This window comes from Collinsella sp. AM41-2BH (genome assembly GCF_003468085.1).
Lineage (GTDB): Bacteria > Actinomycetota > Coriobacteriia > Coriobacteriales > Coriobacteriaceae > Collinsella.
In genome coordinates, this window is sequence record NZ_QSGH01000008.1 from 1,547 (window position 1) to 59,217 (window position 57,671).

Sequence of the window (57,671 nt, forward strand, 5' to 3'; positions counted from 1 at the left end):
AACAGCATTGCCCAGTTGACAAAACTATAGGAACACCCCCCTTTGTTGTCTTGAGGGGCTATTGAATGGTTGTCGGTTGATATTGGCTTGCAGGGCGTATCGAGAGCTTCCGCGGCCCTTGAAGACGGGTGGCAGAACTGCCGAGTTCATCATCGAGACTTGCATCAAGCGCGTTGGCATAGCTTTTGACGGTAAGGCTTGGACGATTATTGTCCTGGCTGATATGCATGGCAATGAGCTGTTCGGTGCGATCGGTAACAAGTTCGCGCGCGGCTTCGGCGGCTTGGCCATTGGAGAGGTGTCCCCTTGCAGACAGGATGCGCTCCTGAAGAAAGCGGGGATATTCTCCCTCGCGCAGCATGGTCACATCATGGTTGCTTTCGAGCGCGAGGACTCGACAATCTTTGAGGGTGTTCATGGCTTGGCTCGATAGCTCTCCGGTGTCGGTGGCAAAGCCGATGGAATCATCGAGGGCGTCGAATCGATAACCGACTGGATTGATGACATCGTGTGATGTTGAGTAGGTTTGCACGTGGATGCCGGCAATGGATAGGGCGTCGCCGGGATCGAATTCCTCGACAGGCAGATGCGAAAGATTTTCTTTGTTCGAAAGAGTGCCCCTGCTGGCAAAGAGAGGGCCGTGCCAGTGCTTGCACCAGACATCGAGGCCCTTGATGTGATCGCTATGCTCATGAGTAATGAGAAGAGCCGAGACGTTGTCTGTCGAGAGCCCCAGTTCTGCCATGCGCTTTAATGTCTCGCGGCGAGACAGTCCGTCATCGACCATAATGAGCCCCTGCGGGCCCTCGATGAGTGCGCAGTTGCCTTTTGAGCCGCTGCCAAGGATATGAAGGTGCAGACGAGACATAAGATTCCAAAGGATACAATGGGTGCGAACGAATAGAGGAGGAAGCAAATGCCAACGGTATCTCAGCATTATGGACACCATGCCGTGCCCGGGGCAGTCGATGAGACCCGGACGAGGCAGCAGGCTGCTCCTGTCGTGCTCATGGTATCAGGCGGCGCGGACTCGACGGCACTGCTTCTTATGGCGTGCACATCAAAGCTGGATATCCAAGACGGACGCGGTGTTGCCCCCATTGCTCGCGAGCGCCTGCATGTGCTGCATGTAAACCATCATCTGCGCGGCAAGGCGTCCGATGGCGACGAGGCCTTTGTGCGTGAGCTCTGCGCGAAATATGGTTTACCGCTGTGCGTGGAGCACGCTTATTTTGATGGGGAGTCGGGCAATATTGAGGCCGCGGCCCGCGAGGTGCGCTATGCCGCGGCGCGGAGGTATGTTCGCGAGCTCTGCGCCCAGACGGGGGCACCGCGAACGGCGGCTCGTATCTGCACCGCGCACACGTCTTCGGATCGCGCGGAAACGTTTTTGATGAACGCGATTAAGGGTTCGGGGCCCGCTGGCCTATCGAGCATTCCTCGCCGGAGGAATATCGTGGTGCGTCCCTTGCTCGACCTAACTCATGGCGAGCTCGTGGGCTATCTACAGGTACATGGTCAGCCGTGGCGTGAAGACGAGAGCAATGAGGATATCTCGTATCTGCGAAACTACGTGCGTCATCGAGTGATGCCGGTGGTGGCGCAGCGCAACGCGAGCGTCTGCAAGACGATTGGCGCCGCCTGCGAGATCTTAGGCGATGAGGATGCGTTTTTGTCTCAGCTTTCGGCACAGGCGTTTCGAAGCTGCCTGCGTAAGGAGGCGGCGGGCGCGCTGGTGCTCGATGCCAGGCGCCTTGCTGCGGCCGAGGTGGTAATCGCGCGGCGCATCGTGCGACTGGCGATTAAGCGCATCGATCCGGACGCTCGTCCAGAGATGCGACATGTGGAGCGAGTCCTTTCCTGCGTTGCCGAGGGCGCCGGCTCGGTCACGCTTCCGGCGGGGATTGACGCACGCATTGAGTTTGGCATGCTGGCGCTTAAGGCGCCGGCGGCTCGCGAGGGCCTGGTCGCGGACTGGGTTACCGTACCCGGTCGTTTGCCGTTGGGCGGGGGACGTATGCTGGTCACAGAACCGATGGCCGTTGAGCCGGGATGCGATATCGTGCGGCGTGCCCGTGAGCTCGCGGCTGCCGGGGAAGTGACAGCTTTGGTAGACGCGGCTGCCCTGGGTTTTGCCGACAGCGATAGTGAGCGGATCCTGGCGGGCTCGCGTGGCGAGATCCCTGCCGAGGCGCGATTGGCGCGCCTGTGGGTGGACGGTCCCGCACCGGGAGACGTGATGTGCCCGTTAGGGATGAGTGGTCGAAGCAAGAAAGTATCCGACTTGCTAGGTGAGGCTCGCATTCCCGTTTCCGAGCGCGCCGGCGTGCCCATGGTGAGGACGGCGCCGGGGGGTGCCGTGGTGTGGGTCGCCGGAGTTCGCGCGGACGAGCGTTTTAAGTGCACGGCCGCAACGCGCGTGGCATATCTGCTCCGCGTGGTCGATGCGGAATAGCGTCCCACGCCTGCTATTCTGTGCGACGTTGACGGTATTCCCGCGCTGATGGCGCACGGGCTGGTAAATTTACCCCGTGCGCTGCTAGAATGTGAAGTTCGCGTCCATACGGCGGTGTGTGGGCGATAAGCACAAGAAAGGGTTGTCATGGCTTCTCAACATCCGGATATCGAGAAGGTTCTGTTCACGCAGGAGGATATCGACGGTATCGTCTCTCGCCTAGGCGAGCAGATTACTCGCGACTACGCGGGTAAGGATCTGGTGCTGATTGCGGTCCTGCGCGGCGCCGTGGTCTTTATGGGCGACCTGATGCGTAAGATCGAGCTGCCGACCAACATCGATTTCATGGCTGTTTCGAGCTACGGCGACGGTGTGAAGTCCTCGGGTATCGTGCGTATCATTAAGGACCTGGATATCGACATCCGCGGTCGCGACGTGCTGATCGTCGAGGACATTCTGGACTCGGGCCTGACGCTCAAGTATCTGATGAAGAACCTCGAGAGCCGCAAGCCCGCTTCTCTGGAGGTCGCTGCCTTCCTGTGGAAGGACGTTGAGGGCCGCGTCTCGGCCATCACGCCCAAGTATGTTGGAACCCATTGCCCCGATGCCTTTGTGGTGGGCTACGGCCTCGACTATGCCGAGCGCTATCGCAACCTTCCGTATCTGGGCATTTTGAAACCGGAGGTTTATTCGTAAGATGCCCGACGACCGTAACGATAACAATTCCCAGACTCCCCGGGAGCCCAAGATCCCGGGGATGCCCGGAGGCAAGAAGCCCACGCGTACGGGCTGGCTGTATTTTCTTTTGGCTTGCGCGCTTCTGGGCTATGCCTTCTTTAATATGGGCTCCGGCTTTGCCAGCTCCAGCAATACCGTTAAGCTCGCGACGAGCGAGATGGTCAGCGCCATCAAGCAGGATCGCGTCGAAGATCTGACCTATACGGTTCAAGACGGAAGCGTGACGGGTCATTACTGGAAGACGAAGAAGGACAAGGGCGATACGAGCGAGCTCAAGAGCTTCTCCTCGACCTATGTCGGCTCCGATTCGCTTGCCGAGCTCATGGCGGAGCACCCCGATACCAAGTACATCGTCAACACCAACGATCCCGATTTTTGGGGCGACTTGGCGATGAGTGTGCTTCCGACGATCGCCCTTATCGCCATCATGTTCTACTTTATGCGCCAGATGATGGGCGCCAACAACAGGAACATGCAGTTTGGCAAGACCAACGCCAAGACCAACGAGGCCACACGCCCCAAGGTCAAGTTTGAAGACGTTGCCGGCGTGGACGAGGCAGTCGAGGAGCTCGAGGAGATCCGTGACTTTTTGAGCGATCCGGATCGCTATCGCAAGCTGGGCGCCAAGATCCCGCGTGGCGTGTTGCTGGTTGGCCCTCCGGGCACCGGTAAAACGCTGCTGGCCAAGGCCGTTGCCGGCGAGGCGGGCGTGCCGTTCTTTAGCATCTCGGGTTCCGACTTTGTCGAGATGTTCGTGGGTGTCGGCGCCAGCCGTGTGCGTGACCTCTTTAAGGAGGCCAAGTCCCAGGCCCCGTCGATCATCTTCATCGATGAGATCGATGCCGTGGGACGTCAGCGCGGAGCTGGTCTGGGCGGCGGTCACGACGAGCGCGAGCAGACGCTCAACCAGCTGCTGGTCGAGATGGACGGTTTTGAGGAGAGCGAGTCGGTCATCCTGATCGCCGCAACTAACCGCCCCGATATTCTGGACCCGGCATTGCTGCGTCCCGGCCGTTTTGACCGTCAAGTTACGGTCGACCGTCCGGACGTGAAGGGCCGCGAGCAGATCTTGCGCGTGCATGCCGAGAACAAGCCGATGGACGAGGACGTTAAGTTTGAGAAGCTCGCCCAGATGACCGTTGGCTTTACCGGCGCCGATCTGGCAAATCTGCTCAACGAGTCTGCACTGTTGGCTGCCCGCCGTCATCGTTCTGTGATCTCGATGGACGAGGTCGAGGAATCGATGGAGCGCGTGATTGCTGGTCCGCAACGCAAGGGTCGCGTGATGACCGAAGCCGAGCGCACCACGATTGCCTACCATGAGAGCGGCCACGCCCTGGTGGGCCACATCTTGGAGCATTCCGATCCGGTTCATAAGATCTCGATCGTCAGCCGCGGTCAGGCCCTGGGCTACACACTGCAGCTTCCGCAGGAGGATCACTTCCTCAAGACCAAGAACGAGATGCTCGACGAGCTCGCCGTGTTCTTGGGCGGTCGCGTTGCCGAGGAGCTCATGTGCGACGACATCACGTCGGGCGCGAGCAACGATCTGGAGCGCGCGACCAAGATGGCGCGCGAGATGGTCACGCGCCTGGGCATGAGCGAGGAGCTGGGCACGCAAGTGTTTGGTGAGGCGCAGCATCAGGTGTTCCTTGGTCGCGATTACGCCGATCACCAGGATTACTCCGAGGAGACGGCGCGCCGCATCGATATCGAGGTTCAGCGCATCATGCGCGAAGCCCATCGCCGTGCGGTCGAGATTTTGGATGCCCGTCGCGATCAGCTCGATCTGATGGCGAAGGTGCTGCTTGAGCGCGAGACCGTCGAAGGCGACGCCGTGGACGCCCTGCTCGACAATGAGTGGGATGCCTACCTTGAGCGCGAGGGCGATATCCTGGCGGCCAAGGAGGAGCGCAATGCCAAGGCGGCCGGCATGCCGACCAAGAAGCGCGCGCCTCGCATGAGCGAGGAGGAGCTGGCGGCTGATGCCGCGGCCTTTGCGCAGGCGGCCATGCAGGAGGATGCCGAAGCCGCATCCGATGATACTGACGATGACCATGCCGTCGTCGATGTCGATGCCGATGCCGACACCGACAAATAGTCTTTGTGGCGAAAGCCTCCGCGGGGAAACCTGCGGAGGCTTTTTCTTTTGAGCGATATGGGGTCGTCTATTGATTGGGGACAGACTTAAATGGGTGTTTTCACGCATTTAAGTCTGTCCCCAATCAACATTGCTGCGGCACTTTGCTCGGCTAAAGCGTACAATACCGCCTATGCGAAAGGGGAACAGATGATCAACGAAACTATGTATGCTCGCGGTGCGGAGAGCTCCATCATCCGCGAGATCTTTAGCTATGGCCTTGAGCGCAAGGCGCAGATCGGTGCAGAGAACGTATTCGATTTTTCGCTGGGAAACCCGAGTGTTCCGGCGCCTGCTGCCGTGGCGGAGTCCATTAAGAAGGCCTTGGAGCTGCCGAGTGACCAGCTGCATGGATACACGCCTGCACCGGGTCTGCCGCAGTGCCGTACCGCCGTGGCTGAGTCGCTCAATCGCCGTTTCGGCACGAGCTATGAGGGCAAGGATGTCTTTATGACCGTGGGCGCGGCGGCTTCGCTCACCTGCACGCTCAATGCCGTTACCAATCCGGGCGATGAGGTCATTGTTATCGCCCCGTACTTCCCGGAGTATCGCGTGTGGATTGAGAAGGCCGGCTGTACGTGTGTCGAGGCGTCTGCCGATGAAGACACGTTCCAGCTGAGCGTGGGTAATGTGCTCAAGGCGATCACCGATAAGACGGCGGCCGTCATTATCGACTCGCCAAACAACCCGACCGGTGCCGTATATACGCGCGACACGCTGACGCGACTGGCCAATGTTCTGCGCGAGGTCAACGCCAAGCGCGATCCCGAGAACCCGATCATGCTTATCTCGGATGAGCCGTATCGCGAGATTGTCTATGGCGCCGAGGTGCCTTGGGTGCCTTCGATCTACGAGCACACCATCGTGTGTTACTCGTATTCCAAGTCGCTTTCGCTACCGGGCGAGCGCGTCGGGTGGATCCTGATTCCCAATACGAATCCTCAGGCAGCTCGTCTAATGCCCGCCGTTGCCGGTGCCGCCCGTACGCTGGGCTTCGTGTGCGCTCCGGCGCTCTTCCAGCGCGTGATTATCGATTGCATCGATGAGCCGAGTGACGTTGAGGCCTATGCACGCAACCGCACGGCGCTCACCGATGCATTGGCGGAGTACGGCTACACCTATGTTGAGCCGGACGGTGCTTTCTACCTGTGGGTGAAGGCGCTCGAGCCCGATGCAAATGCATTTTGCGAGCGCGCGAAGAAGTACGAGCTGCTCGCGGTTCCCTCGGACAGCTTTGGTATGCCGGGTTGGTTCCGCCTTGGCTATTGTGTGAGTTACGAGACGATTATCAATTCGCTACCTGCCTGGAAGCAGCTGGCAGACGAGTATCGTTAAAAGCAAAGCGCTCTGCCTGTAATGTTTTACGTGAAACGGGGTTTGGTGTTGAGCCGGACCCCGTTGTCATGTACGTTGTGTCGTTGGGATGGAGCGGTTTTACGACTATCGAAGGCTATGCGTACAATGAATATACGCGACGGCCATGCCGGATAAGGAGATCCGATGCCCTACCTGCTTTCCTGTGATATCCATACTCATACGATGTTCTCTGCGCATGCATATTCGACCATTGAGGAGAATGTGTACTGGGCGGCAGAGCGTGGCCTGCAGGTGCTCGGATCTGCCGACCATCTGAGCTCTATGGTTTCACCTTGCCCCAATGACCTGCGCAGTTACCAGTTCTTTATTAACCAGGATATCTGGCCGCGCATTTGGAGCGGCGTACTGGTGCTGCGTGGTGCCGAGGCCGATATCGTTTCGCTGGACGGAAGCCTGTTTGGCGAGGACATTCCCGTTTCGCTCGATATTGCCGGCGATTCGTATAGTCGTGAGCATTCGCTGTTCGATTTGGTTACGCGCAATTTGGATTATTTGGTTGCGAGTGTGCATAATCCGCAGCTCGCTGAAGGCGCGACGCTCGCCCAGACGACCGAGATGTATATCAATGCTCTGGAGCACCCCAAAGTGTTTATGCTGGGCCACACGGGTCGCTCGGGTGTTTCCTTTGATATCGATGAGGTGTTGTTGGCGGCAAAGGCCAAGCACAAGATTATCGAGATTAACAACCATAGTCTTGAGCATGGTACCGATGCCGAGCATTGGAACGTGTGTCGCAAGATTGCCGAGCGCTGCGCCGAGCTGGGCGTGGGGATTGGCGTCTCGACCGACGCGCACATTGGTATGGCAATTGGCAAGCTCGACCAGGCGCGCAAGATGCTCGATGAGATTCACTTCCCGCTGGACCTGATCGTGACGCGCGATCGCGAGACGCTGCTGCGCGAGATGGCGGCAGCCGGCGTGTGTGACCTGCGCAAGAGCATGTAACGGGCTCATATATCCAACGAAAGGGGGCGGTCCAGACGGGCCGCCCTTTTCTTATGCCAGTAGGTTTTGGGATATGGTCAGAAATCTGCCAAGGCGGCTTAGCGGCGCTCGAGGATCGCTACGGTTTCGGTGTGGTCGGTATGGGGGAACATGTCGACCGGCGTGATCTTGAGCAGGCGATAGCCTCCGTCGAGGAGCTGGTGCAGGTCACGCTCTTGGGTCACGGGGTTGCAGCTGATATAGGTGATGCGGTGCGGCTTGAGTGCGCAGGCGGCTTCGAGGAACTCGGGGGTGGAGCCGGCGCGCGGCGGGTCGATGGAAAGGACGTCGACGCGTTCGTTGTTGTCGGCGGCATCGAGGATGTAGTCGGTGGCGTCGTCGGCCATAAACCAAGCGCTGCGGGTGAGGTCGTTGAGTTCGGCATTGCGACGTGCGTCGGCAATGCCCGCCGGGTTGCGCTCCACGCCGAGCAGCATAATGCCGACACCTCTGTCCTGGGCATCCTTCGCGGCGCACAGACCGATGGTGCCGCTGCCGCAGTAAGCGTCCATAAGAATGTTGCCCTGCTGCAGGTCCATGCCGTCAATCGCGAGCTGATAGAGCAGCTCGGTCTGCTGCGGATTGGTCTGATAGAACGCGGTAGGGGAGATATCGAATTCGCAACCGAGCAGCTGGTCGCGCATGCACTCGGCGCCATAGACGATACGAGTCTCCTCACCCAAGATGGCGTTACCGGGACGGCCATTGATATTTTGGGCAACGGTGACGATATGCGGATCGAGTGCCGCGACGGCCTCAAAGAACTCCTGTGCATGCGGTAAGTCACGCTGGGCGGTCACGAGCGTAACCATGACCTGGTCGGTACGCCAACCGCAGCGGACGACGGCATAGCGAAGCAAACCAAGATGCTTGTCCTCATTAAAGGCGGGAATATGCAGCCGCTCAGCTTCGCGCGCGATGCCGTTGAGAATCTGACGGGCACCTGGCGCCTCGACAGGACACTCGGGTACGGCAACGATCTTGTGCGTGCCACGCTCAAAGAAACCGCAACGGACAGCGCCCTCCTTACCGGGAGCAAAGGGAGTGGCAGCCTTATGACGAAAGCCACGCGGCGCAGGATATTTACCCGGGTCGCCCAGGGTAACACCCATACCGCGAATGGGATCAACGGCAATACCCTCGCGCTCGCAGAGCTCAGCAAACAGCTCTTCCATAGCAACCTGCTTGGTCGCCAGCTGCTTCTTATAAGGACGATTGAGCGCCGTGCATCCACCACAAGCCCGCATGATGGAACAAGGCGACTTGGGATCCACGGCCTTTCGCGCAGGCGAAACCGAATCTTTATGTGGGCGCTTGGTGCGAGCCTGAGATGCCTTGTCCTCGCTCCGATGAGAACTGGGGCGCTTGGCCTTAGCCTTACCCTTCGCATCCTGAGACGACTTGGATTTCTTAGAAGATTTTTTCTCCTCCGACCCTTCAGTCGCTTCGATCAAAGCACGACGAGCCCTACGCTCCGCACGAGATTCTGCCATGAATTAACCCCACTATTAAATAAAAGAAAAGTCCGAAGTAATTGTACCGTGCATTCAACGTGCCCGATTGGAGGGGACGCCTATTTAAGGTCCCGAGCACGTTGTCTCCCGGAATGCCGGCAGCCGTCACGGTATTTAATTTGTCGCGAGTTCCGCACGAACAGGAGGCCACTTAATGTGGCCTCCGTCGTGAGCAGGACTGTAGAGCAGCAAATTAAATACCGTGACGGCTGCCGGCATTCCGGGTGCTCCAACCTAGTGCTCCATGCGCGCTTTCCGTCTTGCGCAGGACTGTAGAGCAGGAAACTTAATTACGCGCCGCTCCCCGCCCACGCCGGGCAAACCCTCCCTTGTACTCCATCAAGGTAAAGTGTATGATTCTGAACGTTACATGACTCACTTTACCTAACTAAAGTGCCATCAAGGGGGAATACTATGAATACTGAAATGTCTCGTCGTCAGTTTGTTGGTCTAGCCGGCTCGCTCGCCACGGTGCTGGGCCTTGGTCTTGTTGGTTGCGGCGGTGGTGCCGGCAAGGGCTCCGCTGCTGGCTCTGCCGCGGCCAAGGATGTGAAGGGCGCTGCGGAGTCCAAGAAGCTCGTGGTGGGCTTTGATAAGTCCTATCCTCCGTACGGCTTTGTGGGCGACGATGGCGAGTACACCGGCTTTGATCTCGATCTTGCCAAGGCTGTTGCCGATAAGCAGGGCTGGGAGGTCAAATACGAGGCCATCGATTGGGATGCCAAGGACACGCTGCTCAACTCCGGTGCCATCAACTGCATCTGGAACGGCTTTACCATGGAGGGTCGCGAGGACGACTACACGTTCTCCGAGCCGTACATGCTCAACGAGCAGGTGCTGGTGGTAAAGAAGGATGCGGGCATCAAGAGCTGGGACGATCTTGCCGGCAAGACCGTGATTACCCAGACCGATTCCGCTGCGCAGGATGTGCTCGAGGGTGACCAGAAGGATCTGGCGGCGACGTTTGCCACGCTCGATACCATCGGCGAGTACAACACGGCCTTTATGCAGCTCGAGAGCGGCGCGGTCGATGCCGTGGCTTGCGACCTTTCGATTGCCCAGTATCAGCTTGCCGCCAAGCCCGATGCTTATACGCAGCTTGATGAGCCGCTGTCCAGCGAGCACTACGCCGTCGGCTTTAAGAAGGGCGACACCAAGTCCGCCGATGCCGTGACCGAGTCGCTCAAGGCGCTCTACGAGGACGGCACGGTCAAGGACCTGTGCGACAAGTATGCAGAATACGGTCTTTCCTTCGACAACTGGGTTCTGAAATAGCGGCTTTCCCAGGCACCCGATTTTGCCGTTCAAACCGTCGCTTGCGTACATTTAGTACGCGGCGCTCCTCTTTCACGGCAAACTCGAGCACCTGGAAAACCCGCTTTAGCATTGGGTTTGCTGTTCTGTTGTCGCGAAAGAGAGCTTAGGTTGTCTATTCAGGTCATGATGCAGATGCTTGGCCAGGGATTCTTGGTCAGTTTGCAGTTGTTTGTGCTGACGCTGCTGGGGTCGATTCCGCTGGGAATCCCCGTGGCGTTTATGCGCATGAGCAAAATCGCGCCGCTCCGCTGGATTGCGCGCATCTATATTTCGGTGATGCGCGGCACGCCGCTCATGCTGCAGATGTTTGCCATCTACTTTGCCCCGTACTACGTGTTTGGCATTTCGCTCACGCCCGATTCCAAGTGGACGGCGTGCGTCGTAGCGTTCATCATCAACTACGCTGGTTACTTTGCCGAGATCTATCGCTCGGGTCTGCAGTCCATTCCGCGCGGTCAATACGAGGCAGCCGAGGTGCTGGGCTATTCGCGCATGCAGACGTTTCTGTATATCGTGATGCCGCAGGTCGCCAAGCGTATTCTGCCGGCGATGGGCAACGAGATCATCACGCTGGTCAAGGACACGTCGCTGGCGTTTGCCATTGGCGTGGGTGAGATGTTCTCGACGGCCAAGGCGCTGGTCGCCTCGCAGGTGAGCATGGTGCCGTTTGCGATCGCGGCGCTGATCTACTGGGTCTTTAACTTTGTGGTCGAGATGCTGCTGGGCGCCGCCGAAAAGAAGCTGGACTATTATCATGACTAATTCAGTGATGAAAATCGAAAGCGCGCGCAAGGCGTTTGGCGGCAATGAGGTGCTCAAGGATATCTCGCTCGAGGTTAAGCGCGGCGAGGTCGTGGCGATTATCGGACCTTCGGGTGGCGGTAAGTCCACGCTGCTGCGCTGCGCCACGCTGCTCGAGACGCTCGACGGTGGCTCGCTCTCGTTTGGCGACCTTGCCGTCGCGACGGATGCGGGATCGGGTGCGGTCTATGCGAAGGGAGATGTTCCCAAGCAAGCGCGCTCGCGGTTTGGTCTGGTGTTTCAGAACTACAACCTGTTCCCGCACTATACCGTGATGAAAAACATCATCGACGCGCCGATCCGCGTGCTTAAGCGCCCGCGCGAGCAGGCGGAGGCCCGTGCACACGAGCTTATTGCACAGATGGGGCTGACGGGCAACGAGAACAAGGTACCGTGCGAGCTTTCGGGCGGTCAGCAGCAGCGCGTGAGTATTGCCCGCGCCTTGGCGCTCGACCCGGAGATCTTGTTCTTTGACGAGCCGACTTCGGCACTCGATCCCGAGCTGACGGCCGAGGTGCTGCGTGTCATTAAGGACCTCGCTGCGCAGAACATGACGATGGTGATCGTGACCCACGCAATGCAGTTTGCGCGCGATGTTGCCGACCGCGTGGTCTTTATGGATGGCGGCCGCATTGTCGAGGAGGGGCCTGCCGATCAGGTCATCGATCATCCGCGCGAGCAACGTACCCGTGAGTTCTTGAGCCGTATCGAGGGATAGGCTCAGGTATTTACTCAACTATTAATTGAGGCGAAGCCGCCGCAGGTCTTACGGTCTGCGGCGGCATTTTATTTGCATCGGCGAGGTCCAATAATCGCTTCGCATGCGTTTTCCTTCCTCTCGCCGTCTGTAACCATACGTGCGCCGAAAGGTGTGCATGGACAGTCACCTGTGAGGGTAGGGTGGTGGCATAGGACATTTGGAGGGTGAGTCGGCTCGGCTGCCGACCATGCTGCTCCCGGGACGGCACCGACCGCGAACTCTCCCCGTTGGCGTCGCGCATTGCGCGCGGCCCTGCAAGGAGGTCATCATGGGTGCTCCCAAGACCGGCAATGTAAGGAACGTGGTGCTCGTAGGCCAAGGCGGGGTGGGCAAGACTTCACTCGCCGAGGCCATGCTCCACCTTTCCGGCAAGACCGCCCGCCTGGGCGGCCACGACGGCACCAAGCCCACGCTCGACTATGACCCCGAAGAGGTCAAGCGTTCGTTCTCCATCTCGACGACCATCGCGCCGATCGACTGGAAGGGCGCCCGCATCAACGTGCTCGATGCCCCGTGCTACCCCGATTTTATCGGCGACGCCTTTGCCGCGATGAGCGTCTGCGAGACGGCTCTGTTTGTGGTCGACGCCGAGGCCGGCCCGCAGTCTACGACGGTTAAGCTCTGGTATGCCGCCGAAGACCTGCGTCTGGCGCGTGCGGTGTTCGTAAACCGCCTGTCGCGCTCCGAGGCCAGCTTTGCGACCACCATGGACCTGCTGCAGGAGCGCTTTGGCACGCGCCTGGGCGCCGTGACCCTTCCCTGGGGCGAGGGCGAGGACTTTGACGGCATTATCGACCTGGTGCGCATGAAGGCGCGCCATTGCAACGGCACCGAAGCCGTTGAGTCGGAGATTCCCGAGGAGTATCGTGCCCAGGCCGAGGAGGCCCACGACCATCTGTGCGAACTGGTGGCCGAGGCTGACGACGAGCTGATGATGAAGTATTTGGAAGGCGAGGAGACGCTGACACAGGAGGAGCTTGAAGGCCTGCTGTCGAAGGCGATCGCCGAGCGCATCTTTGTGCCGGTCTTTGCGGGCGATTGCATTAAGGAGCAGGGCGTCAACTCGCTGATGGATGACATCGCGACGTACTTCCCAGCGCCGACCGACTATGGCGAGATGCCGCTCATCGACGGTGATTCGCTTAAGATCTCGAGCGACGATGACCGTCCGGTGGCGTTTGTGTTTAAGACCCTGGCCGATCCGCAGCAGGGCCGTATCAGCTTTATCAAGGTACTGACGGGCACGCTTGAGCCGGGCCTTGAGCTGGTCAACGCGCGTACCCGCAAGAGCGATCGTCTGGCTCACCTGTATGTGATGTGCGGCCGCGACATGACCGAGGTCGGTCACGCCTATGCCGGCGACATTATCGTGGCACCCAAGTTGGCGGCCGAGACGGGCGATACGCTCTCCATTACCGGTAAGGTCGAGGCGGCGGCGTTTAAGTTCCCCAACTCGCAGTACCGTATTGCCATCGAGGCCGAGAACCGCGGCGACGAGGAGAAGCTCTACACGTTTATCGAGAAGGCGTGCAAGGCCGATCCGACCATGAGCATCGATCGTGACGAGGAGACCGGCCAGACTATCATCTCCGCCGTGGGTGAGGCGCAGGTTTCGGTGCTGCTCAATCGTTTGGAGGATCGCACCAAGGTCGTGGCCAAGAGCGTGCCGATCCGCATTCCGTATCGCGAGACCATCCGCCGCACGGCAAGTGCTCAGGGTCGCCACAAGAAGCAGACTGGCGGTGCCGGTCAGTATGGCGACTGCTGGCTGCGCGTTGAGCCGCTCATTGGGCCCGACGGCACGAGCGATGGCTATGAGTTTGTGGACGAGGTCGTGGGCGGCCGAATTCCGCGCTCGCTGATCCCCGCCGTGGACAAGGGTGTCCAGGAGACCATGAAGGACGGCATCATTGCCGGCTACCCGCTCACGGGCATTCGCGTGGCCGTGTACGACGGCTCGTATCACAGCGTCGACTCCAACGAGATGGCGTTCCGTGCGGCGGCTCGCATCGGCCTGCGCAAGGCATGCGCCGATGCCGACCCGGTGGTGCTGGAGCCCATCGAGGAAATCACGGTGACTATCCCCGAGAGCTACGCCGGCGCCGTGATGGGCGACATCTCGGCCTCACGCGGTCGCGTGACGGGTATGGAGACCGATGAGCGCGGAGACACCGTGGTCATTGCCCAGGCGCCGCTGGCCGAGCTGACGGACTACTCGACGCGTCTGCGCTCTATCACGCGCGGCACGGGCGACTTTACCATGAAGCCCGCCGGCTACGAGCAGGTGCCCTATGACGTTCAGGCCAAGCTGGTCGAGCGCTATGAGGAGGGCCGCGCCAAGTAGCGCGGGGCTTTGCCTGCAACATACATGTCGATGCAAGGGCCGCTCTGGGCAATCCAGGGCGGCCTTTTTGATTCCCAGTGGGGTTGCAAATCAGTTCTTGTCGTGGCTCGGGGCTAGTCTCCCGAGGCCTGGTTGCGGCCGGTGGTGTAGTCGATCTGCACATGCGGTTGCAGGTTGTAGCAGTACACGTGGAAGCACAGCGTCTTGCCGTGGTCCTCGACCGATTGCGCCTCAAGGCGCACGCCACGGCAGACAAGTTCCTCTTCGTTATACATGGGCGTGACGCGGTAGAGCACATGGTTGCCCGTGTCACGGATGTATCCTAGGATTTGCTCCTCAAACGGTAGCATGCCCGTCTCGTTGAGATAGCGCGTGCCGGTGAGGAGATTTTTGCGGTTGGCGTTTTCGCCGCAGAGCGACCAAGCGATAAGGTGGCAGCGGTTATAGAGGCTCTGGCCCGGAATAAAGTCGTAGCGCTGCTGGTGCCATCCGGCGGGGTGGATACGCGAGATATCGCCGCGCTTGCCTTGGCCGAGTGATTCGGGTCCTATGCAGGCGAGCGCTTTGCGGGTGCGGCCCAGGCTGTCGAGCTTGGAGAACTTCTTAAAGCATCCTTCTTCGGTGGCCCGTTCGTATTCATCGAGCGTGAACGACGGCGTGCCGAGCGGGTGCGTGCTGTCGGCGCGCAGGGCAACATAGGGATTACCCGCGTAGTCGGGAATGCTGCTGAGGTATACGCCGCGGGCGCGGTCGAGATCGGGGTTTTCGACCTCGTCGATGGGGGTGGCGGCGCTGTTCGCGGAAGCGTCGTCACCGGTGTCGGGTGCGGCGGAATCGGAGCCATCGCCAGGGCCTTGGCTATTTTGAGAGTCCGAGGAGCTTGCTGTTCCCGATTCGAGTCGGGCAACCAGGTCCGCCTCGTCATCGGTGCGGCTGGGACTCTCGTCTTGCTTCTCGGCCAGGGCTGCCGCCTGCTCATCACTTTGCGGCGACAACAGCTTGGGCGCTACGTCGAGCGACTCTGTGAACAGCGCAAACCCCAGCACCACGGCGGTGCCGATGGAAAGTACTTGCTTGTAAGCGGACTTGCGCGACATGGAGGCTCCTGGATGGACGGTTGGGAATCTACCAGTCTAGCAGGAGCCGACAGGGGCCGTTCTGTCGAACAAATACTTAAGATTTGGGACAAACGCTACTGATTCATTTGCCTCATATTTGACGTATGGCTAGATCGAGGTGGAATCGAGCCAATTGAGTTTGCATTCGAGAATGCGCTGCTCACCGGGCGTGCTGCTGCCATCGAGTAGCGCGAGGAGCATCTCGGCCGCCTCTCTGCCTTCCTGGTCGACGGGCTCGATGATCGTGGAGACGGTCGGCGTGGTGAGGTTGGTCCAGTCTTCGCAGTTGAGTCCCAAAAGACCGATTTGCTGCGGAAGTAGATGGGCCATGGGCTGGAGGGCCTTGTAGACACGGGGAAGTGCCCACTGATTTTGCACGAAGATAAGGGTTCGCTTGGCGGGGTTGAGCTTGTATTTAAAGTACTCGGTAAGCTCACTGACCGACGGCTTGTTGTGGTCGATGGGAATCGCTTTGTAGAGCTGTCCGTTCGCTGCCAGCGCCTCGGCATACCCCTGAAAACGCTCCATGCGGGTGCGCATTTCGGTCATGTTGGCGGCAATGGAGAAAAAGTCCTCGTAGCCGGCGTCGAGGAGTGCCTGCGTGGCGTTGTACACACCGTCGTAAAGGTTGGTTTTGATCCAGCTCGTGCCCGGGCTGTAGATGGCCGCGTCAAAAAAGACGACGGGCTTGCCGGCGCGCTTGATGCGGTCGTGCACGGCTTTGAAGTTTGCCGTGGGCTGGATGATAAAGCCATCGACGCCCAGCGAGAGCATTTTGTCGACATACATGAGCTCGGTCTCGGGGTTAAAGTTGCTCGTGCAAACGACCGTCTGGTAGCCCGCGGGGAGCATGACCTGCTCCATGCCGTTGAGGACGAGCCCCGCCCATTTGTTGGTGTTATCCAAGATGATGATGGCGATGACGTGGGTCTGTTTGCCGGTGAGTGTTTGCGCCTGGGCGTTGGGGACGTATCCCAGCTCCTTGATGACGCGCGCAATCTTTGCCTGCGTCTTCTCGCTAAGCTTTTCTCGTTTGTCGTTGAGGTAATACGAGACGCTCGCCGTCGAGGTTCCCGCCTCTCGAGCGACGTCTGCGATCGTAACGCGCTGTTTTGCCACAGCGACTCCTTCCGACAGATGAGCATTTTCCAGCATGATGACTTTGAGTCTTGGTGTGGGATGCGCTTCGGTGAGCGACCTTTTCCTTTCATATGAGTATGCAACAAATGCGGTATACGGGTGGGGTCGAAATTTGTGACCGGCATGCGCATCTGCCGTCTACCGAGAAAATCAAATACTTCTTGACTTTTGAAATCGAGGGTAAAATCGCAGGATTCTTTTTTGGTTAAACGCATAACTAAATCGCATAACTAATGCCCTGACCTGCGCGTTTACCGAAATAAGCTGGCATTAAGAAAAACGAGCACCTATATTGGTCTTGTCGAAAAGACAGCAAGTCCAAACGGCAGGGGATGCTCCGGAGGCCTCCGCAAACGGTGTCTTGCGCACGCAACTCTATGAAAAGAGGGAAGCAATGAAGATCGTAGGCGTTGCCGCCTGTACCGTGGGTATTGCCCACACGTATATGGCCCAGAAGGCGATTCAGGATGAATGCGCCGCCCGTGGCATCGAGTGCAAAGTCGAGGCTCAGGGTGGCCTGGGTATCGAGAACGAGCTGACGCAGGAAGACGTGGATTCTGCCGACCTGGTGCTCGAGTCCGTCGACGTGGGTGTCGAGAACGAGGATCGTTTTGAGCAGAAGATGGCCGAGGGCAAGTTCCTGAAGGTCGGCACCTCGGATGTAATCGCCGATCCGGTAAAGATCATCGACCAGGCCGTTGAGATCATCAAGGCGACGGGTGGCGCCGTTGACGCGCCCAAGGCCGAGGCCAAGGCAGAGAAGAAGGCCGTCTCCGCTGCCCCGCAGGCCCCGACGCCGGCGTCCAAGCAGTCTATCTTTGCCGATCCTGGTAAGACGCTGCTCAATGCATTCAATACCGGCGTTTCCTATTTTATCCCCATCGTCGTTATCGGCGGCGTGTTCCTCGCCTTCTCGCTGGCATCCGGTACCGCCGGTGCCAACGGCATGGAGGTTACGAACCCGCTGATGGTGAGTCTTAACACCATCGGCATGGCCGGTATCTCCATGATGATCCCGGTGCTTGCGGCATACATCTCCTACTCGATGGCCGGCAAGCCCGCACTCGCCCCCGGTTTTGTCCTGGGCTACCTGGTCAACAACGCAGTCGTTACCCCTAACGGCAACAGCGTTTCGACCGGCTTCTTGGGCGCCATGATTATGGCGGTCATCTGCGGCTACTTTGTCCGCTGGATGAAGACCTGGAAGGTCAACAACACCATCCAGACCATCATGCCCATCCTGATCATCCCGATTCTGACCTCGCTTGTCCTGGGCATGGCCTATATCTACATCCTTGCCACGCCGCTTGGCTTTGTGATGGACTGGCTCACCGGCGTGCTCGGCAGCCTGCAGGGCGGTTCCGCAGTTGTCCTGGGTCTGGTCATTGGCGTTATGACCGCCTTCGATATGGGTGGCCCCATCAACAAGACCGCCTCGACCTTCACCATGGCCATCATGGCCTCCGGTATCTACGGTCCTAACGGTATGTTCCGCGTCGCCGTTGCCGTTCCCCCGATTGCCTGTGGCCTCGCTGCGCTCATCGCCAAGAACAAGTTCGATGACGCCGACCGCCAGATGGGCATCTCCGCGCTGTTCATGGGCTGCATCGGTATTACCGAGGGCGCTATCCCCTTTGCGGTCAAGGACCTCGGTCACACCCTTCCCGGCATTTGCATTGGCTCTGCCGTGGGTGCGGCGCTTGCCGCCTTCCAGGGTATCGACTGCTACGTCCCGCACGGTGGCTTTATCGTCGCCCTTGCCACCAACAACGTCGCGCTGTTCTGCCTGGACATCGTGATTGGCGCCGTGGTCGCCGCTGCAATCCTGATTGCCATGAAGCCCACGCTCGACAAGCAGGCCAAGTAAACCTTTAAGGACTCCGGTTGTGCGGAGGGATGGATCTGACTCCGCACAACCGCCCCTACACAACAAAATCCATCCGTACTGATAGGGCCCACATCTGGGTCCCAGGGAACTTTTGTCAAAAATCCTCTGGAGAAGGAGAACAAAATGTCCAACCTCACCATCCGCCAGGCCGTTCAGGGCATGCTCAAGCTGCAGGATAGCGGCGATCACGCAACCATGGTCGGCATTGGCCCCATGAGCCCCAACCTGATTCAGGCCGTGTTCGAGCTTGCCAAGGACGAGGATTTCCCGCCCATGTTTATCGCCAGCCGTAACCAGGTCGATATGGACGAGATGGGCGCCGGCTACGTCAACGGTTGGGACCAGACGCGCTTTGCCGCCGACATCAAGAAGGTTGCCGACGAGGTGGGTTACACCGGTCCGTACTACCTGTGCCGCGATCACGGCGGCCCGTGGCAGCGCGACGAGGAGCGTAACGCCCACCTGCCCGAGGACGAGGCCATGGAGCTCGCCCGCAAGTCCTTCGTCGCCGACATGGAGGCAGGTTTTGACCTGTTGATGGTCGACCCCACCAAGGATCCCTATCAGATCGGCAAGGTTATTCCGCTCGACGTGGTGCTTCGCCGCACGATCGATCTTATCGACTACCTTGAGCAGTACCGTCGCGAGCATAACCTGCCCGAGGTTGCCTATGAGGTCGGTACCGAGGAGACCAATGGCGGCTTGACCTCTACCGATAAGTACGAGGAGTTCATTTCTCAGCTGCAGCCCGAGCTCGAGAAGCGCGGCTGCCCCATGCCCACCTTTATCGTCGGCCAGACCGGTACGCTCACCCGTTGGACCGAGCAGGTCGGTCATTACAACTTCAAGAACGCCCGCGAGCTCGCCGACATGGCTAAGCGCTACGGCGTGGGCCTGAAGGAGCACAACGCCGACTACCTGGATGACGCAACGCTGCTCGAGCACATCCCGGCTCACGTGACGGCCTCCAATGTCGCCCCTCAGTACGGCACCGAGGAGACCCGCGCTTACCTCAAGCTCTGCGCTACCGAGCAGATTCTGGTCGACAACGGACTGTGCGACGATCCCTCCGACCTGTATCACACGCTGCTGGTTAAGGCTATCAAGACCGAGCGCTGGCGCAAGTGGATGACCGGCGACGATGTCAACCTGCAGGTTGACGACATTCTGGCCGACGACGAGCTCAGCCTGAAGATTCTGGATGTCTCCGGCCACTACGCCTTTAACGATCCCGAGGTCAAGGAGCAGGTCGAGAAACTCTATCGCAACCTCGCTGCCCAGGACATCGACGGCAAGCGCTTTGTGATCGAGCACATCAAGCGCCCGATCAAGCAGTACGTCGTCGGTCTTAACCTCAAGGGCGTCACGAGCCGCATCGAGAAGGCTCTCGAGGACTAGGTAGTTCCGGCGTTTTGACAAACGCCGGACCGGTCGACGCTGCGCGGGCATCTGCCGGGCAATCTGGCGCTCAAGCCGTCGCTCGCGTACCAAAGTACGCTTCGCTCCTCTTTCGCACCACCTTGCCACGGCAGATGCCCGCTCGCTGACGTTGGATTGACCGACGATCGGGCCGCTGTCCTTAGATTACTTGCAATTCATTTGAAGGAGTTTGCACCATGAAGTTCTTTATCGATACCGCCAACCTTGACGAGATCGCCGAGGCTAAGAGCTGGGGCTGCCTTGCCGGCGTCACCACCAACCCGTCCCTGTACGCCAAGACCGGCGGCAAGCTGGCCGACTTTGAGCCCCACATGCTCAAGATCGCCGAGCTTTGCGAGGGACTGCCCGTGTCCGCCGAGTCCACCGCGACCACTGCCGAGGGCATGATCGAGGAGGGCAAGCGTCTTGCCGCTCTGGCTCCCAACATCGTGGTTAAGCTTCCCGTGTGCGAGGCCGGCCTCGCCGCCTGCCGCGCCCTGGCCGATGCGGGCGTGCGCGTCAACATGACGCTTGTTTTCTCGCCGACTCAGGCCTTGATGGCCGCCAACGCCGGTGCCCGCTACATCAGCCCGTTCGTCGGCCGCTTTGACGACATCGCCGAGGACGGTATTTCGCAGCTCGACAACGTTGTGACCTGCATCAAGAACTATGACTGGACCGGCAAGAACGTCGACGACACCGTCGAGATCATCACCGCATCCGTCCGCACGCCCAATCACGTGACCCAGGCGGCGCTGCTCGGTGCCGATATTGCGACCGTCCCCATGGCTGCTCTTAAGAAATGCCTGCATCACCCGCTGACCGACCAGGGCCTCGCCTCTTTTGAGGCTGACTGGCAGAAGGTCGTCGCTCAGGCTTAACGAGTGGATTGCCCCGGCATCGCGTCATCCGGTGCCGGGGTTGTTCTCAAGAGAGGAATTCGTATGACCAACCAGGAGCTGGCGAAGGTCGCCAATGAGGTCAGGAAGGGTGTCGTGACTGCGGTGCACGCGGCCAAGTCGGGACATCCGGGTGGATCGCTCGGTGCTGCCGACATCATGACGTATCTGTACTTTGAGGAAATGAATATCGATCCTGCCGACCCTCACAAGGCCGATCGAGACCGCTTTGTGCTCTCCAAGGGTCACGCGGCGCCGGGCCTGTATTCGGTGTTGGCAAATCGCGGCTATTTTTCCGTCGAAGAGCTCGAGACGCTCCGCCATATTGGCAGCCGACTGCAGGGCCATCCCAACATGAACGACACCCCGGGTGTTGATATGTCCACCGGATCGCTCGGTCAGGGTATCTCCGCCGCGGTTGGAATGGCACTCGCCGCAAAGCACTGGGGTGACAGCTACCGCGTCTACACGCTGTTGGGCGACGGTGAGTGCGAGGAAGGCCAGGTGTGGGAGGCGGCAATGTTCGCCGGCAACCACGACCTGGATAACCTTGTCGCTATCGTCGATCACAATGGCCTGCAAATTGACGGCAGTATCGACGAAGTTAACTCGGCTATGCCGCTTGCCGACAAGTTCCGCGCCTTTAAGTGGCATGTGATCGAGCTAGCCGATGGCAATGACATGGCGCAGATTGAGGCGGCTTTCGCCGAGGCTCGCGAGGTGACCGGCGCGCCCGTCGCTATCATCGCCGAGACGGTGAAGGGCAAGGGCGTCTCCTTTATGGAAAACCAGGTGGGCTGGCACGGCAAGGCACCCAACGATGAACAGTTTGAGCAGGCCATGGCCGAGCTCGCAGCAGCAGGGGAGGAGCTCTAATGGCAGACGTCAAGAAAGTCGCCACGCGCGTTAGCTATGGCGAGGCACTTGTCGAGCTGGGCAATGAGCACGATGACTTTGTGGTTCTCGATGCCGACCTGGCCGCCGCCACGCAGACCGGTAAGTTTAAGGCTGCGCACCCTGAGCGCTTCTACGATGCCGGCATTGCCGAGAGCAACTTGATGGGGCTTGCCGCCGGCATTGCGACCACGGGTCGCGTCGCCTTTGCGAGCACCTTTGCCATGTTCGCCGCCGGTCGTGCGTATGAGCAAGTGCGTAACTCCATCGGCTATCCGCACCTCAACGTCAAAATTGGCGCTACGCATGCGGGCATCTCGGTCGGTGAAGACGGCGCTACGCATCAGTGCTGCGAGGATATCGCGCTCATGCGCACGATTCCGGGCATGACGGTGATCGTCCCCGCCGATGACATCGAGGCTCGCGCTTGCGTGCGCGCCGCCTATGAGTTTGAGGGACCGGTCTACATGCGCTTCGGCCGCCTGGCAACACCGGTTATCAACGACCGCGAGGACTATGAGTTCAAGATTGGTCGCGGCGTGGTCGTGCGCGAGGGGTCCGATGTGACCATCGTCGCTTGTGGCCTCATGGTCGCCGAGGCGCTTGAGGCTGCCGAGGCGCTCGCTGCCGATGGTATCGACGCCGAGGTCATCAACATGCATACGATCAAACCGCTCGATGAGCGCCTGGTGGTTGCCAGCGCCAAGAAGACTGGTCGCGTGGTCACCGCCGAGGAGCATTCGATTATCGGCGGTCTTGGCGAGGCCGTGGCCTCGGTGCTCGCGGAACAGCATCCGGTGCCGATGCGACGCGTCGGCGTGCGCGATGTATATGGCGAGTCCGGCCCTGCGGTCGATTTGCTGCACAAGTACGGTTTGGACGCCGACGGCATCGAAGCCGCGGTCAGGTCCGTGTTGTAAGGAAGGTTTTCCATGGGGTTTGTATCTGCCAACCAAGTGACGATTGGCTACGCCGCCGCCTCGCGCGAGGACGCGCTGCATTATCTGTCCGAGCAGGCTGTTGAGCTTGGTTTTGCCGATGACGCATCTGCTGTAGAGGCGGCTTTTATTGCTCGCGAAAACGAGGCCGAGACTGGCCTCGTTGCCGGTTTTGCCGTTCCGCATGCCAAGAGCGATGCGATCCATACGCCGGGCGTGGCCGTGCTCAAGCTGTCCGAGCCTGTTGAGTGGCCGAGCTTTGATGGCGTGCCCGTCGATGTGGCACTCGCGCTGTACGTGCCCGCCGGCGAAGCGGGAACCACGCACCTGCGTCTGCTCTCCAAGGCTGCCGTGATGCTGATGGATGCCGGCTTCCGTGACAAGGTGCGCACGAGCGCCGATCCCGCCGAGATCGCGGAGCTTATTAACGCCGGGCTCGAGGGCTAGGTGCAACCAGCCCGCTCAATCTATTGATCCTTCTCCAAGGAGCAGGGCCGCGACGCTATAGGCGTCGCGGCCCTGTCTGCGTTTCCCCAGATAAAACCTGCCAAAATAAACCTGTCCCTTTTTGGCAGGTTACGTCATAAGGCTTCTGTCTATGTAACGAAAGTACAATATGATATATACGTTATATACAAGGTTGTGACGTGCAGTAGATTTGCGGCAACGCAAGCCGATGAAGGGGCCGATATGATCAAAGCTGTTATTTTTGACATGGACGGAACGCTGATCGATACCGAGCGTTTGGACATGAGGGCATGGAAGGTGGGCGCGGCCGAGCTGGGGATCGCGATTGATGATGCGTTAATCCATCAGTTTATCGGCCGTTCGAATGCCGATGTTAAGGACATCCTTGAGGCGCATTACGGCAAGGGCGAAACCGCCGACGCGATTTTTGCCCGCAACATTGAGCTACACACCGAGATGGCCAAGACCGACCTGGAGCTTAAGGCCGGCGCCGCCGAGTGCCTCGACGAGCTGCTGGCTGCGGGCTATCACGTGGGCCTTGCGACGTCGTCGCGCCGCGTTGCGGCCGAGCGCAACCTTAAGACGGTCGGCCTCTTTGACAAGTTTGAGACGGTGACCTGCAACGAGGATACCCTGAACGGCAAGCCCGATCCCGAGATCTACCTGCTCGCCTGCGAGCGCGCGGGCTTTGCTCCCGAGGAATGCGCCGTGGTCGAGGATTCCCGCAACGGCTGCGTCTCGGGCATCACGGCCGGCTGCCATGTCTTTGCCGTGCCCGATATCTTGCCGCTGCCGCAGGACGTGGCGGACGGCTGCGAGGCTGTGCTCGATACGCTGTTCGATCTGACAGCGGCGGTCAAGGCCGTGCGCTAAAGGTATGCGCCGAGGTCGATGGCGGTGGCTTCGACGCAGCTGCTTGCCTGGGTGCTGGCGCGCTCGGCGATCTGGGCGCCGATGCCGTAGCTGTCGGCTGCGGTGTTCCATTCATTAGAGGGGTCGCGCTCGTCTCTCTAAAGATAAAGTCGGTTAGAGAGACAGCCTTAGGTAATCTAGCAGCGAATTCGTTATATCTCTCTAAAGGTCTCTCTAAAACAAAGTGCTTATCTCTCTAAAGTTAGAGAGATAAATCTATTGGTTTAGAGAGACGGAATGCCAATGCTGCCGGATAAAGGACTCATTGAAGTAATGGGTTCATCGACGAGCTGTAACCGCCGCTATCGGAAAAAGTAGGTGCGGCCGAGACGCCTCTCAAGTGCCTCTCGAAGTTAGAGGGGTGCTAGAGAGGCAGTTGTCTCGTGACATTTTCCCAGATAAAACCTGCCAAAATAAACCTGTCCCTTTTTGGCAGGTCTGCGGGTCAATGCCCATCAAACGAAGTTGCGGTGGAATAGTTCCTGTTTTGCGGCCTATCGGGCCCAAACAGGAACTATTCCACCGCAACTTATTTGGGATGCGCTATTGATTCATGTTGCCGTGGATGTAGGGGGTGACCTCGGGGGAGATATGGCCGCAGCCTAGGTTGCGCAGGGCAGATTCGATGGCGGCGGGAAGCGGGGCCTTGCCCTCGTCGTTGACCGCGGTCCTGCCGAGGGCGGCGATCTTGGCGACGTCTGCCGGCGCGGCCTCGATATGCATGCAGCCGCCGACGAGGCGTGCGCGGACCTGGTCCAGGCCAAGGTCGTGCAGGTAGTCCTCGCAGGCGCGGATTACATCGACCTTCTCGCGCGTAAGCTCCTCGCCCGTGGGGACGCGGGTGGCAAGACATGCTCCCGCCGGCAGGTTCCAGACGGGGTATCCCCAGGCGCGTAGCAGCTCGCGCTCCTCGTCCTTGGTAAAGCCGACCTCCATGAGCGGCGATCGCACGCCGAGCTCCTGGGCGGCGCGCATGCCGGGGCGGTAGTCGCCGCGGTCGCTTGCGTTACTGCCGTCGATAACGGTGGGAAAGCCCAGCGACCTGGCGTGATTGACGATGGCGGTAAAGCCGGCGCGCTTGCAGTGGTAGCAGCGGTCGGCGTCGTTGCAGGCTACCTGGGGGAGCTGCAGCTGATCGACCGAGAGGTTGAGCACGGGGAGCTTGAAATGCGGCCCCTCATCGGCCTGCCCGTCAACCGCCCACTCAAACGAAGCCTGCTCGGGCGTGCCGATGAGCGGCGTGGTGAGGTGAACGAGAAGCGTGCTGGCGGGCATGATGCGGGCGCAGACCGCGGCCAAAAAGCTGCTGTCGACGCCACCGGAAAAGCCGATGGCGACGCGTCCGTATGCCAAAAGCAGCTGCTCGAGCGCTGTGAGTTTGTCCTGAAGCCCCTCTGCAGGTGCGGTGGTGTCTGAAAGCATGAATCGATCCTTGCCGTTGAGTACTCGGTCGAAAACTATAATCCTACCGAGCCGCTTGTCATAAGACTTCTATCTATGTAACGAAAGTGCAATATGCTATATACGTTATATACAAGTTTGTAAAGTGCGGTAGAGTGGCAGTAATGCAATCCGGTGAGGGGACCGATATGATCAAGGCTGTTATTTTTGACATGGACGGAACGCTGGTCGATACCGAGCGTTTGGGCGTCAAGGCATGGAAAGCGGGCGCTGCTGAGCTGGGGGTCGCGATTGATGAAGCGCTGATCCATCAGTTTATCGGCCGCACGCTGCCCGATGTTATGGACATCCTTGATAAGCATTACGGCAGCCATGAAACCACCGAGGCGATCTATCGTCGCCACAAGGAGATTCGCGACGAGATGGTCAAGACCGAACTGGAACTTAAGGCCGGCGCCGCCGAGTGCATAGACGAGCTGCTGGCTGCGGGCTATCACGTGGGCCTGGCGACGTCGTCGCGCCTCGTTACGGCCGAGCGCAACCTTAAGATGGTTGGTCTTTTTGACAAGTTTGAAACGGTGACCTGCGGCGAGGACATCGTGCACGGCAAGCCCGACCCCGAGATGTATCTGCTTGCCTGCGAGCTCGCGGGCTTTGCTCCCGAGGAGTGCGCCGTGGTCGAGGATTCTCGCAACGGCTGCGTCTCGGGCATTACGGCCGGCTGCCATGTCTTTGCCGTCCCCGATATCGTGCCGCTGCCGCAGGACGTGGTGGATGGCTGCGAGGCCGTGCTCGATACGTTGTTCGACCTGGCGGCGGCAGTCAAGGCCGTGCGCTAGCGTTTGCACGCGAGTCGCCATGTCCCGCGCCCGAGCTCGCAGGACGGTGGCGGCAACGGCGCCTGCGTGGAGGCGCTGACGCAGTCAGCCCCTCTTATCACGCCAAGATTGCTGTTTTGGCCGATAAGAGGGGCATTGTGCTTTAAGCGACTGGGGCTGCGGCCTTGGTAAGGAGCTGGCAGAGGGTTATGACGTTACAAGTTACTCCAGGAGCCAGTCGATCACGTTGCGCTTGCGGACTCCTTCGTAGTTCGCGTCCGCAAACAGCGTGTCGAGCGTAAGAAGCGTCTTGGGGTAGTTGTCTCGGACTTTCTTAAAGGGGGCCAACTCTCGATTGAGGGTAGTTTCGTCGAGCGTTGTGGCTGAAACCTGAAAATAGGCTGTCTCGTCTGACTTTAGGGCAACAAAATCGATTTCCCCGCCGTCGATATCGCCCACGTAGACGTCGTATCCACGGCGTAGGAGCTCGAGATAAACAACATTTTCGAGGATATGACCGATATCGCTGCTTTGGGTTTTGACGAGAGCACCTCTAAGTCCAAGGTCAACGGCGTAGTATTTGCCGTTTGTTGAAAGAAGCTGCCGACCGCGCACGTTATAGCGCGGAGCAAAGTACAGCACAAGGCTGTCTGTTAAGCCTTTGAGGTATTTGGCTACGGTTTTCTGGTCGGTTTTGTTGCCGTTGGACGAGAGCGTGTCGGAGATTTTTTTAATCGAGATCCGGTTTCCAATGCTATGGAGTAGGAACTTGGTGATATCGCGCAGGGTCGGGACGTCCGAGACCTTCAGGCGTTCGATAACGTCGCGTATGACGATGGTATCGTAGAGGCTCATAAGATAATCGCGCGCCTGGGGTCCCTGAATACCCGTCTCGGCGATAAAGGGAAAAGAGCCCCGAGTGATGTACTCGTCAAACAACTGCGCGGGAGCCTTTCCGTCATTGGTTTTTGCCGAGCAAAACTCTTTAAAGGATAGGGGCAGCATCTTGAGCTCTACGTAGCGGCCGGAGAGCAAAGTTGCCAGCTCGCTCGAGAGCAGATAAGCGTTGGAACCGGTTATGTAGAGGTCGACATTGTCCTTGATAAAAAGACTGTCGACGGCTTTTTCGAAATGCTCGACGTGCTGTATCTCGTCTAGAAAAACGTAGTTCATCTTATCGGGGACGAGTCTGGCGGAAATGTAGTCGTAGAGTGCTCTATACGACGTAAGCGACTCGAACTCCAGGTCTTCAAAGTTGAGGGATATAACCTGGTCGCCTGTGATTCCATGATCGCGCAGGTAGCTGCGGTAGATTTCGAATAGCTTTGATTTGCCGGACCTTCGCACGCCCGAAACGACCTTGATGACGTGTGAGTCTTTCCACGAAATGAGCCAGTCGAGGTACTGTTTGCGATCAATCAGATTCATGAAACCCCTTTCTTGGCGAGAAAAAACTGGAGCAAAATCAATACTTATAGGAAATATCTAAAAATATGGAATTGAGTCTATTTTAACAAAAAAGCTAATGAAAAATGGATTACATTCCATAAATATCCGTAGCCGCAGGTCCGGCTAAATGGGGAAGGCCCGTGGGGCCAGCAAAAACGCCGCAGCGGGGCTGTTCCCGTTGCGGCGTTTTTTGTTACAGGTAGGCGCCCAGGTTGATGTCGGTTATTGGGGCCGCGGATGGGCCCGTCGGGTGCTGCTCGGCCTTTTGGGTGCTCATACGTTCGAGCAAGAAGGGGCGCACGAGCTCCTGACGGTTAATGTCCTCGGTGGCCGTGACCGTGGTGACGGTGCGCGCGGCGGAGCCGATGCGGACTCGTTTGGTCTTGGCGGCAGGTTTATCCTCGATTTGTTCCATGAGCAGCTGCACGCCCTTGCGGCCGATCTCGTAGCCCGGTGGTGCTACCGTGGTGAGGGGGACCGATCCGCTCCAGGCAAGCGGGTTGCCATCGCAGCCGGCAACAAGAATCTGGCCGGGGACAGAGATGCCTTTGTCGACCAGCGCCGAGATAACGCCCGAGGCCAATACGTCGGTCAGGCCGATGACAAAATCGGGGCGCTCGTCAGCAGGGCGCTCGGCAATCTGGGCACCGATACTGTAGCCGTCGGCTGCGGTATTCCATTCGCCGGCGTCGATGACCTCAATTTTGATATCGGGATGCAGGGCAAGTGCCTTGTGGATGCCAAGGACGCGCAGAGTGAGCTGCATGAATGCTGCTCGACCCACAACGACAATATGGCGTGCGCCGCGGGCGATGGCGAGCTCGGCGATAATGCGCCCCTGTGCCTCGTTGTCGGCGGCCACGTAGTAACCGGGCTCGGAACAGTGGATATCCAGGTGGACGATCGGCACGGGCATCTTGGCCATGGCGGGGTGCCAATCGGGGGATGCCATGGGCTGAACCATGACGCCGGACATCTGCGTGCCCATAAAGTAACGCAGGTAATGGTCCTCGAGAATATCGTCGTTATCGGCGTTGGCGATGAGCAGGTCGTAGCCGTGCTTACGGGCCTCGTTGTGGGCGCCGCTGGCGATTTGGAGCGAAAAGCCGTGATCGAGACGGGGGAGCACCAGGCCAAAAGACTTGGTGGCGCCGCCCGCGAGCTGACGAGCGCTTTGGTTGGGCAGGTAGCCAAGGCGATTGATGGTCTCGTTGATGAGCTTGAGGGTCTCGGGGCGCAGCTTTTCGGGGTGGTTGAGCGCGTTGGAAACCGTGCCCAGCGAAACCCCGGCCTCGCGCGCGACGTCGCTGATTTTTACCTTTGCCATAGCGGCCCCTTTGATGCGTTTCAAGTACAAGCCAGATTGTAGCATCCCGAGCCTACCAAAAAGGGATAGGTTTATTTTGGCAGGTTTTATCTGGGGAAACGCCGTTGCCAACGCGACCACCACGAAGGGGACAGGCACCTTTGTGGTGGTTTGGACCGGCTGAACGTGTGTGCATCGGGTGGTATCTAAGTTGAGATACCACTTCTGGTATATCAGCTTGCGCTTGCGTGAGTACAATACTCGAACGTTATACGTCTCAGCGCCCCATGTGCGTGGACGTTTTGCAGTCACGCGGACGAAGGGATTTATCCTATGTGCGGAATTGTCGGCTACACCGGCTCTGATATTGCAAAGAACATCCTGGTCACGGGTCTTAAGCGTATGGAGTATCGCGGCTATGACTCCTCAGGTGTCGCGCTCGAGGTAGGTGAGGGCGCCGCGGCGCACCTCGATGTTATTCGCCGTGTGGGCAAAGTTGCGGGCCTGGAGAGCGAGCTTTCCAACATCGACAGCGACGCTACCTGCGGCATCGGCCATACCCGCTGGGCCACTCACGGCAAGCCTTCGGTCGTTAACGCCCATCCCCACACCAGCTGCGACGGTCGTATCGCCATCGTCCACAACGGCATCATCGAGAACTTCGCCGAGCTGCGCGAGGAGTTGGAGGGCCGCGGCCATCACTTTAAGAGCGAGACCGACACCGAGGTCTTCGCACATCTGATCGAAGAGGCCTATACCGAGACACATGACCTGATAGCCTCTGTGCGCGAGGCCTGCACCCACGTGGTGGGCGCCTATGGCTTGGCCGCCATTTCCGCCGATGAGCCTGGCGTGATCGCCGTGGCCCGCAAAGATTCCCCGATCGTAGTTGGCGTGGGCGAAACCGGTTCCTATGTTGCTTCCGATGTCATCGCGCTCATCGACGCAACCCGCGACGTCGTGGTGCTCGAGGACGGCCAGTTTGCCAAGCTCACGCCCGCAGGAGTCGAGTATACCGACGAGGCCGGCAATGTGATTGAGCCCAAGGTTACCCATATCGACTGGGATCTGGACATGGCCGAAAAGGGTGGCTACCCCGACTTTATGCTCAAGGAGATCCATGAGCAGCCGCGCGTCGTGCGCGATACCCTGGTGGGCCGCATGACCCCCGCCGGTGAGCTCGATATCGATGAGCTGGGCCTTTCGCTCGAGGAGCTCAACGATATCGACCGCGTCTACGTGATTGCTTGCGGCACCAGCTACCATGCCGGTCTCATTGCCAAGAACCTTGTCGAGGGCTGGGCTCGCATCCCCACCGAGGTCGAGGCGGCTAGCGAATTCCGCTATCGCAATCCCATCATTACGCCGACAACGCTTGTCGTTGCCGTGTCCCAGTCGGGCGAGACGGCCGATACCCTTGCCGCCATTCGCGACGCGCGCATCAAGGGTGCCAAGGTCTTCGGCATCACCAACGTGGTGGGCAGCCCCGTGGCGCGTGAGAGTGACGGCGTCATCTACACCAAGGCCAACAAGGAGATTGCAGTCGCCTCGACCAAGAGCTTCATCGGCCAGGTCGTGAGCCTGACGCTGCTGGCTCTGCTGCTAGCGCAGGTCAAGTACCGCCTGACCACCAAGCAGGCGCGCATGCTGTTCCGCGAGCTTTCCGATACGGCCGAGATGATCCAGTGGATTTTGGATACCCAGACCGAGGCCGTGCATGAGGCCGCCCTGCTGTGCAAGGACGCGCAGTCTGCACTGTTCGTGGGCCGTGGCATGGGTGCCGCTATTTCCTACGAGGGCGCGCTCAAGCTCAAGGAGGTCAGCTACCTGCACGCCGAGGCCTACGCCGCCGGCGAGATGAAGCACGGCCCCATCGCCCTGATCGACCCGGGCTTTCCTGTCATCGCCGTGGCCACCAAGAGTGCCACCTACGACAAGACCGTGTCGAACCTCATGGAGTGCAAGGCACGCGGCGCCAAGGTCATCGTCGTTGCCACCGAGGGCGACGAGGAAATCAACAAGATCGCTGACTGCATTATTCGCGTGCCGGCCGTCCGCGACGTGTTCAGCCCCATCACGGCGAGTGTTCCGCTGCAGCTGCTCGCTCGCGAGGTGGCCATCCTGCGCGGTTGCGACGTTGACCAACCTCGTAACCTGGCGAAAAGCGTTACCGTGGAATAACTAATATTCTGCCGTTCTAGCGGCCAAGGCCCGGCTCCGTTACGGCGGAGTCGGGCCTTGTTGCATTTGCCCAGATAAAACCTGCCAAAATAAACCTGTCCCTTTTTGGCAGGTTAGCGGAGCTTGCTGGTCTCGAAGTACTCGGGATATTGGTCCAGGACCTCGGTCTGGTTGCGGAACATCATATGCAGGTGCTTGCTGACCAAAAAGCTCGCCTCGATAGGATTGCGACCGGCGATGGCGCGGCGGATTTGCTTGTGCTCGTTAACAGTCTCCTGATTGTCGAGCGTCTGCGTGGCGGCACGCAGCCAGCGGAAGCGCTCCAGGTCGGCATTGGTCTCCTCGAGCCATGACCACACGGTGCTGCGGCACGCGATGCTAAAGATCATGCGGTGCATGAGGTTGTCGCTTAAAAAGAATCCAATGCGATCCTCTTCGGTCATGGCCTTTTCCTGCAGCGCGATGGCCCGATCGAGCTGCTCGATGCCTGCCGAGGTGGCACGGGCGCAGCACTCCACAATCACCTGCTTTTCCAGGTGTTCGCGAATATAGCAGGCGCTTTCGGCAAGGGTGAGGTTGATGGGCGAAACATAGGTGCCGCTTTGGGGCACGGTGCGCACCAGGCCCTCTTGCGCCAGACGCACCAGTGCCTCGCGCACAGGGGTGCGCCCCATATCCAGGTCGTCGCAAAGCTGCTTGACGCCCAGCTTTTCGCCCGGCTTGTAGTCCAGGTAGACGATTTTGCGTCGAATGGTGTGGTAAGACTGGTCCTGTAGGCTCGTTTCCTGCTCGCCAGCGTGCATCGATTCTTCCATAGCGCCTCGCAACTGTTCTATCACACTCATATGTTAGTTGTTAATTATGCCGCGAATCAGCTTTCCGCGGTGGGTAATTCGGCTGGTGTCTGAGAACTATTGCGGCATCTTAGTTTGTGTTTGCGCAAGGCTGTGCTCAATGTTGCCGTATCATAAGCCGTCGCAAACGTGAAATAGAAAGAAGGAATCCTATATGCAACTGGCGAATATCGTACGCGAGCGCTGGAAGGGCGTCTTGTTCTGCCTGATCATCGCTATCCCAGCGACGTTGCTCGGCAAACAAATTGAGGTGGTCGGCGGGCCGGTATTTGCCATCCTCTTTGGCATGGTCCTGGCGCTCGTCTTTCCCAAGAATCGTCGCGAACAGCTCACCGCTGGCGTCACCTATACGTCCAAAAAAGTCTTGCAGTACGCGGTTATCCTGCTTGGCTTTGGCATGAACCTCTCCCAGATTCTGTCCAAGGGCGCCCAGTCGCTGCCGATTATCGTGGCGACGATCTCGACCTCGCTTGTCATCGCCTTCGTGCTCTGCCGCGTCATGAACGTGCCGAGCAAGATCGCGACGCTTGTGGGTGTGGGTTCGTCGATTTGCGGCGGTTCTGCCATCGCCGCGACCGCACCCGTCATCGATGCCGACGATCGCGAGATTGCCCAGGCTATTTCGGTCATCTTCCTGTTTAACGTTATCGCGGCGCTCGTGTTTCCGACGCTCGGCGGCATGCTCGGGCTGACCAACGAGGGCTTTGGCCTGTTTGCCGGCACCGCCATCAACGACACCTCGTCCGTAACGGCTGCGGCGAGCGCTTGGGACAGCATGCATCCCGGCGCCAATGTGCTCGAGAGCGCCACGGTGGTCAAGCTCACTAGGACGCTGGCCATCATTCCCATCACGTTGGTCCTCGCGTGCTGGCAGATGCATCTGGCACGCAAGGCCGGAGGCGACGCCAAAAGCACGTTCTCGTTTAAACGCGCGTTTCCCATGTTTGTGCTGTTCTTTGTGCTGGCGAGCGTAATCACCACGGTGCTTCAGCTTCCCGTGTCCGTTACGGCGCCCATCAAGGAGCTGTCGAAGTTCTTTATTGTGATGGCCATGGCGGCTATTGGTTTTAATACCGATATTGTCGAGCTGGTCAAAAAGGGTGGCAAACCCATCGCATTGGGCTTTTGCTGCTGGATTGGCATTGCGTGCATGAGTTTGGGAATGCAGCACGTGCTGGGAATCTGGTAGAGAAGCAGCTTATCTGCGTGCTGGTTGCTGGTGAGCGCATTCTCACGGTGGAGCGATAGGAGCTCTTGCGGGTATGGCTTGTCCGCAGGTTGATAGGTCCCGAAGAGCTCTTATCGCCCCGCCAGGATGGCGATGCGGGGCAATTCATATATTCGCAAGAAGGCGCCGCAGGCCCTATAGTGTTTGGTGAACATTATCGTTCAATTTTGAAACACTCGGTCGTGCGGCCGTCGGCGGTTGCACGTCGCTGTGGACAGGGGCAAATCATGGATAGCGATGCCAAGCTGAACATCTTGACCGAGGCCCTGGCTGCTGCCGGGGCCTCGGCATTGGCAATCGATGCGCGTGGGGACGTCGCGATCTCGACCATGAATGACGCGGCGCTTGAACGGGATGTGGCGGCTTTTGTCGCTGAGCGCCTCGACCGTATAGGAGACGGTGCGCGTCTGGTTATGGGGCGTGCGGGTGCGCGCCTGAGCCTGACCGTTCGCCCCACCGACAAAGAGGGCGGGGGCCTTTGGGTCGTCGTGGTCCGCGAGGTGCGCGGTGCCGCGGCGCATGCGGGCATCGAGTGGCTCAACGCCGACGAAGTTGAGGCCCGCTACGAATCGAGCGCGTACGGCATCGTTGAGGGGGCGGCCTCGGTGGCTGCGCCGGTTGCCGAGAGCTACGCGCGCGGCGTGCCCCTTATGCTCGAGGGCGAGCTTGGCGCGGGCCAGGTCGAGATTGCCATGCGCCTCTATCTGGATGGCCCTTTTGCCGATCAGCCCTTTGTTTCCGTCGCGCTCGATGAGTTCACCGATCGCGGTTGGCGCCATGTGCTCAAAAGCTCCGAATCGCCGCTGTTCCAAACAGGGCTGACCCTTTGCATTGAGGGCTGGAATGCGGTTGGTCCCCAGCGCCTCCGCGAGCTCGTTTCCACGATGGCCGACACCGCGTTGGCGACGCGCTGCCATGTGGTGCTGACGGCGAATGACATGCCGGGCGGCAGCGAAAGCGATCAGGCTGCTTTTGTGACCGAGCGCTTCGCCTGTGCGGTGAGCGTGGCGCCGGCAATCGCCGAGCAGGGAGCCGCGTCGACGAAGGTCGCGTGCTATTTGGAATATCTCGCTGATGCATTTGGGACAGCAGCGCCCACGCTGTCTGCCGCGGCGACGAAGACGCTCGATGCTTACCGCTGGCCGCGCAATTATCTGCAGCTCCGCGAGGTCTCGGAACGACTGTATATATTGGTGGGGGCGGGCGCGGTGGACCGCGCTGTGGCGGAGGAAGTGCTCGCCCAAGAGGACGTGATTAAGACCGCAACCTTTGGCGCCCCGACACTCGAAAGTGACCTGTATATCCTGCGACCGCTGGCCGATACCGAGCGAGATATCGCGCACCTGGTTGTAGATCATCTACACGGCAACCGAACCCGTGCGGCGGAGGTGCTGGGCATAAGCCGTACAACGCTGTGGCGCTTGCTGAAGGACGATGACCGTTGAGCGAGGCGCCCGTGACCGCGCGCGACGCGTGTGCTACAGTCCAAAGCGTTATTGTTTCGATTTGGTTACGGCGTGCGAGGGCATATGGCTGAGACTTCAAAACCGAGCCGCAGAAGGCGGAGCGCCGCGCCGGTCAACCGACGCACAACATCGGTGACGTGGGGTAAACACGCCTCGGGGTTTGATGGCTCGTTCAAGCGCACTAAATACGGCTATCCTTCGGCAAGCGCCCGCTTGGCAATGCAGGCAGAGTCCTCACTGTGGGGTCGCAAACGCGTGGTGGGCTCAAAACTCAAGCACGACGGCACGCTTGGTTACATCAGCCGCGGGGCGGCTCGCCGCAGCGGACTCAACCCGGCTGGTTGGCATCGTTATGTGCCGATCGTGGCCGTCGTTGCAGTGATCGTCATCGCACTCGCCGCGCTCGGATATGCTGGCGGTGGCGCCAACTTGGACGCAGTGTTTAAATCGCCCGAGCTCGCGCATACAGGCACAGAAGTTGTCGAGGGCGCTCAGACCCAGACGGGCGTCGCGCCCCAGCGCGGCATCGTCGCGGCGGCCTCCACCATCGCCGATGCGCAAAAGGACGAGGACGAACAAGGCAGCGAAGCCGAAACGACTCACACGAACGAAACGACGACAACGGCGACGTCAATATAAGTTGCGAGCGGAGCAGCAAATTTGGGACGGGGCCTTTTAGCCGCCCAAGTGCCGAATGCCAGCAGTGGCGCACCCGATGTCAGTCACCAACAGCGAGCGGGCCGCATTTGCGCCAAGGTGACGTGAAATGAGAGGGCGCTGACCTTTTGGTCGCGCCCTTGAAGTTGAACGTCAGATTGGCGTGAATGCGGCTCGCGCAGCGTCAAGCGGTCCGCCGTTCGTTAGAACGGCGGAACATACACGACGTTGTCGCGGCGCGGCTTTGCCTCGGGTAGCGTGTCCTCGGCATAGCCCAGAATGCAGTTACCGACACCGCGCAGGCTGCCGTCGGCGGGCAGGCCCCAGCTGGCCAGCAGCTCCAGGCCCTCGGGCGAATCGAAAACCTCATGCGCGCGGTGAATCCAGCACGAATCGACACCCAGTGCATAAGCCGCATTGAGCAGGTTGCCCATGGCGAGCGAGCCGTCTTCCAGATGTGTGGGCACGCCGCGGTCAACCAGCACCACCACAACGGTTTTGGCACCGTAGAAGGGGTCGCCGTTGCTGCCCATGACTTGCGCGTTGAGCTGTGAGAGACGCTCAACGGTTGCGGGGTCGGTGACGGCGACAAACGTCACCGGCTGGCGGCCCATGCCGCTCGGTGCATATTGGCCGGCTTCGATAATACGTGCAAGCTTCTCGGCCTCGACGGGACGATCGCTGTATTTGCGGCAGCTGCGGCGGTGAATGAGCGCTTCGATAGTCTCCATGGTGTCTCCTTGTGGTGGCGTTGCAGATGCCACGTTCATACCCGTCGGGCTCAAACGATAGACGGTCAATTGCCCGGCCAAAAGGATAGATTCCAATTGGGAAAGTAGGTTTGCATAAAACTGCGACAAGAATGTGACAAACCAATGGGATGGTTAAACGTTTTATCCCGTCTACCCTGCGGTTTTTTACCACTTGCCTAAATGATGCCCGCATAACCTCTGATAAAGGTTTTACTAAAGGAGTACCAACGTTTATCAATGCGCCGTGGTGGCGCCGGGCCAGGAGGTAACTATCATGTTCCAGGCTGGAGATGTCGTCGAGACCGATTTCGAAGGATTTCTAAAGCTGCTGCGTTCCAAGACGCGCGCTTTCGTGTCGATCAACGATCACGAGTACTACATCACGCACACCGATGGCTATTGGCGTGTTCAGGATTGCGAGGCCCTCAACGACAAGGGCCACTTTACTGACTGCTCCGAGCTGGTCAACACGGTCTGCGAGGTCGTCGAGCTGCCGTGGATCTGTGGCAAGAGCCTGCATGATAGCTTCGCGGGCGCTACGGTCTATGAGGCCGTCGCCGCTTAACAGGCAATAAAACCCGATTTTCACGTGACCGCTGGTGCCGCCCCCGCGCCGGCGGTCTTTTTCTGCCGATAGGCCATAAAAGTGCAAGTATTTGCGGAGAGCCTGTTGACGATAGTCAAAACTCGGACTAATCTAGAGACATAAAATTGGTCAAAAATCGGACAATCGAATGGTGGGATAGATGAATAGTGCGGTTACACTGGTCGACTTCGACCGGTTGCTCAATGGACTCGACCATATCTATTCGGAGTTCTCGCGCGCCTGCGGTCTTTCGGACTGCGCTTACTGGATGCTCGTCGATACCAGCACGGCGGGCGGCAGTGTTGCCGTAAGCCGTCTGACAAGCGAATGGTTCTACAGCAAGCAGACTATCAACTCGGCAATTAAAACCTTGACGGCGCGGGGCTTCGCAACGTTGGAGTTTGCCGAAGGCAGCCGTAAGAACAAGGTTGTGAGCCTGACCGAAGAGGGCAGGCAATTTGCCGAGCGTTATGCGCTGCCGGCACTCAAGGCCGAGCAGCGAGCCTTTGCCGCGCTTGAGCCGTGTGAGCAACGCGAAATCATGCGCCTAATCGGAAAATTTTCCCATGCGCTCGGCGATGAGTGCGATGCCTTTAAGCAGCATATCGCTGCCGAGAGCCAGGCCGAGAATCAAGGTGAGGGGGAGTCGTGCGACTCTTAATGAGGTTTATGAAGCCGTATCGCAGGCTTGTCGCGGTGACGTTGTTGGTGCTGCTAATCGACAACGTCGGTACGCTGTTGGTTCCCACGATGCTGGCGAACATGGTCAACACCGGCATCACCACGGGCGATGTCGACTACATCCTGCGCAACGGCCTCTACATGCTTATCGCGACCGGCATGGCCAGCGGCGGCGCGGTACTGGGCTGCTACCTTTCGGCGCGCCTGGCCGCCAACGTGGCCTGCGATATCCGCAATGCCGTCTACGACAAGTCGCTCGAGCTGTCTGCCAGCGACTTTGAGCGCTTTGGCACGGGTTCGATGATCACGCGCTCGCTCAACGACATCAACGTGATTCAGCAGGCGATTCTGCAGACCATTCAGCTGGTGCTGCCGGTGCCGTTCTTGGCCGTGGCGGGCATCATTTTTGCCTGGCTCATCGATCCTGCTATGGGTACGCTGCTGGGCGTAGTCGTTGCGATTGTGCTGGTGGCGGCGGTCTTTACGGTTGCCAACGCGGCTCCGATCTTTATGCGTTTGCAGAGCTTTATCGACCGCATGAACGTGGTGCTGCGCGAGAACATCGTGGGCGTGCGCGTCATCCGTGCTTTCAATAAGGAGCGCCATGAGGAGCAGCGCCTAGACGAGGTGTTTAGTGATTACGCGGCCAACGCCATCAAGGTCAACCACCTGTTTGTGGGTCTCGATAGCTCCTGCTTCTTTCTGATGAATATCGCCGAGGTGGCGGTGCTGTGGGTGGGAGGCAATCGCGTAGGCGTCCACGCCATGCAAATTGGCAGCATCTCGGCCGTGTTGGAATACGCGCTGCTAATTCTGTTCTTTGTGATGATGGCGCAGATGGTGATCCTGACGTTGCCGCGTGCCGCGGCGTGCCTCAACCGTGCACAGCAAGTGCTGGAGATTGAGCCGAGCATCGTCGATGGCGAGCGAACGCTCGACGCGGGCGCGTCCGACTCAAAGGACGGAGCAGACGCGGTCGCCATGTTCGACCATATGTCGTTCCGTTTTGACGATGCCGACGAGGACACCCTGTGCGACCTGAGCTTTGCCTGTCGTCGTGGCCAGACCACGGCGATTGTGGGCTCGACGGGATCGGGCAAATCGACGGTGGCCAAGCTCTTGTTGCGTTTCCACGATGCCTCGAAGGGCGCCATTCGCCTGGACGGCGTTGATCTGCGCGACCTTTCGCAAGATGAGATTCGCGGGCATATCGCTTACGTGCCGCAGAAGGCGTGGCTGTTCTCGGGCACGGTGGCGAGCAACCTGCGCTATGGCAACGAGGATGCGACCGAGGCCGACATGCTTCACGCGCTGCAGGTTGCCCAGAGCACCTTTGTGCTCGACCAGCCGCAGGGACTCGATACCCCGGTGGCGCAGGGCGGTACGAACTTCTCGGGCGGTCAGCGTCAGCGCCTGGCCATCGCCCGTGCGCTCATGAAGCACGCTGATTTGTATATCTTCGACGATAGCTTTTCGGCCCTGGACTTTAAGACCGATGCCGCCCTGCGCCATGCGCTGCAGGACGAGACGCGCGATGCCGCGGTACTCATCATCGCGCAGCGTATCTCGACCATTCTGCATGCCGACCAGATCGTGGTGCTCAAGGATGGCGAGGTCGTGGGCTTGGGCACGCACGACGAGTTGATGGAGACTTGCGAGGTGTACCGCGCCATCGCGGAATCGCAGATGAAGGGAGGTGAGTAGCATGACCGAGGGGCTCAAGAAGCAGGGCGTCGTTGATGACGCCGTGGCAGCGGGGACGGCTGAGGAGACGGCGGTCGCGCCTGGTCTGGACGATGCCGCCAAGGCTGCAGCCGAGCGCGAGGCTCGCCGCCAAGCGCTCTACGAGGAAAACGAACGTGCCGAGGACGAGCGTGCCCGCGCTGAGGCGGAGCGCATGCGCGATGTGGACGACGAGGACGAGGACGAGAAGCCCCGCGACACCTGGGCGACGGTGCGCCGTCTGTGGAGCGAGGCCGCCGGCGATCACTGGCGCTTTTACCTCGTGTTCGCGAGCATCGTGTTCTACGTCATCTTTAACACCGCGGCGCCGGCGTACAGCGCCCGCGTCATCGATGAGCTGTGGGGACACGTAAAGCTGGCGTTTGCCAACGACACCACCTTCAGCATCACCTGGGAGAACTGCGGCAGGACCATCTTCATCTACTTTATGATCTGGACGGCCGCCGCCTCGTTTTACGCACTCCAGAGCTTTTTGATGTCGAGCGTGGCCGAACGCCTCAACCTGCGTCTGCGTAACCGTATCGCTCAAAAGCTCAACCGTCTGCCGCTTGCCTACTTTGACGCGCATCGCCCCGGCGAGGTCGTCAGCCGCGCGACCAACGACCTGGACAAGATGTCCGAAAGCATGCAGCGCGGACTGCTGCAGCTGCTGGTGTCGATCGGCACCGTGGTGGGCGCCGTGGGCGTGATGTTCGTGTTTAGCGTGCCGCTCACGCTGGTCTTTTTGTTCTTTATGGCGTTGTCGCTGCTGGTGACCAAAGTGGTCTCACGTCGCACGCATGACGTGACCGGCGAGCGCCAGGAGTGGGTGTCCAAGATTACGAGTGCGGTCGAGGAAGGCTATTCGGGCCGTCTGGTGATTCGCGCGTTTAACCGCGAGCGTCAGAGTTCTGCCGAAGTGCATGAGGCCTCGAGGGAGCTAGCGCGCGTGAGTACCAAGGCCGACTTTATGATCAATGCCGTCGGCCCCGCGGTGCGCTTTATCGGCCGCTTGGCGCAGATCGTGATCGCGCTGGTGGGCTGTAGCATGCTGGTCGCCGGTCACATGACCGTCGGCGTGTTCCAAGCGTTCTTCCAGTTTATCTACGAGGCGTCCGAACCCATGACGCAGCTGTCGTTTACCTTTAACTCGCTGCAGAGCGCGCTGGCGAGTGCGGAGCGTGTGTTCGACCTGCTCGACGAGCCCGAGATGGAGGCCGATCCGCTGCCGGACGAGGCTGCCAAGCTGCCGGATCGCGTTGAGGGCCGCGTCGCTTTTGAGCACGTGCGCTTTGGCTATTCGCCCGACAAGCCGCTTATGCGCGACGTGTCGTTTACCGCCGAGCCGGGCCAGAAGATCGCCGTGGTGGGAACCACGGGCGCGGGTAAGACCACGCTCATCAACCTGCTCATGCGCTTCTACGAGATTGACGGCGGGCGCATTACCCTCGACGGCGTGGATACGAGTCGCATGGATCGCGGCGAGCTGCGGCAGCAGTTTGGTATGGTGCTGCAGGACGCCTGGCTGTTCGACGGAACGATTGCCGAGAACATCGCCTACGGCTGCCCCGAGGCGACGCGCGACGAGATCGTGGCGGCTGCGCGCGCCGCCCAGGTCGACTTCTTTGTGCGCACCATGCCGCAGGGCTACGACACGCGCGTGGCCAACGATGCCGAAAGCATCAGCCAGGGCCAGCGTCAGCTGCTGACCATCGCACGCGTGCTGCTCAACAACCCGGCGATTCTCATCCTGGACGAGGCGACCTCAAGCGTGGACACGCGCACCGAACTTGCCATCGGCCGTGCCATGGACGCGCTCATGCGCGGGCGCACCAGCTTTGTGATCGCGCATCGCCTGTCGACGATCGTTGACGCCGACCTGATCTTGGTCATGGATCACGGCAATATCATCGAGCAAGGCACGCACAAGGAGCTGCTCGCAGCCGAGGGCGCTTACGCCGACCTCTATCTGAGTCAGTTCGCCTAAGGTGGCAAAGGGACAGTCCCACATGTCACATCGAAAAGAAGGCGCGCCGGGGGCGGATTCCCTGGCGCGCCTTCTTGTGTTGATGCTGGCTTGTACCGTTCGCAGCCCTAGCGTTCGTCCGCGAGCTTGGCGACGAGGGCCTTGAGCTCGGCCACCTCTCGCTCGAGTTCCTTGACGCGGCGGGCATTCTCGGTGATGCCTTGACGGTTGAGGGCACTCTGCTCGGCGGCGTCATCGGGCATGTATTCGCGGTGCTGCTTGGCGTCGAAACTCTCCTCGAACACGCGGCAGCCGTTGCGCTTGATGATGCGTCCCGGCACGCCCACGACGGTGCAGTTGTCGGGCACGTCTTTGACGACGACCGAGTTGCCGCCGATCTTGACGTTGTTGCCGATGCGGATGTTGCCGAGCACCTTGGCGCCCGTGCCCACGGTGACGTTGTTGCCGAGCGTTGGGTGGCGTTTGCCGGTCTCGTTGCCGGTACCGCCGAGCGTGACGCCCTGATAGAGCACACAGTTGTCGCCCACGATGGTGGTTTCGCCGATGACGACGCCCATGGCGTGGTCGATAAAGAAATGCTTGCCGATCTGTGCGGCGGGGTGAATCTCGACGCCGGTGATGTGGCGGGTGAGCTGCGAGAGCACGCGGGCGAGCGAGCGATGACCGTGCTCCCAGAGCCAGTGCTCGGGCACGTGGTTCCACTTGGCATGCAGACCGGGGTACGAAAGGAAAATGACCAGGCCGTTTTGCGCAGCGGGGTCCTGCGCCTGGACGGTCTTGATGTCCTCGCGAATGGTATTGATAAAGCTCACCGGCCGCCCTCCCTTAGCGCCATGGCAATGCGATTCAATAAAGTATAGCGATTCGCTAGGGATTAGGAAGAACAATCTTGGCAGCTTTGCACGACAGGTGTCAGTTATGCAAACTTGCTGGTAATGGAGTCATGCTTTTGTGGGGTTGCGCACGAGGGGGCACCGCAACCGTATACTGGTCAACTTGGACGTATCCGCGCCCACAACTGAGAGGTTTTACTTCATGGGTTTCATCAATTTTATCGCCGAGCTGCTTAAGGACCCGCGCACCGCGATCGCCAGCTGGATCGCCGCCGGCCCGCTTATGGCCTACGGCTGCGTGTTCCTGATCATCTTTATCGAGACGGGCGTGGTGTTCTTCCCGTTCCTTCCTGGCGATTCGCTGCTGTTTGCTTCGGGCTTCTTTGCCCACAACGGTGGCTTTAACATCGTGGCCTTGCTGGCCGTCGCATGGGCGGCTGCCATTTTGGGTGATCAGTGCAACTTTATGATCGGTCACTTCTTTGGCAAAAAGATCATCGCTTCGGGCAAGGTCAAGGCCATGACGCCCGAGCGCATTAAAAAGTCCGAGGACTTCCTGGACAAGTGGGGCCACCTGGCCATCTTCCTGGGCCGTTTCTTCCCGTTTATTCGCACCTTTGTGCCCTTTATCGCCGGCATGGGCGGCATGCACTGGCGCAACTTTGTCATCTTTAACGTGCTGGGCGGCATTACCTGGTCGACGCTCTTTACACTGCTGGGCTACTTCTTTGGCGGCATCCCCTTTGTGCAGGAGCACTTTGAGCTGCTGATCGTCGGCATCGTTGCCGTGTCGATCATCCCGACCGTGGTCGGTCTGGTTAAGGCTAAGCTGGGCAAAAAGAACGCGTAGCTCGAGCCAGCGCGCAAACCGTGCAGTTGAGGCCCGTCACCGCTTACGGTGGCGGGCTTCTTTAGTTTCGGTCAAATGAAAATACTTTACTTAGTTAAAGAAAAGCGTTTTATCAGACGCGTACGGGGAGTACAATCTCGTGCATGCGAATCGACGTGCCATCGGCTTTGATGCTGTTCGCGTGTCCCGTCCGGCTCTACGCTCCGGGCGTGCGACGTTGCGACGCGATCGGCCTCGGTCCTTGCGTGCGGGTTCGCGAGTTTGCAACTGTGTATGTAAGGAGCGACATATGACTGTCGAGAAGAAGGATATCGATTGGGGTAGCCTCGGTTTTGGCTACATGAAGACCGATTACAGCTACGAGGCCCATTGGAAGGACGGCGAGTGGGACGAGGGCGGCCTGACCACCGACCACACCCTGCATGTCTCCGAGTGTGGCGGCATCTTCCATTACTGCCAGGAGGTCTTTGAGGGCCTGAAGGCCTACACCGCCGAGGACGGCAGCATCGTCTGCTTCCGTCCCGACATGAACGCCGAGCGTATGTACAACTCTGCGCAGCGCCTCGAGATGCCCCCGTTCCCCAAGGACAAGTTTGTTGAGGCCGTCAAGCAGGTCGTTTCTGCCAACGCCGCCTGGGTTCCGCCCTTCGGTTCCGGCGCGACCCTGTACGTGCGTCCGTTTATGATCGGCTCCGGTGACGTGATCGGCGTGGCTCCCGCTCCTGAGTACACGTTCCGCATTCTCGTGACCCCGGTCGGTCCGTACTTTAAGGGTGGCCTTAAGCCCGTCAAGCTGCGCGTTTCCGAGTATGACCGTGCGGCACCGCACGGCACCGGCAACATCAAGGCTGGCCTCAACTACGCCATGTCCCTCAAGCCCACGATGGAGGCCCACCGCGAGGGCTATGCCGAGAACCTGTATCTCGACTCCGAGTCCCGCACCTATGTCGAGGAGACCGGTGGCGCCAACGTCCTGTTCGTGAAGGAGGACGGCACGCTCGTCGTTCCTCAGTCGCACACCGACTCCATCCTGCCCTCCATCACCCGCCGTTCGCTCGTTCAGGTTGCTCAGGACCTGGGCATCACCGTCGACGAGCGTCCCGTCGAGTGGGCCGAGGTTAAGGCCGGCACCTTCGTCGAGTGCGGTCTGTGCGGCACCGCTGCCGTCATCTCCCCGGTGGGCGAGATCGACAACAAGGTTTACGGCGCCGACGAGACCGTGACCTTCCCGGCTGGTTACACCGAGATCGGCCCTGTGATGAAGAAGCTCCGCGAGACCCTGACTGGTATCCAGTCTGGTGCTGTTGAGGACAAGCACGACTGGGTCTATACCGTGGCGTAAGCTGCCATAGCTGTTCGGCCCGAGGGCAACCTACCTTTCCGGCGCGTCCTCGGACATGAAAGAACCTCCGCTGCGCACTTCGTGCGGCGGAGGTTCTTTCGTCCTGCGGAGTGCGCCGGAAAGGAAGGTTGCCCTCGGCGCTGCCGTTACGGGCAATATAGATCTGAATTAAAGATGGCGCGCGGCCTTTTAGGCCGCGCTTTTGTTTTGGTTCGCGCCATGTGGGGGTGATGGCGACGTGCATTTTTGCGAGTATTCTGCAATCGAAGGCCCCTGCATACCGACCTCGGGCAAAAATCGGGATTTCTCGATGTTTTCTACGAATGATGGGCGGGGTTATGGGCTGACAGCGTTTGATTTGCAGGGATATTCGCGGTCTTTGGCATTTATCGTAGCGCCCGAAGCTCTTGGTTATGTTGAATACTCCCAAAAATGCACGGTGCTTAGAGGGGGACCTTCGCGAAAAAGGAAACCGCCCCGTCGAAGTATGCGTTCGACGGGGCGGTTTATACATTTGGCCGATTAAGGATGCGCTGCCAAACTACTAGAACTTGACGGTCGGGGCCTGGCGGGCGGCTTCGGCGGCCTCGAAGCCCTGGCGCTCCTTAAACTGGAAGATGCCGGCAAAGATGACAGCCGGGAACGTCTGAATGGCGTTGTTGTAGCTGAGCACGCAGTCGTTGTAGCTCTGGCGTGCATAGCTAATCTTGTTCTCGGTATCCTCGAGCGATGTCTGCAGCTGCGTAAAGTTGGTGTTTGCCTTAAGATCGGGATAGGCTTCGGCTACGGCGAAGAGCTGGCGCAGCGCACCGGTCAGCACGTTGTCGGCTTCCATCTTGGCCTCGGGCGTGGTGGCCTTGACGGCGGTGTTACGCGCACTGATCACGGCGGAGAGCGTCTCTTGCTCGTGCTTGGCGTAGCCCTTGACGGTCTCGACCAGGTTGGGGATCAGGTCGTTGCGGCACTGCAGCTGCGTATCGATGTTCTGCCAGGCGTTATCGATGCGGTTACGCTTGGTGACCATGTTGTTGTAGATGCCGGCGATGGCGCAGACAATCATAATGACAACAACGATGCCGATGATGACGGTAATCATGATGTCTCCGTTTCGAATGGCCGCGGCGGCATGCGCCAGCTGCCGTTGGTATAACGCTACTAGTATACCCGCAACGTTTTGCCGTGCCGAACTTTCCGGTAAGCGTTATGTTTTCGGTGGGGTTGGTACCGGGACAAAGCGCACGAGGTACAGGTGTAAGATATGCGACAGATTGTCGAGTGTTGTCTTTGCCCTGAGGATGGCGATACCAGTGGACCTTCGCATTAAGAAAACCTACCGCGCCCTGTTCGATGCCTTCACCGAACTTCTCGAGGAGCATCGTTTTGAGGACCTGACGGTTGCCATGCTGTGCGACCGCGCCATGATTCGCCGCACGACGTTCTACAAGCACTTTCGCGACAAGAACGATTACTTTGCCTTTTATATCGATGAGCTCATGTCGGGCTTGCCGCAAAAACAGCCCGATGAGGCCGGCGCAGTGTCTGCCGAGGACGTGCGCGCGCTTCGGCACGCGATTTTGGACGATGCCATGGATTTGATTCTGGCGCACGAGCAGCTCATGGATAACATTTTGGCAAGCAGCATGTCGGGCATGTTGACCAACGTTATTTGCGACCGCATTGCCCGCTCCATCCGCGAGCGTGTGATGAACGTGCTTGCCGAGGATGCCCTGGCCCCCGTGTCACTCGAGACGACGTCTGAGTTTGTCGCCGGCGGTATTATTCGACTTTTCACGATATGGTGGGAATCGGGCCACGATCTTGAGCGTCGACCTGAGATAGCCGACGTGGTCGATGCACTGTTCGAGCGAACCATGACGCCGGTGCATCATTAAAAGTGGCGGAGAGAGGGGGATTCGAACCCCCGGAACGCTCTCGCGCTCAACGGTTTTCAAGACCGCCGCATTCAACCGCTCTGCCATCTCTCCGTGAGTCGTAATGATAGCATCGTTTTGAATTTGCAACAGGGAAGGCGAACGATGACGAGCACCGAAATCGACGAGAAGTTCATGCGCGAGGCGTTGGCGGAGGCGCGCGCCGCCGCGGCGGTGGGCGAGGTGCCCATTGGCGCTGTGGTGGTGCGCGCGGGTGAGATTGTCGCGCGGGCGCATAATCGTCGTGAGCTCGATCAGGACCCTTCGGCGCATGCAGAGTTCGCGGCCCTGTGCGCTGCCGCTCGGTCGCTCGGTCGCTGGCGCCTTTCCGACTGTACGGTCTACGTGACGCTCGAGCCCTGCTGCATGTGTGCGGGGCTTATGGTTAACGCGCGCGTAGGACGCTGCGTGTATGGCGCGGCTGATGCCAAGGCGGGCGCTCTGGGTTCGCTGTATGACCTGAATGCCGATTCGCGCCTGAATCATCGGTTTAACGTGACCGCCGGCGTGCTGGCAGACGAGTGTCGTGAGGTGTTGAGCAGCTATTTTAGTAGGCTGCGTGGCACCGATGGTGCTGGCTGCGGTTGTGGGGCCGATCTTGAAGCACACGCCGCTCACGCCGCAGCACTTGCAGGTGCCGGTGAGGATACTGACACGGCGGTTGACTTTGGTCCTGCGTGCCGCCGACCCCGCCGTGTGCTGTTGGCGATCGACTCCTTTAAGGGCAGCGTTTCGAGCGCGCAGGCGGAGGCGGCGGTTGCCGAAGGCGTGCGCCGCGTTTGGCCCGATGCCGAGCTGAACGCTTTGCCGCTGGCAGATGGTGGCGAGGGAACGCTCGATGCCGTTGCCGCGTGCGGCGGTGAGATTGTGACCTGCGAGGTGGCAGGTCCCCTGGGCAAGCGCACGTCTGCCCGGATGCTGGTTGATGTCGAGCGCGAGTCCGCGGTCATCGAGATGGCCGAGGCGGCCGGCATTGGGTATTCGCCTTGCACGGAGTCGTCGGCGCTGGTTGCTACAACCTATGGCGTGGGCGAGCTCATGCTTCGCGCAGTCCGTGCTGGGGCAAAGACTATCTATATTGGTCTGGGCGGCAGTGCCACCAACGACGGTGGCGCCGGCATGCTGCAGGCGCTGGGCGCGCGTGTGGTCGATGATCAGGGATGCGATGTCGCCCCCGGTCTTGCAGGCCTTGAGCAGGTGGCGAGCGTTGATTTGGCGCCCGCGCTGCAGGCTTTGGATGGCGCTCGTATCGTTGTGCTTTCGGATGTCGAGAACCCACTCGTGGGGCGTCGCGGCGCGCTTGCGGTGTTCGGCGGACAGAAGGGTCTGCCGGCTGATGATGCCGAGGCGCTGAGCAGGTGCGACAGCTGGATGGTCGGCTACGGCCGCTTGCTCGACGCTGCGATTGCCGGAGCTCGAGTCCAGGGATTGTTGCGCGCACCCGAGGGCGCACGGACATTTGGCTCGGTGCTCGGCGTGCCCGGCGCAGGTGCCGCCGGCGGCCTAGGTGCCGCGCTGCTGGCGCTCGGTGCCGAGTTGCGCTCGGGCGTGGAGACGGTGCTCGATCTCGTGGGGTTTGACGAGCGTGTACGCGATGTCGACCTGGTCATTACAGGCGAGGGCAATATGGATGAGCAGTCCGCCGCCGGTAAGGCGCCGGTGGGCGTGGCACGCCGTGCCAAGCGGTGTGGCAAGCCGGTGATCGCTGTCGTGGGCGGTCGCGCTGTCAACCTGGATGCGGTATATGGGCAGGGTATTGACTTGGTTTTGCCGATCTGCCGCAAGCCCATGGACCTGGAGCGGGCACTCGATTCGCAAGAAGCCACAACCAACCTCATCTGTGCCGGCGAGTCTGTTGCGCGAGCCTACGACCTCGGCCGCATCTAGAAAAGTAGTCTTTTTGCACTTCAGGTGTTGACGCCGCCATTTATGTGCCATTAGTAGATTGCTCTTCGTTCAGTTGTTCGCCAATTAATCATGCCAATTAATTACCATTTCGGGCGAAGACGTGGATTATCTCCATGATGGGCCTCTTTGGTCATAATGTTGTCTTTAACTGTCCTTAATCAATAGATCGCTCGTGGGAAGAGAAGGCGACACCAGAGGGGGAGAAGGGAATTGGAGAGGAAAGTTTTCGGCGGGGGGGGGCAGAGAGTCGCTGCTCTCTGCCTTGCGCTGGTTCTCGGCTTCGGATGTTTATCCGTTGGCGCGACGGCCGGTGTCGCATATGCGGCCACGGAATCGCGGACTGCGTATACTGCGGAGGAGTTTGAGATCACCCAGGACGGCGTGACCTATTCGTGCGAGACCACGGATAAGGGCACGGCGGAAATCACAGGTATTGTTGCCGACGACAGTGTGACCGCGGTGAGTGTGCCCAGCTCCATCGAGCATGGTGGCCAGACCTACAAAGTCACCAAACTTTATTTCTCGTCTGGTATCGTGGCCAAGAACGTTGAGCAGCTGACGCTTCCCGACACGCTCGAAAAAATGTACGGAGGGAATTTCCGGAGGTTCGCAAAGGTCAAGGAGCTCCATATCCCTGGCTCCATCAAGAACTTCGCTTGCTCGCTGCAAAACGCTGGCTCGCTCGAAAAGCTCTATTTCGATGAGGGCGTCGAGGAGATTAGCGCCAACATGATGGTCTATGGCTGCAGCAACCTTTCGGAGATCGATCTCCCCTCAACCCTCAAAATGATTTCGGGCTCGGGCGCCTTCGAGGGGGCTACGGCCCTCACAGGCATCGAGTTTCCAAAAGATGTCGCCTTCTCCGACACCATAACGGGCGTGTTCGAAGACTGCACGTCTCTGACAAGCGTGTCGTTGCCCGCTTCGGTTACCAAGATCCCCTCGCACATGTTTGACGGATGCACCTCTCTCACGTCCGTCACCGCGCTGAGCGAAATCGAGTCCATCGGGGATGGGGCGTTTCGGACTTGCTCGAGTTTGACTGGGATCGATTTCCCAGGCACATTGAAGAGCATCGGATCCTCTGCTTTCCAGGGGTGCGCCAGCCTGGTGAGCGTGCCCAATCTAAGCAAGGTGACAAAGATGGGCTGGGGGGCTTTTTACGAGTGCAAAAATCTGCAGGCGTCCGTGGATCTGTCCTCGCTTCAGAACATTCCGGACAATGCGTTCTGCTACACACCGGTTAAGATCGTGGGGCTTTGCGACAGCCTGAAGAGTATCGGTGAGTGGGCCTTTATCCAGAGCAACGTCGCCGTCCAGCTTCCCAGGACACTTGAGACAATTGGCAACTACGCCTTCTATTACGGCACGTTGCCGGAGCAGCTTTCCATTCCGGATTCCGTGACTTCCGTTGGCACGGCGGCCTTCTCGGGCGTAGGTGGCGTGAAGGATGTGACGATCGGGCGCGGCCTCACCGAAATACCCTCGGGTATGTTTGAAGGCAGCACGGTTAAAAAGATCACAATCGAAAACAGCATGGACGACATCAAAGGCTCGGAGAACCTCCCGTTCTTTGGCGTCGATATCGTCTACACGCGCGAGTCCATCGATGACGGCGTCGGCGGTACCGTGAGCGATGACAGCACCAAGACCCTTCAGGATCTGGTCGACGAGGCCCCCTATGACAAGGAAACCGTCATCACCCTGAAAAAGCACGTGAAGCTTGGCTCCACGCTCACGATTCCTGCCGGGAAGATGATTAAGATCACGTCGGATGAGCCCTATACCATCTTGGCAAAGAAAAGCGGCTTCTCCGTACTGGTCAATGTTGCCGAGGGGGCATCCCTCGAGCTGTCGGGGAAAGTGTCCCTGAGTGGTCGCTACAACAAGGGCGCCATTATTTCTAGCAGGGGAGCGGTTGTGCTCTCTGACGAGGCCGTTGTGTGCGACGGCGCTGCGAACACCGTCAATACGGGTGTCATCGACGTGTCGGGAGACAAGGCTTCGCTTACCATGACGGGCGGCGTTATCGAGCAGTGCGAACTTAAGGACGCGTATTGCGGCGCTGTCCACGCGAAAGACGGCGCTCATGTTGTCATGAAGGGCGGCGTTATCCGTAAGAATCACGTGTCTTTCTCCGCAGACGGCGATGGTAATTACCTTTCGTCTACCGGCATCATGCTGATGGGCGATGCCCACCTTGAGATGAGTAACGGCAGTATCGAGGATAACGCCGGCTATCAGGGCGGCGCGGTGGTCATGTACAGCGAGGCTCGTAACCAGAGAGCCTCCTTTGAGATGACCGGTGGTCAGCTTGTGCGCAACAGAGGCTATAAGCTTGGGAATCGAACTCCCTCCGGCGCAGTGCACGTCGAAGGGAATGCCGAGTTTACCCTCAAGGGCGGCAAGATCGAGGACAATATTGCGTATTCTGATGGCAAAGGCGGCGGAGTGTGCGTGGTCGATCGCGGCCTGCAGCAGGGTGGTAGGGACCATACCGCTTTCACTATGAAAGGTGGCTCCGTATCGGGTAACTCCGCTTCCGCCGGCGGAGGCATCTATACCTATTCAGATGACGTCAAGCTCAGTGCGGGCGAGATCAAGGACAATACTGCTCGGAATATGGGTGGCGGCGTATATAGCGAAGGCAACGAGTATCTCGTCTATAGCACGCTCCATATCGAAAACGCTCTCGTTGTTGATAACCATGCGAAAAAGCAGGGCGGCGGCATGTGGTTCTGCCCGACCGGAGATGCCAAGGTCTACGTCCAGAACGGTGGCCTGATCGCCAGGAACTCGGCCGATGAGGCGGGAGACGACCTCGTCTTCACCGGCTTCAAAGACGCCAAATACAAACTGACCTTGGCCAACCGCGCTCCGGGCGGCGGAAAGGTCAGCTGGTACAGAGACGGTGGGCTGTTTAACCCCGAAGGCACTTATGCGGAAACAAACACCGAAATCCCGCGATTCTCTCCCGACGGTGGCAACGGCGAGCCCCTGTCCTTTACCGACGCCACGCCGAACGTCGCGCTTAAATCTGTGATGAGCGAGGATGTGTATAACCTCGGCCGCGGTCAGACGTCGCTGACGATCTCTGGCAATACGGCCGAGCGGGGAGGCGGCATCGGCGCCAACGGCGGTGTCATCATCGGCAAGTCCGAGAACATCGACATTCCCATCAAAAAGGTCTGGGAGAACCCCAGGATTCCCCATCCTAATAAGGTCAAAGTAAATCTCAAGAACGGCGATACCGTCATCGATTCGATCACCCTGAGCGAGTCCAACGACTGGAAGGGCGTCTTCTCCAACCTGCCCGCGGGCGCGCACTACACCGTGTCCGAGGACCCCGTCGAGGGCTATGACTCCGCGGTCACCGGCGACGCCGAGCGCGGCTTCACCGTGACCAACACCTCCACGGCCAAGGTCTCGGTGCCCGTCGAGAAGAAGTGGGTCGGCCCGGCGGCCGAGAAGGCCACCGTGCGCCTGCTCGCCGACGGGAAGGACACCGGCGAGTCGGCCGAGCTGTCGAAGTCCAATAGCTGGAAGCACTCCTTCGAGGGCCTGCCCAAGTACTCCAAGTCCGGCTCCGTGATCGACTACGCCGTGGCCGAGGTGCCCGTCGAGGGCTATGACTCCGCGGTCACCGGCGACGCCGAGCGCGGCTTCACCGTGACCAACACTGTGAAGACGGGCGAGCTCGACGTCTCCAAGACCGTCGTGGCGCGCGAGGGCCTGGCGGTCGACGCGGACAAGATATTTAAGTTTGTGGTTGAGGCCACCGATGCCGCAGGCCGCAACAAAGTGTCCGGCACCTACGGTGACGCGACGTTCGAGGACGGCAAGGCGACCCTCAAGCTCAAAGATGGCCAGACGGCGAGGATCACGGGGCTGCCCGCGGGAACCGCCTACACGGTGACCGAACGTGCCGCCGATGGCTACAAAGCCGCGGTGAACGGAGCCGAGGGATCCAGGGCCGATGGCTCCATCTCGGCCGATCAGGTCGCCTCCGCCGCCTTCACCAACACCTTCGACCCCGCCCCCGCCACGGCGTCCGTCCCCGAGCTCACCAAGGTGCTCGCGGGCGGCCGCAAGCCCGGCCTCCAGGAGGGGGAATTCACCTTCGAGCTCTCCCTCACCGATGGCGCGGGCAATGTCCTCGAGGGCTACCCAATCGAGGCGAAGAATGACAAGGACGGCAAGGTTTCCTTTGGCGAGCTCAGCTTCACCAATCTGGGCACCTACCACGCGACCGTGACCGAGAAAGCAAGCGGCGATGTCCTGATTGAGGACGATGCGCATGCCTACACCTTCGACATCGCAGTGACTCAGACTGGTGCCGGCCTTAAGGCCGAGATCTTCAACGAGCGGGGCAAGAAGACCTTCACCAACACCTTCACGCCGCACGACAACACCAAGACCGTCACCAAGGCGGACGCCTCGGGTGCCAAGGTCAATGTGGATGGCAGGCTGGTGGGCGTGGGCGATACCCTCACCTATACCATCGGCTGGGCCAATAACAGCGTCGACGACAGGGGCGCCGCGCAGGCGGCTGACGTGACGGTGACCGATGTCCTGCCCAAGGGCGTTAACTATGTTGAGGGTTCTGCCGACGGTGCCGCCTACGACGCCGCGACGCGCACCCTTACCTGGTCGCTCGGCGAGCAGGCTGCGGGCGCCACGGGCACGCTCAGCTTTGACGTGAAGGTCTCCGCCGAAGCCGCCGTGGTCGACGACATCTCCAACACCGCCACGGTCAAGGTGGGGGAGAACGAATCCCAGACCAACACGACCCACAACAGCGTGTCCCGCGAGGGCAGCCTCACCGTCAAGAAGACGGTCGTCGGCGGCGACAGCCAGCGAGAGTTCGGCTTTACGGTCGCGCTGACCGACGGGGACGGCGAGCCCGTCTCCGGCACCTTCGGCAAGGGCGAGCACGCCGTGACGTTCGCGGACGGCAAGGCGAACTTCACGCTTAAGGATGGCGGGGAGAAGATTATCTCCGGCCTACCCGTGGGCGCGCACTATACCGTGACCGAGGATGCCGCCGAGGGCTACGCGACCACGGCCGAGGGGGCCGAGGGCACCGTGACCGAGGCAGGCGCGACTGCAGCGTTCACCAACACGTACGGAACGGCCACCGAGGGCAGGGACGTCTCCACCGCGGGACTCTTCACCAAGACGCTCGAGGGCCGCGACTGGGCGGAGGGCGATAGCTTCCAGTTCACGCTCGCGGGCGAGGGCGGCGCTCCCATGCCCGAGGGCTCTGCCGACGGCTCCAAGACCGTCAGTGTGACGGCCGCCGCCGGCACCAAGGCGGGCGATAGGGTCGCCTTTGACTTCGGCTCCATCCGCTACACGCTCGATGACATCAAGGACGCCGGGTTCGCCGAGGTCGGCGGCAAGCGCGTGCGCGCCAAGACCTTCACCTACGAGGTGCGCGAGGTCAGGCCCGATGACGGTTCTGCCATCGCCGGTGTGGACTACGACGGCCACGCCGCCACGATGACGGTGACCGTGACCGACGACGGCTCCGGCAACCTCACGGCCACGACGCCCGCGATCGCGCAGGTGAGCGGCGGCGACTTCGTCAACACCTACACGACCGAGCTCGACTACTCGGCCCGTGCGGGCGTGCGCCTGTCCAAGACGCTTTCCGGCCGCGCCATGGGGGCGGGGCAGTTCGCCTTCACCGTGACCGCGGACGCCGAGACGGCCGCCAGGCTCGGCCTCAAGACCGACAAGGACGCCTATACCGTTTCCGCTGCCGATGACGGTGCGGCCGACCTGGTCGACCTCATCGGCGGGACCGCGGGCAGCGACGTGAAGTTCACCGACGCCGACGCGGGCATGACCTACCGCTTCACCGTCACCGAGACCAAGCTCGGCGGCGAGGGCTACGCCAACGACACCGCGCCGCGCACGGTGACCATCGCGCCCGCCTACGACGCCGCGACGGGCAGGCTCACGGTCGCGACCGCGGTTGCCAGGGACGGCTTCGAGGTCGCACGCAGCGAGGTCTCCACAGCGGATGGCGCCACGGCGGCGCCCGCGCCCGTGACGGTCGCGTTCCAGAACTCCTACGAGGCCACCGGAACGCTCGGCGGCGAGGGCGGCGCGGTTATCAACGCCACCAAGACGCTGACGGGCCGCGCCGCGGCGGCGGGCGAGTTCTCGTTCTCCGTCCGCGATGCCCGGGGCGACGTGGTCGCGACCGCGACCAACCAGGCCTCCGGCGACGGCGAGGCCGTGGGACTTTCGTTCTCGCCCATCTCCTACACCACCGACGCTCTCGAGCAGATGGTGGCGGACGGCACCGCCACCAGGGCCGCCGACGGCTCCTGGGCCATCCCCTATACCGTTTCCGAGGACGGCACGGACCGGCTGCCCGCGGGCGTGACGGCGGCCGCATCGAGCTTCGGCATCACGGTCAAGGTGACCGATGACGGCAAGGGCGGGCTGGACGCTGCCGTGGTCTACCCCGAGGGCTCCGACGGCACGCTGTCGTTTGTGAACGGCTATAGCGCCGGCGAGGCGACGGTCGACATCGTGGGCACCAAGACGCTGGCGCTCGGCCAGGCCGGACTCGGCCTCACGCAGGCCGACATCGCGGGCAGGTACACCTTTAAGATCGAGCCGCTGGACGGCGCGCCCGCACCGGTCGACGCCTCCGGCAAGACGGTGACCGAGGCGACCAACGACGCCGCCGGCAACGTCGAGCTGGGCCGCGTCACGTTCAAGCAGCCGAGCGACCTCGACGACGCCGAGATCGACGGCGACGGCCTGCGCACCAAGACGTTCGCCTACCGGGTGAGCGAGTCCGGCTCGGTCGACGGCGTGGCCAACGACGCGACGGCGACCAGGACCTTCACGGTCAGGGTCGTCGAGGACACCAACGCGGGCACGCTCGCCGCGGAGGTCCTGCCCGCAGAGGGCACGCCCGAGGGCAGGGGCGCGTTCGAGTTCACCAACACCTACGGCGTGGACCCGACGCCGAGCTCCGTCACCGACCAGATCAAGGTGAACAAGAAGCTCAAGGGTCGTGGCCTGGCCGAGGGCGAGTTCGAGTTCCAGTTGGTCGAGCTTGCCGCCGACGGCAGCGAGAGCGTCGCGGCGACGGGCAAGAACGCCGCCGACGGCACGGTCGCGCTCAGCCCCGTCACCTACACCGCGCCCGGCATGCACAGCTACGAGTTGCGCGAGGTCGCCGGCACGGCGGGCGGCGTGACATACGACAAGGCGACGTACCGCGTGCGCACGACGGTCACCGATGCCGGTAACGGCACGCTCGCCGTCAAGCACGAGCTGGCGGATGCCGAGGGCAATCCCACGGGCGACGACTCGGTGACCTTTACCAACGGCTACGAGGCCCCACCCGTCACCCTCAAGCTGGGCGCCGCCAAGGTGCTCAAGGGCGCCGAGCTCAAGGCGGGCCAGTTTAGCTTTGAGCTCAAGAGCCGGGACGGCAAGGTCATGTCGACCGCCAAGAATGCCGCCGATGGCAGCGTCACGTTCGATGCGCTGACCTTCAAGCAGGCCGGCACCTACACCTTCACGGTGAGCGAGGTCGACGACGGCCAGGCGCACGTGACCTACGACAAGGCGGTGCACAAGATCGTCGTCACGGTGAGCGACGAGGCGGCAGACGGCACCAGGACGGGCTATTTGTCGGCGAAGGTTTCCTACGAGGGCGACGCCAACATGCCGCCGGTCTTCACCAACAGCTACGCCGAGGAGCCCGGCACCCCCGAGAACCCCGGCACGCCGGGCGGTGGCTCGGGCGGCGGTTCAGATAACGGCTCCGGCAGCGGCGCTAGCGGTGACGGCTCCAAGGGCGGCATGCCCGACACCGGCGACCGCAGCCTGCCGCTTGAGGCGCTCGGCGCCATGGCCGGCATCGGCGCGCTGGCCGTCGCGGGCGGCGCGGTCCTGTACCGCAGGCGCCGCTAGCGATATGGACGAGTGGGGCGAATCCATCCGATGGGTTCGCCCCACTTGCCGTGGCGGGCGGGAGCAGGTAAGATATACCGAGCGCCTAGCGCGTTCGATGGGTTCGGATGACGACATGTTCCGAATCTGGTCAGGTCCGGAAGGAAGCAGCCATAAGGAGCCTCTGTCGGGCATCCGAATCCATCGAACGCACGGGCGCTTTTTGGTGCCGCGGCTACCCGCGAGTGCCGGCAGGGCGCTTGGTGTCTCGCTGGTCCTCGGCTTCGCCTGCGGGATCGCTCGACTACCAAGCGCCCTGCCGGCACTCGCGGGTAGCCGACCAAAACCGCCTGAAGGGTTACATTTATCTGAATAATTTAATCCCGTGCCTTTTGCTGCTCGCTGGCGTTGTCTGGGCATTGATGGCTACGTTGTTCAAGAGGTGGCGGTGCTGTTGCTTGGATTTTGCAGTTAAAAAGGTCCGTTTCCCTGGGTTGGGGAAACGGGCCTCTTTTGTCCCTGGGTTTGCGGATTGGCGAAGACAATAACCGCTGGCAGCTATTTTGGGTTCCTGATGCGGCGTGTGGCTGTGGCGGTTATTCCGAGGCCTGCGGCGGCGATTGCTGCGAGTGCGATTGCGCTCGGTGCTGTGTCGCCCGTGTTTGCGAGCTTGCCGGCGGTCGTATCTGCTTGCTTGCCGCTGCTTGTGTTCGCTTGCTTGGTGGAGCTTGGTAGGGCGTCTTTGCCGGTTGCAGGTGAGCCAACGGGCGGTGTCGCCTCGGCGGGTTGCGCTGAGCCGGAGGGAGGCACTGTCTCGGTCGGTTTCGCTATCTCGGGTGAGGTGGCCTTGTCTGCCGCGGCTTTCGCCTCTTCGTATGCCTTGCAGGCGTCGTCATAGGCCGCTTGCGCCTTTTCCAAATCGCCGAGGAGCGCATTTCGCTTGGCTATGTCCTCGTCGATGTGGGCTTTGGCTTCCTCTGCCTCACTTTCGAAATACTGAACCTGTCTTTCCTGGCTTTCGAGCCGGCGTTGGCAGTGGTGAAGATCATCTTCACAAGATTTTTCTCGCCTTTCTGCCGACATGATCTCACTTCGCAACTGCTTAATAGTTTCGTTAGAAGCTCCGTCGTCGATTGCCTTATTTAATTCTGCCTGAAGGCCGCTTGTCCGGTTGTGGGCCTCATCGTATTTGGCTTGGGCTGCATCGACGTTCGCTTGCATGGCGGGAAGGGGTTCCCTCCGTTTGGCGGCTTCCGTCACCACCATGTCGTAGATCTCTTGAAAAGCGGCAATGTCATCATCGATTTCCGCAAGTTTCTCGGGACTTGCGGCGTCTTTTGCAGCCTCGAGGGTTTTGAGCGCTTCCTGCATGGCTGCATACGCTTTTTCTTTTGCGGCGGCCGCGTCTTCTGTCTGCGGGGCGCCCGAATTGCCGTTGGCGGCGCTCGTCTGCGAAACGGCCGCACCGGTGGGGGAACTGGTTTCTGCCGCGATCGCCGTTACGGGGGCGATTCCCGCGACAAGTGCCGCGGAAAGGGCGATGCCCACGGTTGCTCGTCTTGCTCTTCTTGCGAGAATGTCGTTCATCTCGGCACCTCATTTCAAGGGTCGGCGACTAACTTGGTAGCACTAATGTAAGTATACCAAGCGGTCGACCCGACACTGGCTGGGCGTGCGCGTGCCTTTC

42 protein-coding genes, 1 tRNA gene and 1 other RNA gene are annotated in these 57,671 nt (G+C 60.1%); 31 read left to right on the top strand and 13 right to left on the bottom strand.

Annotated elements, in window-relative coordinates; genetic code table 11:
* Positions 1–58: 58 nt before the first annotated feature.
* A complete protein-coding gene (locus tag DW899_RS05410) occupies positions 59–868 on the bottom strand; it encodes an MBL fold metallo-hydrolase (protein ID WP_117800236.1) in 810 nt (269 codons plus the stop codon).
* A gap of 48 nt (positions 869–916) precedes the next feature.
* Here DW899_RS05410 and tilS point away from each other — a divergent pair, with 48 nt between their 5' ends.
* The 5 genes from tilS (at position 917) to DW899_RS05435 (ending at position 7,655) form a co-directional block, all read left to right on the top strand.
* Complete coding sequence (tilS, locus tag DW899_RS05415; RefSeq protein ID WP_199570268.1) at positions 917–2,455, top strand: tRNA lysidine(34) synthetase TilS; 1,539 nt, start codon at positions 917–919, stop codon at positions 2,453–2,455.
* A gap of 147 nt (positions 2,456–2,602) precedes the next feature.
* On the top strand, positions 2,603–3,151 hold the full coding sequence (hpt, locus tag DW899_RS05420; RefSeq protein ID WP_117638074.1) for a hypoxanthine phosphoribosyltransferase: 549 nt from the start codon (positions 2,603–2,605) through the stop codon (positions 3,149–3,151).
* A 1-nt stretch (position 3,152) separates the two neighbouring features.
* The gene (gene ftsH, locus DW899_RS05425) at positions 3,153–5,294 is read left to right on the top strand and encodes an ATP-dependent zinc metalloprotease FtsH (protein ID WP_117800237.1); all 2,142 of its coding nucleotides are present in this window, start codon (positions 3,153–3,155) and stop codon (positions 5,292–5,294) included.
* Positions 5,295–5,483: 189 nt separating this feature from the next.
* Positions 5,484–6,668, top strand: a complete 1,185-nt coding sequence (locus tag DW899_RS05430; protein WP_117800238.1) for a pyridoxal phosphate-dependent aminotransferase — start codon at positions 5,484–5,486, stop codon at positions 6,666–6,668.
* Positions 6,669–6,833: 165 nt separating this feature from the next.
* Positions 6,834–7,655 carry a PHP domain-containing protein gene (locus tag DW899_RS05435; RefSeq protein WP_117800239.1) on the top strand — a complete coding sequence of 274 codons (822 nt, stop codon included), beginning with the start codon at positions 6,834–6,836 and terminating at the stop codon, positions 7,653–7,655.
* Between the two features lie 98 nt (positions 7,656–7,753).
* Here the strand turns inward: DW899_RS05435 and rlmD are convergent, their stop codons facing one another.
* On the bottom strand, positions 7,754–9,187 hold the full coding sequence (gene rlmD, locus DW899_RS05440) for a 23S rRNA (uracil(1939)-C(5))-methyltransferase RlmD (RefSeq protein ID WP_117800240.1): 1,434 nt from the start codon (positions 9,185–9,187) through the stop codon (positions 7,754–7,756).
* A 435-nt stretch (positions 9,188–9,622) separates the two neighbouring features.
* Between rlmD and DW899_RS05445 the strand changes: the two genes are divergently transcribed.
* The 4 genes from DW899_RS05445 to DW899_RS05460 all read left to right on the top strand — a co-directional run bounded on the left by DW899_RS05445 (position 9,623) and on the right by DW899_RS05460 (position 14,430).
* Positions 9,623–10,483 carry a transporter substrate-binding domain-containing protein gene (locus DW899_RS05445; RefSeq protein WP_117800241.1) on the top strand — a complete coding sequence of 287 codons (861 nt, stop codon included), beginning with the start codon at positions 9,623–9,625 and terminating at the stop codon, positions 10,481–10,483.
* Positions 10,484–10,633: 150 nt separating this feature from the next.
* Positions 10,634–11,287: an amino acid ABC transporter permease gene (locus tag DW899_RS05450; RefSeq protein WP_117806870.1), complete on the top strand. Its 654-nt coding sequence runs from the start codon at positions 10,634–10,636 to the stop codon at positions 11,285–11,287.
* The gene (locus tag DW899_RS05455; RefSeq protein ID WP_117800242.1) at positions 11,280–12,044 is read left to right on the top strand and encodes an amino acid ABC transporter ATP-binding protein; all 765 of its coding nucleotides are present in this window, start codon (positions 11,280–11,282) and stop codon (positions 12,042–12,044) included. The genes DW899_RS05450 and DW899_RS05455 overlap by 8 nt, the downstream gene beginning before the upstream one ends.
* 310 nt (positions 12,045–12,354) lie before the next feature.
* Complete coding sequence (locus tag DW899_RS05460) at positions 12,355–14,430, top strand: translation factor GTPase family protein (protein WP_117800243.1); 2,076 nt, start codon at positions 12,355–12,357, stop codon at positions 14,428–14,430.
* Between the two features lie 113 nt (positions 14,431–14,543).
* Here DW899_RS05460 and DW899_RS05465 read toward each other — a convergent pair whose 3' ends face one another.
* Positions 14,544–15,527 (bottom strand): DNA/RNA non-specific endonuclease, encoded by a 984-nt coding sequence (locus DW899_RS05465; RefSeq protein ID WP_117800244.1) that lies wholly within the window; start codon positions 15,525–15,527, stop codon positions 14,544–14,546.
* 129 nt (positions 15,528–15,656) lie between these two features.
* The gene (locus tag DW899_RS05470) at positions 15,657–16,667 is read right to left on the bottom strand and encodes a LacI family DNA-binding transcriptional regulator (protein WP_233539915.1); all 1,011 of its coding nucleotides are present in this window, start codon (positions 16,665–16,667) and stop codon (positions 15,657–15,659) included.
* A gap of 415 nt (positions 16,668–17,082) precedes the next feature.
* Between DW899_RS05470 and DW899_RS05475 the strand changes: the two genes are divergently transcribed.
* The 7 genes from DW899_RS05475 to DW899_RS05505 all read left to right on the top strand — a co-directional run bounded on the left by DW899_RS05475 (position 17,083) and on the right by DW899_RS05505 (position 24,067).
* Positions 17,083–18,555 (top strand): PTS fructose transporter subunit IIC, encoded by a 1,473-nt coding sequence (locus DW899_RS05475; RefSeq protein ID WP_117800246.1) that lies wholly within the window; start codon positions 17,083–17,085, stop codon positions 18,553–18,555.
* Between the two features lie 144 nt (positions 18,556–18,699).
* Positions 18,700–19,974, top strand: coding sequence for a class II D-tagatose-bisphosphate aldolase non-catalytic subunit (locus DW899_RS05480; RefSeq protein ID WP_006235615.1), 1,275 nt, complete (start codon positions 18,700–18,702; stop codon positions 19,972–19,974).
* A 218-nt stretch (positions 19,975–20,192) separates the two neighbouring features.
* Positions 20,193–20,876, top strand: coding sequence for a fructose-6-phosphate aldolase (fsa, locus tag DW899_RS05485; RefSeq protein WP_006235616.1), 684 nt, complete (start codon positions 20,193–20,195; stop codon positions 20,874–20,876).
* A gap of 63 nt (positions 20,877–20,939) precedes the next feature.
* The gene (locus DW899_RS05490) at positions 20,940–21,770 is read left to right on the top strand and encodes a transketolase (protein WP_117800247.1); all 831 of its coding nucleotides are present in this window, start codon (positions 20,940–20,942) and stop codon (positions 21,768–21,770) included.
* Positions 21,770–22,708 (top strand): transketolase family protein, encoded by a 939-nt coding sequence (locus DW899_RS05495; protein ID WP_117790459.1) that lies wholly within the window; start codon positions 21,770–21,772, stop codon positions 22,706–22,708. Before DW899_RS05490 ends, DW899_RS05495 begins: the two co-directional genes overlap by 1 nt.
* A gap of 12 nt (positions 22,709–22,720) precedes the next feature.
* The gene (locus DW899_RS05500; protein WP_117790460.1) at positions 22,721–23,173 is read left to right on the top strand and encodes a PTS sugar transporter subunit IIA; all 453 of its coding nucleotides are present in this window, start codon (positions 22,721–22,723) and stop codon (positions 23,171–23,173) included.
* 243 nt (positions 23,174–23,416) lie between these two features.
* Positions 23,417–24,067, top strand: coding sequence for an HAD family phosphatase (locus DW899_RS05505; protein ID WP_117800248.1), 651 nt, complete (start codon positions 23,417–23,419; stop codon positions 24,065–24,067).
* A gap of 582 nt (positions 24,068–24,649) precedes the next feature.
* Here DW899_RS05505 and DW899_RS05510 read toward each other — a convergent pair.
* Positions 24,650–25,528 (bottom strand): ATP-dependent sacrificial sulfur transferase LarE, encoded by an 879-nt coding sequence (locus DW899_RS05510; protein ID WP_117800249.1) that lies wholly within the window; start codon positions 25,526–25,528, stop codon positions 24,650–24,652.
* Positions 25,529–25,695: 167 nt separating this feature from the next.
* Here DW899_RS05510 and DW899_RS05515 point away from each other — a divergent pair, with 167 nt between their 5' ends.
* Positions 25,696–26,346: an HAD family phosphatase gene (locus DW899_RS05515; protein WP_158566575.1), complete on the top strand. Its 651-nt coding sequence runs from the start codon at positions 25,696–25,698 to the stop codon at positions 26,344–26,346.
* Positions 26,347–26,547: 201 nt separating this feature from the next.
* Here the strand turns inward: DW899_RS05515 and DW899_RS05520 are convergent, their stop codons facing one another.
* Positions 26,548–27,753, bottom strand: coding sequence for an ATP-binding protein (locus tag DW899_RS05520; RefSeq protein WP_117759248.1), 1,206 nt, complete (start codon positions 27,751–27,753; stop codon positions 26,548–26,550).
* Positions 27,754–27,967: 214 nt separating this feature from the next.
* Positions 27,968–29,101 carry a LacI family DNA-binding transcriptional regulator gene (locus DW899_RS05525; protein WP_233504058.1) on the bottom strand — a complete coding sequence of 378 codons (1,134 nt, stop codon included), beginning with the start codon at positions 29,099–29,101 and terminating at the stop codon, positions 27,968–27,970.
* Positions 29,102–29,413: 312 nt separating this feature from the next.
* On the opposite strand from DW899_RS05525, the gene glmS reads away from it, so the two are divergent.
* Positions 29,414–31,261, top strand: a complete 1,848-nt coding sequence (glmS, locus tag DW899_RS05530) for a glutamine--fructose-6-phosphate transaminase (isomerizing) (protein ID WP_117800251.1) — start codon at positions 29,414–29,416, stop codon at positions 31,259–31,261.
* 113 nt (positions 31,262–31,374) lie between these two features.
* On the opposite strand, the gene DW899_RS05535 is transcribed toward glmS, so the two are convergent.
* A complete protein-coding gene (locus DW899_RS05535; RefSeq protein WP_233539916.1) occupies positions 31,375–32,076 on the bottom strand; it encodes a GntR family transcriptional regulator in 702 nt (233 codons plus the stop codon).
* 193 nt (positions 32,077–32,269) lie between these two features.
* Between DW899_RS05535 and DW899_RS05540 the strand changes: the two genes are divergently transcribed.
* The 3 genes from DW899_RS05540 (at position 32,270) to DW899_RS05550 (ending at position 35,448) form a co-directional block, all read left to right on the top strand.
* Positions 32,270–33,304, top strand: coding sequence for a YeiH family protein (locus DW899_RS05540; RefSeq protein ID WP_117800253.1), 1,035 nt, complete (start codon positions 32,270–32,272; stop codon positions 33,302–33,304).
* Between the two features lie 266 nt (positions 33,305–33,570).
* Entirely contained in the window at positions 33,571–34,788 is a 1,218-nt protein-coding gene (locus DW899_RS05545) for a helix-turn-helix domain-containing protein (protein ID WP_117800254.1), read from the top strand.
* An 84-nt stretch (positions 34,789–34,872) separates the two neighbouring features.
* A complete protein-coding gene (locus DW899_RS05550; RefSeq protein WP_147349727.1) occupies positions 34,873–35,448 on the top strand; it encodes a hypothetical protein in 576 nt (191 codons plus the stop codon).
* Positions 35,449–35,669: 221 nt separating this feature from the next.
* Here the strand turns inward: DW899_RS05550 and DW899_RS05555 are convergent, their stop codons facing one another.
* On the bottom strand, positions 35,670–36,197 hold the full coding sequence (locus DW899_RS05555) for a nitroreductase family protein (RefSeq protein WP_117800256.1): 528 nt from the start codon (positions 36,195–36,197) through the stop codon (positions 35,670–35,672).
* Positions 36,198–36,492: 295 nt separating this feature from the next.
* Between DW899_RS05555 and DW899_RS05560 the strand changes: the two genes are divergently transcribed.
* The 4 genes from DW899_RS05560 (at position 36,493) to DW899_RS05575 (ending at position 41,194) form a co-directional block, all read left to right on the top strand.
* Positions 36,493–36,783 carry a CDP-alcohol phosphatidyltransferase gene (locus DW899_RS05560; protein ID WP_199570269.1) on the top strand — a complete coding sequence of 97 codons (291 nt, stop codon included), beginning with the start codon at positions 36,493–36,495 and terminating at the stop codon, positions 36,781–36,783.
* 181 nt (positions 36,784–36,964) lie between these two features.
* Positions 36,965–37,465: a MarR family winged helix-turn-helix transcriptional regulator gene (locus DW899_RS05565; protein WP_117800257.1), complete on the top strand. Its 501-nt coding sequence runs from the start codon at positions 36,965–36,967 to the stop codon at positions 37,463–37,465.
* Entirely contained in the window at positions 37,465–39,189 is a 1,725-nt protein-coding gene (locus DW899_RS05570) for an ABC transporter ATP-binding protein (protein WP_199570270.1), read from the top strand. Before DW899_RS05565 ends, DW899_RS05570 begins: the two co-directional genes overlap by 1 nt.
* A gap of 1 nt (position 39,190) precedes the next feature.
* Positions 39,191–41,194 carry an ABC transporter ATP-binding protein gene (locus DW899_RS05575; protein WP_117800259.1) on the top strand — a complete coding sequence of 668 codons (2,004 nt, stop codon included), beginning with the start codon at positions 39,191–39,193 and terminating at the stop codon, positions 41,192–41,194.
* Between the two features lie 107 nt (positions 41,195–41,301).
* Here DW899_RS05575 and cysE read toward each other — a convergent pair whose 3' ends face one another.
* Entirely contained in the window at positions 41,302–42,006 is a 705-nt protein-coding gene (gene cysE, locus DW899_RS05580) for a serine O-acetyltransferase (protein ID WP_117800260.1), read from the bottom strand.
* Between the two features lie 223 nt (positions 42,007–42,229).
* On the opposite strand from cysE, the gene DW899_RS05585 reads away from it, so the two are divergent.
* Positions 42,230–42,877 (top strand): VTT domain-containing protein, encoded by a 648-nt coding sequence (locus DW899_RS05585; RefSeq protein WP_117800261.1) that lies wholly within the window; start codon positions 42,230–42,232, stop codon positions 42,875–42,877.
* A gap of 289 nt (positions 42,878–43,166) precedes the next feature.
* On the top strand, positions 43,167–44,219 hold the full coding sequence (locus DW899_RS05590) for a branched-chain amino acid aminotransferase (RefSeq protein ID WP_117800262.1): 1,053 nt from the start codon (positions 43,167–43,169) through the stop codon (positions 44,217–44,219).
* Between the two features lie 544 nt (positions 44,220–44,763).
* Here the strand turns inward: DW899_RS05590 and DW899_RS05595 are convergent.
* Positions 44,764–45,315 (bottom strand): LemA family protein, encoded by a 552-nt coding sequence (locus DW899_RS05595; protein WP_199570271.1) that lies wholly within the window; start codon positions 45,313–45,315, stop codon positions 44,764–44,766.
* Positions 45,316–45,526: 211 nt separating this feature from the next.
* Here DW899_RS05595 and DW899_RS05600 point away from each other — a divergent pair, with 211 nt between their 5' ends.
* Entirely contained in the window at positions 45,527–46,111 is a 585-nt protein-coding gene (locus DW899_RS05600; RefSeq protein WP_158549345.1) for a TetR/AcrR family transcriptional regulator, read from the top strand.
* Positions 46,112–46,114: 3 nt separating this feature from the next.
* Here the strand turns inward: DW899_RS05600 and DW899_RS05605 are convergent.
* A tRNA-Ser gene (locus tag DW899_RS05605) sits at positions 46,115–46,204 on the bottom strand.
* A gap of 51 nt (positions 46,205–46,255) precedes the next feature.
* Here DW899_RS05605 and tadA point away from each other — a divergent pair.
* From tadA to ffs, 3 genes are all read left to right on the top strand, one after another.
* Entirely contained in the window at positions 46,256–48,037 is a 1,782-nt protein-coding gene (tadA, locus tag DW899_RS05610) for a tRNA adenosine(34) deaminase TadA (RefSeq protein WP_117800264.1), read from the top strand.
* Between the two features lie 402 nt (positions 48,038–48,439).
* A complete protein-coding gene (locus DW899_RS05615; RefSeq protein ID WP_117800265.1) occupies positions 48,440–56,005 on the top strand; it encodes a Spy0128 family protein in 7,566 nt (2,521 codons plus the stop codon).
* Positions 56,006–56,099: 94 nt separating this feature from the next.
* Positions 56,100–56,195, top strand: an RNA gene (gene ffs, locus DW899_RS05620) — signal recognition particle sRNA small type.
* Between the two features lie 347 nt (positions 56,196–56,542).
* On the opposite strand, the gene DW899_RS05625 is transcribed toward ffs, so the two are convergent.
* A complete protein-coding gene (locus DW899_RS05625) occupies positions 56,543–57,571 on the bottom strand; it encodes a hypothetical protein (RefSeq protein ID WP_117800266.1) in 1,029 nt (342 codons plus the stop codon).
* Positions 57,572–57,671 lie beyond the last annotated feature (100 nt).

Excerpts from the sequence above, each read along its gene's own strand:
- DW899_RS05410 (WP_117800236.1), bottom strand. The coding sequence starts at position 868 with ATGTCTCGTCTGCACCTTCATATCCTTGGCAGCGGCTCAAAAGGCAAC.
- tilS (WP_199570268.1), top strand. The coding sequence starts at position 917 with ATGCCAACGGTATCTCAGCATTATGGACACCATGCCGTGCCCGGGGCA.
- hpt (WP_117638074.1), top strand. The coding sequence starts at position 2,603 with ATGGCTTCTCAACATCCGGATATCGAGAAGGTTCTGTTCACGCAGGAG.
- ftsH (WP_117800237.1), top strand. The coding sequence starts at position 3,153 with ATGCCCGACGACCGTAACGATAACAATTCCCAGACTCCCCGGGAGCCC.
- DW899_RS05430 (WP_117800238.1), top strand. The coding sequence starts at position 5,484 with ATGATCAACGAAACTATGTATGCTCGCGGTGCGGAGAGCTCCATCATC.
- DW899_RS05435 (WP_117800239.1), top strand. The coding sequence starts at position 6,834 with ATGCCCTACCTGCTTTCCTGTGATATCCATACTCATACGATGTTCTCT.
- rlmD (WP_117800240.1), bottom strand. The coding sequence starts at position 9,187 with ATGGCAGAATCTCGTGCGGAGCGTAGGGCTCGTCGTGCTTTGATCGAA.
- DW899_RS05445 (WP_117800241.1), top strand. The coding sequence starts at position 9,623 with ATGAATACTGAAATGTCTCGTCGTCAGTTTGTTGGTCTAGCCGGCTCG.
- DW899_RS05455 (WP_117800242.1), top strand. The coding sequence starts at position 11,280 with ATGACTAATTCAGTGATGAAAATCGAAAGCGCGCGCAAGGCGTTTGGC.
- DW899_RS05460 (WP_117800243.1), top strand. The coding sequence starts at position 12,355 with ATGGGTGCTCCCAAGACCGGCAATGTAAGGAACGTGGTGCTCGTAGGC.
- DW899_RS05465 (WP_117800244.1), bottom strand. The coding sequence starts at position 15,527 with ATGTCGCGCAAGTCCGCTTACAAGCAAGTACTTTCCATCGGCACCGCC.
- DW899_RS05475 (WP_117800246.1), top strand. The coding sequence starts at position 17,083 with ATGAAGATCGTAGGCGTTGCCGCCTGTACCGTGGGTATTGCCCACACG.
- DW899_RS05480 (WP_006235615.1), top strand. The coding sequence starts at position 18,700 with ATGTCCAACCTCACCATCCGCCAGGCCGTTCAGGGCATGCTCAAGCTG.
- fsa (WP_006235616.1), top strand. The coding sequence starts at position 20,193 with ATGAAGTTCTTTATCGATACCGCCAACCTTGACGAGATCGCCGAGGCT.
- DW899_RS05490 (WP_117800247.1), top strand. The coding sequence starts at position 20,940 with ATGACCAACCAGGAGCTGGCGAAGGTCGCCAATGAGGTCAGGAAGGGT.
- DW899_RS05495 (WP_117790459.1), top strand. The coding sequence starts at position 21,770 with ATGGCAGACGTCAAGAAAGTCGCCACGCGCGTTAGCTATGGCGAGGCA.
- DW899_RS05500 (WP_117790460.1), top strand. The coding sequence starts at position 22,721 with ATGGGGTTTGTATCTGCCAACCAAGTGACGATTGGCTACGCCGCCGCC.
- DW899_RS05505 (WP_117800248.1), top strand. The coding sequence starts at position 23,417 with ATGATCAAAGCTGTTATTTTTGACATGGACGGAACGCTGATCGATACC.
- DW899_RS05510 (WP_117800249.1), bottom strand. The coding sequence starts at position 25,528 with ATGCTTTCAGACACCACCGCACCTGCAGAGGGGCTTCAGGACAAACTC.
- DW899_RS05515 (WP_158566575.1), top strand. The coding sequence starts at position 25,696 with ATGATCAAGGCTGTTATTTTTGACATGGACGGAACGCTGGTCGATACC.
- DW899_RS05520 (WP_117759248.1), bottom strand. The coding sequence starts at position 27,753 with ATGAATCTGATTGATCGCAAACAGTACCTCGACTGGCTCATTTCGTGG.
- DW899_RS05525 (WP_233504058.1), bottom strand. The coding sequence starts at position 29,101 with ATGGCAAAGGTAAAAATCAGCGACGTCGCGCGCGAGGCCGGGGTTTCG.
- glmS (WP_117800251.1), top strand. The coding sequence starts at position 29,414 with ATGTGCGGAATTGTCGGCTACACCGGCTCTGATATTGCAAAGAACATC.
- DW899_RS05535 (WP_233539916.1), bottom strand. The coding sequence starts at position 32,076 with ATGGAAGAATCGATGCACGCTGGCGAGCAGGAAACGAGCCTACAGGAC.
- DW899_RS05540 (WP_117800253.1), top strand. The coding sequence starts at position 32,270 with ATGCAACTGGCGAATATCGTACGCGAGCGCTGGAAGGGCGTCTTGTTC.
- DW899_RS05545 (WP_117800254.1), top strand. The coding sequence starts at position 33,571 with ATGGATAGCGATGCCAAGCTGAACATCTTGACCGAGGCCCTGGCTGCT.
- DW899_RS05550 (WP_147349727.1), top strand. The coding sequence starts at position 34,873 with ATGGCTGAGACTTCAAAACCGAGCCGCAGAAGGCGGAGCGCCGCGCCG.
- DW899_RS05555 (WP_117800256.1), bottom strand. The coding sequence starts at position 36,197 with ATGGAGACTATCGAAGCGCTCATTCACCGCCGCAGCTGCCGCAAATAC.
- DW899_RS05560 (WP_199570269.1), top strand. The coding sequence starts at position 36,493 with ATGTTCCAGGCTGGAGATGTCGTCGAGACCGATTTCGAAGGATTTCTA.
- DW899_RS05565 (WP_117800257.1), top strand. The coding sequence starts at position 36,965 with ATGAATAGTGCGGTTACACTGGTCGACTTCGACCGGTTGCTCAATGGA.
- DW899_RS05570 (WP_199570270.1), top strand. The coding sequence starts at position 37,465 with ATGAGGTTTATGAAGCCGTATCGCAGGCTTGTCGCGGTGACGTTGTTG.
- DW899_RS05575 (WP_117800259.1), top strand. The coding sequence starts at position 39,191 with ATGACCGAGGGGCTCAAGAAGCAGGGCGTCGTTGATGACGCCGTGGCA.
- DW899_RS05585 (WP_117800261.1), top strand. The coding sequence starts at position 42,230 with ATGGGTTTCATCAATTTTATCGCCGAGCTGCTTAAGGACCCGCGCACC.
- DW899_RS05590 (WP_117800262.1), top strand. The coding sequence starts at position 43,167 with ATGACTGTCGAGAAGAAGGATATCGATTGGGGTAGCCTCGGTTTTGGC.
- DW899_RS05595 (WP_199570271.1), bottom strand. The coding sequence starts at position 45,315 with ATGATTACCGTCATCATCGGCATCGTTGTTGTCATTATGATTGTCTGC.
- tadA (WP_117800264.1), top strand. The coding sequence starts at position 46,256 with ATGACGAGCACCGAAATCGACGAGAAGTTCATGCGCGAGGCGTTGGCG.
- DW899_RS05625 (WP_117800266.1), bottom strand. The coding sequence starts at position 57,571 with ATGAACGACATTCTCGCAAGAAGAGCAAGACGAGCAACCGTGGGCATC.